The sequence below is a fragment of the Ilumatobacter sp. genome (assembly GCF_030065885.1).
Taxonomy (GTDB): Bacteria; Actinomycetota; Acidimicrobiia; order Acidimicrobiales; family Ilumatobacteraceae; genus Ilumatobacter.
This window is the reverse complement of sequence record NZ_JASJCS010000010.1, coordinates 57,672-104,777: the sequence shown is the minus strand read 5'-3', so window position 1 is coordinate 104,777 and position 47,106 is coordinate 57,672. Positions and strand designations below refer to the sequence as shown.

Genomic DNA, 47,106 nt, shown 5'->3' with positions numbered 1-47,106 from the left:
GTCGAGACCGGCAAGCCGCTCGCCGACATGCGCGAGTACGTCGGCACGATGCGCACTGCGGCCGAGCAGATGGGCGGGTTGCCGCCGGTCGACCTCGCGACGTTGCGCGACAAGATGGTCGGCCTCGCGGTCGAGATCGGCGACGGTGCGGTGTGGGCGAACGCGTCGCGCAGCCGCATGGCGCACTCGCTCTCGCTGGTTCCGGACGACCGCCTCACCGACGGCTTCCAGGTCGGCAACATGATCCCGACCGTCGTCGACGACGACCTCGCCGCCGCCCGCGCCCGCAACCGCAAGACGCTGCAGGGCTACGTCGCGCTCCCGAACTACCGCAACTACTGGATCGATGCCGGCTACGCCGACGAGATGGCCGCCGTGCAGGCTGCCCTCGACGCGCGTGATGCCGACGGCGTGCTGGCGGCCATGTCCGACGAGTGGCTCGACGACTGCACCCTGTCGGGCCCGGTCGACCGGGTCCGCGACGGCGTCGAGGCGTGGTTCGACGCCGGCGTCACCAACCCCATCCTGGTCCCCTCCTCGACGAGCGGCGGCCAAGCGAAGGCGATGACGGAACTGTTCGCCACGTTCGGCTGAGCCGTCGCCGCCGCGTTCGACGAGCGACGCGACAGCGCTACAGCGTCACCCGCAGCCCCGCGTCGCCGGCGGGGTAGAAGGCCTGGAAGCCGTGCCGTCGCTGCAGGTCCTCGTCGGCCCAGGGGAGCGACTCGTCGCTCGCATAGTTGAAGTGGAACTCGGTGCCGTCGTCGTAGACGTTCAGGACGCGCGCCAGCGCCTCCGGGTCGGGGTGATGGTGCTTCGTCCCGTTGGTCGACAGCAGGTAGCGCCGACAGTCGAGCAGTTCGAGCAGCTCGTACGAGTTGTTGCGGGCACTGCCGTGGTGCGCCATCTTGAGCGCGTCGACCGGCAGCCGGCCGTCGAGGCCGCGCTGCTCGATGAGCCGGCGCACCGCAGCCGCGAGTTGCGGCGCGTGCGCATCGCCCGCGAACAGCACGGCGCGACCGCCGAACTCGGCCAGGAACGAGATGCTGCTGCCGTTCGGCTCGCTGTCGTCCGGATCGAACGGCACGTCGCCGAGCTCCTCCACGACGATCGGGCCCTCGTGGCCACCGCCCAGGACGTCGGGGCCGTGATGCCGGTCCTGACCGAGCAGCTCGAGCGCACGTTCGTAGTCGCCGGGTTCGATGCGCTTGTCGGGGTCGGCGTCGCCCAGATCTTCTTCCCAGCGGTCGCGCATCTCGCTCAGTTTCGGCCACGTCGGACCCAGCAGCGTCAGCGTCATGCCACCCTCGAGCTCGATCGTCGGCAGGTCGCCGCCGTCCTCGATGACGACCGCGTGCCCACCGAACGCATCGTTCCACGGGAACTCGCGATCTCGGAGGACGGCACCGAAGAACTCACCCTGTCGGGCGCCGAGCACGCCGGGCATTTTACCTTCGTAGTCCCGGTGCAGGTGGTTCATGTGGCGCCAGCCGTTGAACCACACGTCGCCGACCCGGTCGGGTCCGAACCGTGCGTCCTGCAGCAGCGGGACTGCGCCCGCGATGTGATCGGCGTCGACGTGGGTCAGGACGAACAGCTCGAAGCCGATGTCGGGCCCGGCACCGAGGCGGTCGGCAACCGCCCGGTAGGCCGTCTTGCGGCCGCAGTCGACCAGGATGCGCCGAACCGGATCGGCGCCGTACTCGATCCAGAGCGCGTCGCCCTCGTTGGCGGGGAGCATGTCGATCTCGAACATGGCTGCCTCTCTCGTTGCCGTCGTCGTCGGTTCTCGTCGTTGGCTGTCCTGGTCGTGTTCGGCGAGCGCCGTCAACCTCGCGTGGAGGTGGGCCGCACCCTCGAGCACCGTGGTGGGAAGCTGCCACTTCGAGTCGGCGCCCCACCAGGTGCCGTACCGATCGAGCTGCGCCAGCGTCGACGGGATCGCATAGTCGAGGCCGAGCTCTCTCGATCCTGTGGCGAGCGCCTCGACGTGCTGCTCGGCCTCGGCGAGCGCATCGTCCCGACCGACGAGGGGTGCGAGCAGGGACAGTTCCATGAGCGACCCGCGCGCCCAGATCGCATCCTCGGCGATCCTCGTCGCCTCCTCGTCCCCCTCGTCGGTCGGTTCGGTCGAGGCGGCACGTTCGACCGCGTCGGCGGCAGCCGCCCTCGCCGTGATCCAGTCGTCGGCGCGCTCGTCGAGCGAGCCGCGCACGACCGCTTCGAGGACCAGCCACTGCACCCACGTCCAGTGGTGATCGCGGGAGGTCTTCGCCGCCCGCTCGTACGCGTCGGCGGCCTCCATGAGTGCGTCGCGGCTGCGCTCGCGCCACCCGTCGGCGTCGGAGCCGGTCAGCACGCGGCTGAGCTTCCATGCGGCTTCCGCTTCTCGCTTGAGCGAGCTCGCCTGGAGTCCTCGGCGCTCCTCCTGCTGCGCCTTCGTCAGCGACTCGGTTCGCGCCATCCTCTCGAGCCGCTCGCGCACCGACGCGAAGCGCTCACCGATGTCCTCGGCCTCGTGCCGCTGCGCATCGCTGAGCCCCGGCCCGGCATCGGTCAGCTCGGTCACGATCTCCTTCACGCGCCTGTCGGCGTGCTTCGACGCCGCTTCGAGACGGGCGAGCTCGACCTCGAACTTCCTGTCGGCGAGTTGGGCGTCGCTCTCGGTGTCGACGTGGACGTAGCCGACCAACGCGACGCGGTCGTAGAACGTCTCCTGCTGTTGCTCGCGGAGCGCTCGCCGGCAGTCGGCGATGGCTTCTCTCGGATCGCCTCCCTCGATGACCGTCTCGAGGAACGTCGTGATCAGCTGGTCGGAACCGGTCTTGGTCAGTGCCAGCTGTGACGCCACCACGACCGGGATGCCCGCCCGGTGGAGGTGGTGGGCGAGCGTGCCACCCGCCTCGATCGACTCGACCTCGCCGCTGTGGCAGGTCGCGATCGCGAAGCTCGCCGGCCGGGGCACGCCGGGGAGGAACATGTCGCTGAGCGACGCGGGCGAGCAGCGGTCGATCGTCCCGTCATCGGCTTCGAGCGCCAGGAACGTCGAGGGCTGGGGCTCCCGTTCGAGCCGGACGAACGCGTGGGGATCGGCCTTCGTCCCGCCGATGCCGTGGGCGAGCAGGTGCACATGCGTGAATCCGTGGTCCGGTGGGGCGAGCTGCTCGGCGATCCGCTCTTGCGTTGCATTCTCGACCTCGACGGCCGCGCCGCCCTCGAAGCCACCCCAGTCGCTCAGCACCTCGGCCAGCAGTCCGCGATGGCGCTCGTGGGGCACCTCCATCCGCTTGCTCGACTCCTGCCGCTGCTTCGGCTCGGCCCACGCGAACAGGACCTTCGGCTTGTTGCTCCGGACGACGGCGGGGGGAGGCCAGGGCTGGCGGATGCGACGTGTGATCACCGCATTGGTCGCGGCGTCCTCCTCCAGGATCTCGAACGGGAGCTGCGCCAGTTCGAGCGCGCGGGTCACGATCTCGACCTGGTAGGTGCTGCCGTCGTGGTCGGGTGGCGGCCCGATCGGCAGGAACTCCTCGAGGAAGGGTCGGAGGTCGGTGATGAACTGCTCGGCCACCTCCCGTACGCGATCGAGGTCACCGCTCCGGAATCGCTCGTAGTCCAGCGTGGCCATGCCCTGCAGCAGCTGCGATTGGCCGAGCGGGAACCGGACCTCCTCGGTCGGGCCGGTGGTGCCGTTGGTCCGGATGTAGTGGTCGGAGGTGCGGATCACGCCGGTCGACTCCCCGAACCGCTGGAACTCGACCGTCACGGACTGCATCGCGACGCCTCCTCTGCCTGCCCCCAAGCGTCGGGTCCGCCAGTGCAACGAAGGAGAACCGGCGCCTCGGCCGATGGTTTCGCTGTCAGTGTACGCACACCACGAGGTGGGCTTCGACCGATATCGCGCTCACGGCCCCGGAGGCCCCGGTGCGCCAGGCCGGCGCTCGGTGGTCGGTGGCCACAGGCGTCTGTGCGTCGAGGTTTCGCGGTTGTTCACCATCCCGGCCGGCCGTGGCTCCGAACCGGTCGCAACACACTCGACCAGAGGAGACACCATGAACATCAACCGCGACACGCGTGCTCGACGGGCACGGACGGCGGCGCTGACCGCCGCTGCGATCCTGATCGGCGTCACGATCCCGGCGACGGCGATGGCCGATCCGCTCGACGAGGAGCTGCTCGCTCCGACGCGGATCGTCCAGTTCGGCGAGCCGTCCGGCGACGGAGGGCCGGACGGCCCGAACGACGATCCGGGCGCGGACGAGCAACTGGACGAGCAGCCGGGCGGCGACGGCGACGGCGTCGACGACGGTGCCGGCTTCGGTGGCCTCGGTGACGAGAACGCCACCGTGTTCACCGTCGACCCCGACCGACCGGACGAGGACATCGTCGACACGACCGAGATCACGACGGTCGACGTCGCGATCCTCGTCTGGCCGGGGTTCTACGCCGGACCGATCCCGATGGCGTTCTCCTGCAACGGCGAACCGGCCGCGGTGTCGGGCGACAACGCCGGCGAGGTGATCATCGGCACCGACGGCGCCGACAACCTGACCGGGACCCCCGGCGACGACGTGATCATCGGTCTCGGTGGATCGGACCTGATCGACGGCGGCGCCGGCAACGACGTGATCTGTGCCGGCGGTGGAGGCGACGAGGTCCACGGCGGCCCGGGCGACGACACGATCTTCGGCGAGGCCGGCATCGACACGCTGTTCGGCGGCGACGGCGTGGACACGGTGCACGGCGGCCTCGACGGCGACACCCTCTGGGGTGGGGGCGGCGTCGACACGTTGCACGGCGACGCCGGCGTCGACACGATCAGCGGCGGCGACGCCGACGACAAGCTGTTCGGCGGCGGCGACGACGACTTCCTCCATGGCAACGCCGGGCAGGACGAGATGACGGGCGGCTGCGGTCGTGACGTGTTCAACGTGCGCGGTGACGGCGACGAGATCAAGGACTACTGGGGAATCAACGGTCCGCACTTCGACAACATCACGCCCGACGCTGTGGGCACGACCGTGCTGTTCGGCTCGATCCACAACTGCTAGCACGTCGCGAGTTGCGTCTGACACAACTCGCGACGTGGAGTGTCGTGGGTCAGGCGATCGCTAGCCCCCGCCCAGCCGGTCGGCCGGTTGCGGCGGGGGCCACGCCGCGGGCGTCACGCTGCGACCGGCCACCGGCGTGTCGAGCATCAGGCGCTTGATCTCGGGGAGGGCCGGGCACGACGCATCGAGCGTCTCGCTCAGCGACAGGTGCTTGCCGGCATCGGCGAACCGTCCGAGCCGATGCTCTGCCAGAGCGGTGAACGCGAGCACGTAGGCCCTCTGCCGTCGCGAGATGCGGCCCGCAGCGGCGAGCTTCAGGAGCGGCAGACCCTCGTCGGCCCGGCCGAGCAGCACGAGCGTCGATCCGCGGGTGCTGGCACAGGCCGGTTCGGTCAGGCGTTCGGCGAAGGCCCGCTCGGAGTACCGGTCGGCGTGGGCTACCAGGCCCGGATCGAACGTCATCACCGCAGCCCACGCGATGTTGTTGGCGAGCATCGGGTCGGCGCCCGCATCGGATGCCACGGCCACGGGCACGAGCTGGTCGAAGGCTTCCCGCCACTGACCGGCCATCAGGAGGAGGGTGCCGAGCAGCGTCGCGGACCTGTCATCGCCCGGATCGGCGGCCGCCTCGACCCTGGCGAGCTCGATCGCCTCGTCCATGTCGCCGCCATGCAGCGTCTGCACCAGGCGCGCCCGGCCCGGAGTCAGACGCATCTGCTCGAGGTCGTGGCGCCACTGGTCGGGCGACGTCAGCACACTGAGCAGTTGGGCACCGTCGGTCGCCATGCCCGAGACCGGGCCGACGTCGATCCGCCGCGGCCACAGGTTGAAGGCGATGTCGACGCACGCCACCAGGACGATCGCCCACTTGGCGTGATGGCCCCACGCCGAACCCGGATCCCACGGCAGCGTCGCTGCGATCACGACCGACTCCACCGTGATCCCGGCCGCGAGCATCGCCACGTCGCGCCATCGCCGACCGGTCGCGTTGGCGATCGTCACCCCGCCGACGAGCGTGCCCCGCAGCTCCAGACGCACCGAACCGAGGTGCATCGAGGCGAGCCGGCGGCCATGCCCGATCGTCACGCCGAACACCTGCCACCCGACCAGCCGGCCGACGATCGCGTGCGCCGACTCGTGGAGCGACGTGAGGACGACGGCGGCGGGGACGAGCACGATCACGAACCGGATCGGGCCCGAGACGATCTCGCCCAGGTCGCCCGACGACGTCCCGCCGTTGACCAGCAGTCCCGCGAGGACGCCGATCAGCACCAGCAGCACCGTCGCCAGCCACGTGCGTGAGCGAGCGGCGATCATGTCGGTTCATCGGCGGGCGGCGACCACGACCTGAGCGGGTCGGCGCCGCGACGGCTCATCCGTCGAAGTCCTCGTCGCGCAACACGATCGGGTGGCCGTGCGGGGTGCGGTGAGCCGCCCGGCGCCACGCTTCCCGGGTTCGTTCCTGGTCGTCCTCCGACGCGGCTCCCGACTCGGCGACCAGGCGCTCGAGGGCGGCGAGCCAGTGGTGGTAGTACGTCTCGCCGGTGTCGGGGTCGCCGGCGTCCTTGGCGTGCTCGATCTCGCTCGTCAGCGCTGCCGCCCACTGCGGCCACGTGAACAAGCCCTGCTCGTGCAGCCGCACCGCCATCGCGAAGGCGTGGGCCTCCCACGGCTTGCGGAAGACCAGCTCGCCGTCCTCGGCCGGCTGGCCGGGGAGCAATCCGGTCGCCTCGTCGCTCACGACACGGGCTCCAGGTACGGCTCCCACGCGTCGACGGAGACCCGCTGGCCGGGTGTTGCGTCCTCCCAGCACTCGCGCGCGTCGAACACCACGTTGTACAGCCACTGCGGCTGCTCGCCGAGGTCGTGGGCGTTCGTGTCGGGGAACACGTGGACGCCGTGGACGCGCGCGATCGTGCCGACCCGCCCGGCCACGTAGCTGGGCAGCCGTGTGTGGTGATCGACGGTGCCGGAACGGGTGCGCACGCGATCGCCGACTGCGAACCGGGCCGGGCCCGATGGCTCGCGTTCGACCGGGCCACCTCTGGCCAACGCCGCCGCGACCCGATCGGCCGCCAGGACGCCGCGCACCTCGGCGGGCGCGTGGATCGCGTGGCCGGCGGCGAGCTCGTCCTCGGTCACCAGGCCCCGGTCGACGAGCAGCCGTTCGAGGCTCGCGGTCCAGATCTCGAAGTACGTCAGGTCGGCGTAGTCGGGCAGCGTCTCGCGGTAGCGGCGGCTCATGTCGATGTTCCACCGCCCCGAGGCACCAGCCGCCAAGGTCAGCGCCAACGCCTTCGCCTCCCAGCCGTGATGGAACACGATGCCCTCGGGTTCGCTCTCGATCGGACCGCGATCGGTCGCGCCGCCGAGGTCGGCGTGGCTGACGTAGCTCACGCCGGAGTGGCCATCTCGTCGTCGACGGCGTCGGGCTCGAGCGGCAGGCCGACGCCGATCATCGAATCGCGGGTCACGAGCCCGGCGAGCTGCTCCTCGCTCCACCCCTCGGTGCCGCGCGGACGCTGCGGGATCACCAGGTACCGGATCTCGGCCGTCGAGTCCCACACGCGCACGTCGACGTCGTCGGGCAGCGACACCCCGAACTCCGACAGCACACCGCGCGGATCGCGCACCGCCCGTGAGCGGTACGGCGCGCTCTTGTACCAGGTCGGCGGCAGGCCGAGGACGGGCCACGGGTAGCAGCTGCACAGCGTGCACACGACCATGTTGTGGGTTGCGTCGGTCTGCTCGACCGCGACCATGTGCTCACCCTGACGGCCCGTGTAGCCGAGCGATGCGATCGCGGCCGTGGCGTCCCGGCGAAGCCAGTTTCGGAAGTCGTCGTCGACCCACGCCCGCGCGACGACCCGGGCACCGTTTCGCGGGCCGATGCGCGTCTGGTAGGCGTCGATCAGCTCGTCGAGGGCAGCCGGATCGATGTACCCCTTCTCGGTGAGCAACGTCTCGAGCGCACGGACCCGGACGTCCATCGGGTCGAGCTCTCCGTGTTCGTGATCGTGATCGTCGTCGTGATCGAGCCCATGCCCCACGACTGGGAGCGTAGAGCAGCCCGTCGCGAGGTGTGCCAGGGAGCCCAGCCGACAGGCGCGGCGACCCAATCGTTGCGGTGCACGGAGTCGCCTGCGAAGCAAGGCGACGAGAAAACCGTTCACCGCGCAAGGTGTACCTATCCGCTGAAGCCCCAGGCACATCTCGCGACGTATGGTCGCAGCACTCGACGAACGAGGAGGATGCGATGGGACTGCTGGACGAGCTCGGGTACACGGTCAAGCCGGCGAACGCCGTGCAACGGGTCACGCAGCGCATCGCGTCGAGCCGCCCCGGCGCCTGGACGTTCCAACGCACCCTGTACCCGATGGACAAGGCGCTGTTCCGCATCTCGAAGGGCCGCACGACCGTTCCCGGTCTCCTGGCCGGCCTGCCGGTGATCATGCTCACCACGACGGGCGCCAAGAGCGGCAGGTCACGCACGATGCCACTGCTCGGCATCCCCCTCGACGGAGCGCTCGCCGTCATCGGCTCCAACTACGGCCAGCAGCACACGCCCGGCTGGGTGTACAACCTCGAAGCCGACCCGGCGGCCAGCGTGGGGTATCGAGACCGGACGGTTGCGGTCGTCGCCCGGCGCGCGAGCGACGAGGGTGCCGACCGGGCGTTCGACCTGGCCGCCGACGTCTACCCCGGCTATGCCAAGTACCGCGAGCGCGCCGACCACCGCGTGATCCGCGTGTTCGTTCTCGAACCGGCCGACTGACGGCCTCAGGCCGGCGCCGGCGCCGAACCCTGCGCCGGCGTCCGAGTCGCGGTCAAGGTGCAGGCCGATACCGTCGCGGTCGTGGCCGAGGTCGACTCTCCCGCGGCGGCGGTGCTCCGGCTGCTGGCCTCCCTGCCCGGGCGGCGAGAGGATGCCGTCGCGGTCGTCAATGGGCTGTTCGGCGACACGCTGGAGGATCGAGGGTCACGCTTCGCGACGCCGATGACGATCCGGATCGGTGACGTCGTGCTCCCGCTCGAACGCATCGCACTCGCCGACAGGTTGGCCGACGCGGCCGTGGCCGTGAGCGGTCGGATCTGCGTGTTCGTCCACGGCCTGATGTCGACCGAGTCGATCTGGCGCTTCCCCGGCGATCGCTCGACGACGTACGGCACGCTCCTCGCCGCCGACCACGACGTGACGGTGCTCTCGCTGCGCTACAACACCGGCAGGCACGTCTCGACCAACGGGCGTGAGCTCGCCCAGCTGCTCAAGGACCTCGTGCGCGCCTGGCCGGTGCCCGTGCGCGAGATCAACCTGGTCGGCCACAGCATGGGCGGCCTCGTGATCCGCTCGGCCTGCCACTACGGACGCACGATCTGGCCGGCTGGCCGGCGGCTCCCGCTCGGGCGTCGTTGGACGAGCAAGGTGCGCCGGGTCGTGCTGATCGGAGTGCCGAACACCGGCGCCGGCCTCGAGGTGTTCGTCAACTCGGCCAGCGCCGCGATGTGGGGGCTCCCCGTTCCCGCTGCCCGACTCGTCGGGCTCGGACTCGACCGACGCAGTGCCGGCATCAAGGACCTGCGGTTCGGCGCCATCGTCGACGACGACTGGCTCGAACACGACCCCGGCTCCCGAGATCGACCGCATCCGCACCGCGCGCTCCGCCTCCGGCGCGCCCATCAGCTCGTGATCGCCGGGTCGCTCACCTCCGACCCCGAGCATCCCGTGGCGCGCACGTTGGGCGACGCGTTGGTCACGACCCCGAGCGCGGTCGGAGCCAGTGGCGACGGTCAGCTGTTCAGCGGAGCCACCAGCCGCATGTTCCCGACCGTGTCGCACATCGCGCTCGCCCATCACCCCGACGTCTACGCGGCGATCACCACCTGGTGGTGAGCCGCGCCGCCGGGCGCCCCCCGATCGTGTCCCGGGAGCGATGCCGCCCGGAGACCACGCGATCCGGAGCGTCACCCGTCGTCGTCTTCGAACCAGCGGCGCTCGACGGCCTTGGCGGCAACCTCGTCGCCGGCGGCCCGGTGGGCCTCGATCAACGCGTCGACGTGCGCCTTGTTCCAGGGTTCGGCCTCGATGAGGACTCCCAGCGCCGCGATCCGCCCGCTGTCCTCGACGCCGGCACCGGCTGCGACGTCGGCGACGACACGTTCGGCGGCGTCGACGCGAAGGCGTTCGACCTCACGCCGGAGCTCGTCGACCCAGTCGGCGTCGGGGAGCTCGCTCGACAACCCGGGCGCCACCAGTGCGAAGACATCGTGCGCCGTGCCGTCGGCCGACCGCGCGCCCGCCACATCGCTGGTGGCGTCGACGATCACGCGATCGCCATCGACCGTGACGAACCGGCTCGGTTCACCCTTGTGGCGGTTCGGCTCGAGCACCCGTCTGATCTCGCTGAGCGCCGTGCGGAGCAAGGTGCGGCCCTTCTCGGGCTCGCGACCAGGCCACACCGATTCGATCACCTGCTCGCGCCGGGCACCTCGTCCCCCGGCCAAGCCGAGCCAGAGCAGGACCTCGAGCGCCTTCTTGGACTTCCACGCCGACGGCGCGATCACGGAGCCGTCGACCTCGACGAGCGGCTCACCCAGCAGCCCGATGACGAGCCCGGTGGGCGGCGCGGTGCCGCCGGCCAGCAGCCCCGCCACCGTCTCGAGCGGCGCGTAGCCGGCCTCGCGGTACTGGTGCAGACGCCTCGCATCCCGCTCGATCCGCTCGGTGTCGCCGGAGCCGGCCGACAGCGCGCACGACAGCAGCGCCGCCTGTACCCGCGCATGGTGATCCTGCCGCCCCACCTGTCGCTGGAGCACGTCGACGACCGCTGCCGCCTCCTCCGCACGGTCGAGGCGCACGAGCGCCCACCCGTGCACCGGCGCAGCCGCCGCCAGATCGAGACCACCCACCTCGAGTGCCGTCCGGTACGCCTCGGCGGCGTCGACGGCCGCGTCCTCGAGCCGGCCGTCGAGCACCGCCGCTGCGGCGAGTAACGACCGACCGGGTGCCGCAGTCGCCGCGGGCTCGACGTCGGCGAGCTCGAGACATCGCCGCCCGGCCTCTGCGGCCGCGGCGAGGTCGTCGCGCAACAGCGCGAGCTGACCGGCGATCCAGGTCGGCCACACCCCGTCGCCGGCCTGGTCGAGCGCGGCCGACGCGCCGTCGAGGTCGCCGGCCCACCACCTGACCATGGCGAGCTGGGTCTGGATCGCTGCGGCACTCGCCGCAGCGTCGGACAACCTGGCCGCGGCCTCCAGCGCGTCGGCGGCATCGGGCAACTCGCCGCGTCCCGCATGCACCGACCCGAGGGCGAGGAGCGCCTCCCGGCGCTGCCCGGTCTCGACGGCGCGTTCGACGCGTTCGCGTGCCTGCACGATCGCAGCGTCGAGGTTGACGGTCGCCCGGCCCGCCGACAGCGCCGGCGGGAAGCGCCGCCGGACCTCGGCAGGCATCACGTACAGCCACCTCATCGCATGGTCGGTGCCGACGGCGGAGAGGTGGTCGGCGAGCACGTCGGCGGCCGCCTCGGCGTCGTGGCCGGCGAGGTGGAGCTCGATGGCGGTCGCCGGGTCGCTGTCGGCCAACGCCCGCGCCGCAGCGGTCTGGATCGCCGACACGTCGTCGTCGCCGAGCGATGACGCCAGCTCGTCGGCGACCGACGGATGCAGTCGCCAGAACCCGTCGGCGTCCGACGCCAGGCTGGTCAAGGCCCCGAGCTGTGCCAGCGCCTCGCGGGATCCGAGTCCGAGCTCGGCGGCCAGATCTGCGGTGAGGTACGGCAGCACGGCGAGGCCCTGCAGCAGCCCGTGGTGGCTCGCGAGCCGTGCGTCGGCGAGGAGTGCCGTCACGAGGTCGCCCGCCGCCTCGACGTCGGCCGGGTCGGCGACGACACCCTCGGCGACCATCGACAGCGCTGCCGCCCAACCGCCCGTCGACTCGGTCCAGTCGCCCGAGCGACCGAGGACCTGCCCGTGCAGCTCGAACAGCCGCCGTGCCTCGTCGTCGTCGAACGCGAGGGCCTCGCGATCCAGCACGATCGGCGCCACGGCGGACAACCGGCCGAGCAGCGCCGCCGGGCGCGATCGGCCCGAGATCACGACGGTGGCCTCGTCGGGCAGCAACGACACGACCTCCGCCAGCAACTGGTCGCAGCGGCCGCCCTCGGCCTCGTGATAGTCATCGACCGCGAGCACCGACGGCTCGGCCTCGAGCAGCTCGAGCAACGTCCCCGCAAGCACGAGCACGTCGGTGGCCAGGCCGACGTCGTCGTCCACGGCGACGCCGGCGGACTGCAAGGCCATCGCCACCAGGTCCGCAGCATCGTCGTACCCCGGCGCGAGACGGCACCAGATTGTCCGCCGCCCGGACCGATCGCAGAGCTGCCCGGCCAGGACCGACTTGCCGTTCCCCGCCGGGGCGGCGAGCACGACGACCGGCGCAGCGTCGCATGCAGCCAGCAGCCGCTCGCGCCGGATCTCGCGGCCGAACCGCGGCCGGCGCGCCAGCACCATCGGGACGCCCGTCATCCCCCCGAATCTACGGGCAGCCCGCACTACGCTCCCGGTCCATGGCAGGGCCGGACCTCGCGGGCCGGCGGCTCGGCGGGTTCGAGCTCGTCGAGCCTCTCGGAACGGGTGCGTTCGCGACCGTGTGGAGGGCCCGCCAGCTCCGCCTCGGCCGCGATGTCGCGGTCAAGGTGCTCGACCCCGTCGTGGCGCGCAACCCCGACGCCGCGCGCCGATTCGAGCGCGAGGGCCGATCCGCCGCGTCGCTCGACCACCCCCACATCGTCACCGTCTACGAGGCAGGGGAGGAGGACGATCTCGTCTACCTCGCGATGCGGCTGGTCGAGGGTGAGACGCTCGAGGACCTGCTCGATCGCGAGAGCCCGCTGACCGTTCGGCGAACCGCCGACCTGCTCGGTCCCGTGGCCGATGCGATCGACCACGCCCATTCCCGTGGGCTCACCCACCGCGACATCAAGCCCTCGAACATCCTCCTCGGCGAAGCGCGGGTCTGGCTGGCCGACTTCGGGATCGCCGCGACGGCGCAGGAGATGGGCCGGTACACGACGGGTGCACTGGGCACCGTCGAGTACATGGCGCCCGAGCAGGCCGCGGCGGGGGACATCGACCACCGCGCCGACCTGTACTCGCTCGGCTGTGTGGTGTTCCACTGCCTGACCGGCGGCCCGCCGTTCACCGGCGACGAGGTCATGCCGGTGCTCATGGCCCACGTCAACGACGACATCCCTCGCGTCGACCACGAGGGGCTGGCGGCGTTCTTCGACACAGCGCTCGCCAAGGATCCCGACGACCGATTCGCCAGTGCGTCCGATCTGATCGACGGCCTCCGCGATCGGGGCGGTGTCGCGCCCGTGACGGTGGTGCCGCCCGATGCCGGGGGTCGTACGTCGTCGCTCACGCGACCGGCCGTGCTCGTACCGCTCGTGCTCGCCCTCGTGGCGGTGGTCGTGCTCGCCGTCGTGCTGAGCCGCGGCGGCGACGACGAGTCCGAGGCGACGACGACCACGGTGCCCGCCTCGGGCGACACCTCGTCGGCGGCCGCGGTCGATGGCGCAACAACGGCGAACACCGCACCGGTGCCGACGACCCCGACGACCCCCGACGCCGGCACCGAGACCGACGCCACGGCGAGCACGGCGGACCCGACCACGACGACGGTCACCGACGACGACGGACCGCTGCCGATACCGGGCGGACTCGCCGTCGTCGCGACCAACGACCCGCTCGCGAGCCTGAACCCGCACACCGACTTCAACACCGCGGGCTTCCTGTCGGGCTTCGTCTACCCGACGCTCGTCAACGTCGAGGGCGACTTCTCGCTCACCCCCAACCTCGCCGCCGAGCTCCCGGAGCTGGTCACCGCCGACCCGCTCACGATCCGCTGGACGCTGCGCGACGACGCGGCCTGGAACGACGGCAGCCCGATCACGAGCGCCGACGTCGAGGCCACGTACGAGTACCTGGTGAGCGGCACCGAGAACCTGATCGGCACCTACTTCTACGACCAGATCGAGGCGTTCACCGTCGTGAGCGACACCGAGTTCACGGTGACCTTCGCCGAACCGATCGGTGCGTGGCGGGTGCTCTTCAGCACCACGCACCCCGTCATCCAGCAGGCCGCGTACCAGGCGCACGTCGACGCCGGCCGTCCGCTGACCGAGTTCTTGCAGACCGAGGCGCCGTTCGCCGGCGGTCCCTACGAGGTCGTCGGGTTCGAACCCGAGCGGCGGATCTCGATCCGTCGGAGCGACACGTGGTGGGGGGAGCCCGTCAACCTCGAGCGCGTCACGTTCCGCACCTACGCCTCGATCGACGACCAGATCGATGCCGTCCGGACCGGCGACGTCGATCTCACCTACGTGCGCCTGCCCGCCGCCGGGCAGGTGGTCGAGGCCCGTTCGATCGACGGCGTGACGGTCGAGACCGGCGCCTCGGACAACCAGTTCGAGCTGGCCTTCAACACGAGGCGGGCGCCGTTCGACGACGTCGGCGTCCGGCAGGCGATCGCTCACGCCATCGACCGCGATGCGCTCACCGCAGTGCTGGTGCAGCCGGTGACCGGCTCGGCGGAAGTGCCGCTCAACAGCCTGCTGCACTACCCACGGCAACCCCAGTACACCGAACCGTTCGGCCGGTACGGCGATCTCGATGAAGCGGCTCGGCTGCTCGACGAGGCCGGTTGGATCGAGGGCGACGACGGCATCCGGACCAAGGACGGCGAGCCGCTCGTCGTCTCGATCATGTACCGCGGCACCACGGTCGACCTCATCAACGCCGAGGGCCAGGCCCAGACGATCCGCGATCAGCTCCGGCGGGTGGGTGTGGTGGTCCAACTCGAAGCGTTGGGGCTCGACGACTACAGCGCGCGTCGGACGGCGGGCGACTTCGACGCCCGTCTCGACTTCACCGTGATCAACGTCGACCCGTCGGGGTCCGTGCTGTTGCGCTTCGGCGGCGGCCACTGCCCGCCCACCGTCACCGGCTGCGACGGCGACCCGATCGGATTCAACTACGGGGGCTACGCCAATGCCGAGGTCGACGCCTTGATCGCGCAGGCCGAGACCACCGCCGACGAGTCGGCGCGCACCGCACTGTTCCAACAGATCGATGCCCTGCTCGCCGCGGACGTGCCCACGCTCCCGCTGTACGAGGGCCCGGCGTTCGTCGCCCACGTGTCCGACCTGTCTGGTGTCGAGCTCCTCTCGCCTCGCGGCGGCCCGCTGTCGAGCTACGGCGAGTGGGCCTACGTCGCCGAGCTCGACTGAACCGGCGGCGTAGCGCACCTGCGGTTGCTTTCACGGTCGGTTCACGCCGCGCCTCGACCATGTCCTCATGAACGAGGAGCAGATCACCAGGTTCACCGGGCTCGGGGGCAGCGTCGTCGCTGTCGTCATCGCCGTCGTCGTGGGTGCGCTCGTCGGTGCCGGTGCCCGTATCGCCGTGCACGATGCCGAGCCGGACGGCGGCGTGACGGTGACAGCCGCAGCCGGACCACCAGGCCCGGACCGCGCACCCGACCCTGCGACGAACCGAGAGCCGACGAGGACGACCGTTCCGACCCCGACGACGGCCGCGTCGACCACCACCTCGACCTCCACGGTGCCGCCGACGACCTCGACCGTCCCTGCGGCCACGCCGTCGACCGGACCTGAACCCGCCAGCCAGCCCGCCGACTCCGACGCCGACGGAGCGACGGACGTCCTGACTCCGGGATCGGTTCCGTCGATCGGCGACGGTCGCCCACGCCCGGCCGAACGCGACCACCGGTCCGATGTCACCGAGTGGCTCGCCGCGTTCGATCGCGCGCACCGCGCCGGCGATCTCGCGTTCCTCCTCGACACCCTGCACCCCGTCGTCCCGGCGACGTTCGGTGACGCTGCCTGCGACGAGTACGTCACATCGACGATGGGCTCGGTCACCGACATCGAGGTGCTGGCGGTCGGCGAGCCGGCCGCCTACGAGTTCCCCGAGCGGAGCGGCACGGCGCGGGCGTCGGTGCTGGTCACGGCACGTTGGACGCAGACACCGACCGGCGAGTCGGCGGTGGTCGAGTTCCATCTCGTACCGACCACCGACGGCTACGCGTGGCTCACGCGGTGCGGCGTCGACCTGCCGGCGTCGACCTAACACCGCATCCACCAACGTGTTCCCTGGTCGCCGGCCCACCGCACCGCTGGCATCGTTCAGACTTCCTCGAAGGTGCGCACGGCGAGGCCGCCGGCACCTCCTCCGTCGCCGCGCCTCGCCAGCGGCCCGTCGGCCTCGGCGCTCAACAGCGCACACGTGCCGGACACGGCACTCGGCGCACAGCGCTTGCCCACCAGAAGGCTGGACCCCACGCGGGCCCGGCCTCGGGCGCGTCTGCGTTTCACGCCGCGTTCACGGCCGCATCGGAGGGTGGGCCCACGTCGATCGATACGGCATCGACCCGATCAAGGAGACCGCTCCGATGAGCACCACCACGAACACCAGCACCACCACGAACACCACCACCGACGACACGACCGCCACCGGGAGCGTCCACCGCGCGATCGCCCGGTACGTGTCGTTCTGCCTGCTGACGGTCACGCTGATCGTCTCGCTCGGCGTCCAGCCGGCCGCAGCGCTGCAGCAGACGACACCGACACCGTTCGTCGACGTCCTGGTCGACCCCGTCGAGGCGGGCGGCATCGTCGACGTGTACGGCGACGGCTTCGTGCCCGGTGAGATCGTCGAGATCGACTTCGGCGGGTGGACGATCGCGTCGGCGGCCGCCGACGCGTTCGGCACGTTCCTGACGTTCGGCACCGTCGACTCCCTGATGCCGGCCGGGGCGCACCCCCTCGATGCCAACGGCGACCTCGGTTCGTGGGCGACCACCGACCTGACGGTCATCGATCCGATCGGCCAACCGGTTCCGCAGGCGCAGTCACCCGTGCGGTATCCCTATGTCGGAACGCTGCAGCTGACGGTCGATCCGGGTGGTCCCGTCGACGTGCTGGGCGGCGACTTCCTGCCCGGTGAGATCGTCACCGTGGAGTTCGGTGGCGTGGTGCTCGACGTCGTGACCGCCGACCAGTGGGGCAAGTTCTTCGTCGCCGGCTGGGTCGACCCGCTGATGTCCGCCGGCTTCCACCCGCTCGACGCCTGGGGCGACCTCGGCAGCTCGGCGTACATCGACGTCGAGGTGTCCGCGCCGATGACCAACCCCGTGATCGACAGCTGGGGCCCGGCGACGCAGGGCACCGATGCGGTGATCGACGGGGCCGGCTTCGCCCCCTACGAGACCGTGTGGGTCGAGTTCGGTGGCCTGTCGACGCCGATCACCGCCGACGAGTGGGGCATGTTCATCGTCAACGTGTACGTGCCGGCCGACATGCCGGTGGGCGCCCACCCGCTCGACGCCTGGGGTGACACCGGCACCTTCGCCTCGCTCGACCAGGTCGTCGATCCGGCCGTGGTGTCCCAGCCGGTCACGCCACCGGCTGCTCCGACGGCCCAGCCCCAGCAGCCGCCGACCTCGCAGCCCCAGGCGCCGCAGCCGCCTCCGACGCCCGGGCCGCAGGCGCAGCCCCAGCAGCAGCCCCAGCAGGAGTCGCAGCAGCCGCAGAGCCCCGCATCGAAGTCGTCCGAGCGTCCGGCGACGAAGGAGACGAACGTCGCCAGCGAGTCGTCGACCAAGGCGGACGGTGCAGTGTCGGCTGCCACCGAATCCGTGACGCCGCCCTCGGACGAAGGTGCGACGTCGGACGACGCGGCGACGAACACCACCGTCCAGCAGGAGCCGGAGACCGACGATCTCGACGACGTCCAGGCCGACGACGCCACGGGAGCCGATGACACGACGGACGACTCGGCAGACGAGCCCGTCGTGACCCGCACGGTCATCGAGAACGACGGTGGTGTCTCGCTGCTCGGCGCCGGCGTCGCCGGTGTCGCCCTGGCAGGTGCCACCGCTGGCGCCGCCGCCATGATCGCCCGTCGTCGCCGCGACTGATCACCCCTCCAACTGCGAAGCCGCACCGGCACGTCCGGTGCGGCTTCGTCGCGTCCACGCAGCCGGCCGACGGTTTCACGCCCGATTCACGCCCGGCTCGTTGGATGGCGACCACCAGCGAACCAGACGGGTCGCAGCAACCAAGGAGAGCACCATGAGCAACCTCACCCAACTCGAGAACACCGCTCGGCGTCGCGCCGAGCAGGCCGAGCGCACGGCCGGTCGCCATCGGCAACGCGTCGACCACTGGCAGGACCGGGTCGACCGGTTGCCGCGGCGCAGCGCGGCGCGTCGACGTGCGCAGCGTCGGCTTCGTCACAACGAACGACTCCGCGATCGAGCCCTGCGGCGGGCAGCCCGACAGCGGGCGCGCGAGGCCGACTTCCGGGCCCGGAGGGCGCTCGAGCCCCCGCGGCCGCCCCGGCCACCACGCGGCAAGTTCTCGCCGAAGGGCCCGCTCGGCAAGGGCATCGCGTACACGTTGATCGCCGGCGGCTTCGCGACCGGCATCGCGATCGGCGGGAGCGACGGCTTCAATCCCTTCGACGACGACTCGCAGGTCATCATCGAGACCGCTGCGCCGGCCGGCCCGGGTGCGGCCGCCGGCGATGACGGCGACAGGGGCGACGGAGCCGCCGCCGCGGTGGGCGACGAGGCCGGCCAGGGGTTCGTCGAGACGTCTGGCGGCACGGACGGGTCGCCCGCGGGCGACGGAGGCGTGCCGACCGGCGCGGCCGACACCGGCGACGAGTCCGACGAGGTCGACGAGGTCGACGAGGAGAACTCGCCGGCCGAGACCGAGTCGCAGCGCGAGACCGAGTCGCAGCGCGAGGCCGAGTCGCAGCGCGAGACCGAGGAGTCCTCGGGTTCGACCGGGTCCACGGGGTCGACCCAGTCGTCGGGCTCGTCGGGCTCGTCGGACTCGACCGGCTCGACGGGTTCGACGGCCCCGACCGGGTCGACGGGTTCAACCGAGTCGCCGTCGGGTTCGACCGGCTCGGATGAGACGAAGGAGTCCGTCGTCGTCGGCGACCCGATCGACGACTGCCTCGTCTATCTCGAGCAGCACCCTGAACTGCTGGACGTCGATCCGACCCTCGTCGACCTGTGTCTCGCCGATCCCGAGGCGGCGTTCGCCCTGATCGCCGACATCGAGTCGGCAATCGCAGCGTTCGACCAGGCCGTCGACGACTGCCTCATGTACCTCGAGATGTACCCCGAGCTGCTCGACATCGACGCCTCGCTGGTCGACTGGTGCCTGGAGGATCCCGATGGTGCGTCCGTCGTCATCGATGCGCTGATCAGTGAGATCGAGGCCGCCACGGCTGCCTTCGACGACGCAGTCGATGCGTGCCTGGCCCTCCTCGAGGAGCACCCGATCCTGCTCGACGTCGACGCCTCGCTGGTCGACTGGTGTCTCGAGGACCCCGTGGGCGCCCTCGACGAGATCGAGTACCTGCTGGTCGAGATCGAGCGTCTCAAGGCCGAATTCCACGCGGCCATGGACGACTGCTTCATGTACCTCGAGATGTACCCCGAGCTGCTCGAGATCGACGAGACGCTCGAGGAGCTGTGCTCGATCGATCCGTTCACCGGCCAGTCCGTGATCGGCGGCCTCCTCGCTGAGCTCGGCGTGTTCTGAGAGTTCCCCGGCGGGAACCCACGTGCCCCGGAGGACGCTCCGGGGCACGTGCGCGCCCGCCGGCCGCACCGGCCCTCAGTCGTCGCGCCGACGTTCAGTCGTTGCGCCGGCCCTCAGTCGTTGCGCCGACGTTCAGTCGTCGGCGAGCTTGTCGACGGCGTCCTTGGCCTTCTCGGCTGCGTCCTCGATCTTGTCGGCGCCGACCTTGTCGCCCAGCTTGTCCTCGGCGACATCGGCGGCCTTGTCGATGCCGTCCTCGATCTTGTCCTTGTTCTTGCCGGCGAGGTCCTTGGCCTTGTCGAACAGTCCCATGGTTCGTCCTCCGTGAGGTTGATGTGCGGGTCGGCGCGGGACACCGGCCCTCGTGGCGACCGAGGCTACGGACGCGGCGCCGACGCTCAAACGCTCGTCGCCGACGAGCCGGCGTGCACACCGCCGGTATGGCTTCGTCGACGCATCGGGTTCCCCCTCCAGCGCCGCTGCGGCCGCGCACCACGGCGCGGCCGGCCCTGGCAGGGTGGTGCGCATGCAGAGCGACGAGGAGGGAGCATGACCACACGGTGCACGAGGTTGCTCGCCGCCGCGCTGATCGTGGTCGTCGCTGCGTGCAGCGATGCAGCCGACGACGGCGCGTCCTCGCCCGGGGAGACCACGGCCGGGTCCACGGTGGCCGACGACGGCGCTGTCACCTCGACGACCACGGCCCCCGACGACGGCGTCGTCGAGCCCGCCACGTCCGCCGGCGACGACTACGAGGCCTACGCCAGCGTGATCGCCCTGTCGCTGTTCGAGTTCGAGCGCGAGACGTTCGACCTGCCGGGTGTCGGCGGCGGCTCGAGCCTCGCCGACGCGGGCCTCTTCTTCGACGGCCTCGGCACGGCCCTGACCAACTCCGCCGACCGGATCCGATCGGTCGACGTGCCCGAGCCCGCGGCTGCGGCACACGCCGAGCTCGTCGACCGGATCGACGACTTCGCGGGCCTCAACGCCGAGATCGCGGTCGAGATCGGCGGCTTCAGCGACCCGAGCGAGATCGACACGATGGCGAGCGACCCCCGCTTCGGCGTCGACAGCTTCAACGGCACCCGCGGCGCCATGCTCGATGCCTGCGATGCGCTGCAGGCGATCGTGCAGGCCAACAGCGCAGAGGCCGACGTGCGCTGCCGATCGCTCGAACCGGTCATCTGACACCCTCGCGCCACCAGCGGGCCCAGCACGGCCGGTCACGAACGCACGAAGTAGCGTCGCGTCGATGGGGATCGAGTTCGAACAACTGACCGCGGCGGTGGGGGCGATGGTCCACGGCGTCGACCTGGCCGACGTCACCGACAACGACATCGACGAGATCAGGAAGGGCTGGATGGACCACAAGGTCCTCTTCTTCCGCGATCAGCACATCACCGTCGAGCAGCACATCGCGTTCGGTCGCCGCTTCGGCGAGCTCGAGGTGCATCCGTTCGCACATGGGCGGGACGACCATCCCGAGATCGTTCGCATCGAGTCGAACGCCGAGCGGCAGTACGCAGCGAATCGCTGGCACAGCGACGTCACCTGGCGCCAGGAACCGTCGCTCGGGTCGATCCTGCGCGGCGTCGTGATCCCACCGGCCGGTGGCGACACCTGCTTCAGCAACGCCGCGCTCGCCTATGAACGGCTCAGCGACGAGTGGAAGGAACGCATCGACGGCCTCGTCGCCGTGCACGACTTCACGCGCACCTTCGGCAACCGTCTCACCCCCGACGAGCTCGCCGAGAAGCAGCAGCAGTACCCGCCGGCACACCATCCGGTCGTGCGGACCCACCCGGAGACCGGCGCCAAGACGATCTACACGAACCGCTCGTTCGTCTCGCACATCGAGGGCATGACCCGTGAGGAGTCGATGCCGATCATCGACCACCTCGAGCGGGCGATCATGGACCCCTCGGTGCAGTGCCGATTCAGATGGGAGGTCGACTCCTTCGCGATGTGGGACAACCGCGCCGTCCAGCACTTCGCCACGAACGACTTCTGGCCCGAGCGGCGCGTCGTCGAGCGCGTGACCGTGATCGGCGACAAGCCCTACTGATCGTTCGCCTCGATACCCGCCCGGTGGCGGGATCAGCCAGTTCTGCGGATCAGCGTCACGCCGTCGCCGACCGGCAGCATGACGGCCTCGACGCCGGCCCGCGACGCGACCATGTCGTTGAACGCTCGCAGTGCGACGGTGGCCTCACTCTCGTCGCTCGCTTCGACGACGCCGCCGCTCCAGAGCACGTTGTCGACGGCGATCACGCCGCGCTCGCTCATCCGGGGGAGGAGCTGGTCGAGGTAGCCGGCGTAGCCGGTCTTGTCGGCATCGACGAAGGCCATGTCGATGCGAAGGTCGCCGGGCAGGGTGGCGAGGCCCTCGCCTGCCGGCCCGATCCGGACGTCGATGCGATCGTCGACGCCCGCTGCTGCCCACGCCTCGCGTGCTGTCGCGAGGTAGCGGTCGGTGATGTCGAAGCAGATGAGCTGCCCGTCGTCGGGCAGTGCCCGAGCCATCCAGAGCGCCGACATGCCGGTGAACGTCCCGACCTCGACGATCGTGCGGGCCCCGGTGATCGCGACCAGCATCGCCAGGAAGCGACCCTGGTCGATGCCGATGTTCATGGACGCCAGCTCGCCGAAGCGTTCGACCGTCGTCGCCGCCAGCCGCTCGCTGATCTCGTCGGTCGGCGGGTTCGCGTGCGCGAGGACGTAGTCGTACAGCTCTTCGTTCATCTCGATCCAGCGCATGCCCTCAGACGTAGCACGCGCGCCCGGGCGACGTCGGCGCGGCCGCCGACTCGGCACGGACCGAGCTCAGCGTCGCCAGGGTGGGAGCTCGATGCCGGTCTCGTCGATCGGCGCGAAGAAGCCGGTGTACAGGTACCAGTTCGGGTCGACGTCCTGCGGGTAGTCGAGATGGACGGAGAAGTCGACGTTCCAGTCGCTCGGCACGCCGTCCTTGACCCGGCTGGGGCCGAGACCGGCCTCCGCCCAGCCCATGATCGTCGTCGAGTCGGACCCGGTGTAGACCTGCTCGCCGAGCTGGTGGCTGCCGGCGATCGCGACCTGGAGCTCGATCGGGCCGCCGGCCCACCAGTCCGAGGTGTCGTCGTAGTAGTGGTGCTCGGGGAACGGGAAGCCGGGCGGCGGCGTCGGCGGCTTGCGCCCGAACTCGAACGGACCGAACGTGCCGCTCACCGAGCCGGTGATCGCGTAGCCCTCCCAGCAGGCCTCGGCCCCCGGGCAGGCGAGCTCGAGGTCGATCCTGCCGGCGAGCGTGCCCGCGTCGAGGTCGTAGACCACCTCGAAGTCGGGCGCGGTCGTGCAGGCCGTCAAGAGCAGCAGCGGCGCATCGGTCTGCTGCTTGCGGTACTCCAGGCATTGGCCGCGGCTGTTGCCGAGGATCAGGTCCGGCGTGGCGGGTGTCACCACGTGGATCTCGCCGCCGCGCACTCGATCGTCGCCGACCGGCCCGGTCGACGCCACCGATGTCGCCGTGGTGTCGTTGCCGTCGCCGGCGGTCGTCGGTGTCGGTGTCGTCGGCGTCGTCGGGGCAGTCATGTCGAGCTGGGCCGCGGCCGCCAGCACCGCCCGCACGATCGCCGGGTCGCACGTCTTCAGTTCGGCGGTCAGGAGCAGCGCCGCCGCGGCGCCGTCCTCGGCTGCGACACCCGACAGATGGGCCCGCAGCTGGGCGGCGGACGCCCGGAAGCAATCGGCGAGCGCGCCCAGCTCCGATCCCTTGGTGTCGATCAGGAACTGCCGTACCCGGTCACGCATCGCGTCGCGGGTCAACCCGTGCGCTCGCCCGCCCGGCCCGCTCAGCGCATCGGCGATGGCGGCGTAGTACGCGTACCGCCCCGGTATCCGCACCTCGCCGAGACCGCCGAACAGGCTGGTCGACGCCGGCCGCACCTCCTGCTCCAGCTGCAGGCCGAGCCGGTCCCATGCCAGCTCGACCTGCTGCTGTGCTTCTGCCAGCCCGCCATCGATCTCGTCGGCGACCTGATCCCCGGCCGCCTCCAGTTGCTGCAGCCGCTGCCCCAGGGCGCCGACCGCGTTCGCCAGATCACGTCCCGGTTGCCCGCCGATCGTCGCCATCAGCGCGGCGAACTGGTCGAGCCGGGCGCGGTGCGTCGCGAGGTCGAGCAGTGCCGACGGCCTGCCCTCGGCGACCGCGGCCCGTGTCGCGGTGAGGACGTCGCGCAGCTCGCCGAGGTTCCCGTGGAGCACCTGAGCGGTCTCCCGCACCGCCGGGATCGCCAGCAGCAGCGACGGCAGCTGCTGGTTGAGCGTGTTCCGGAACGTGTTGCGAGCGCCGCGCTTGTCGTCCTCGAGCAGCTGGAGCGCCGCTTCCTTCTCGACCTCGAGCGAGGCGACCATCCTCACGTACGTGCCCAGTTGGGAACCCGTGTGCGCCAGGTCGCGGTCGCGGAGCGCGGCACGCGCCGTGTCGATCAAACCGTCGTAGTACGCACGGATCTCGTCCTGCACCTCGGCCGCGTTGCGGTAGACGCGTTGACGCTGGAACATCCCGCCGACCACGTTCGCGAAGGCGAGCACCTGCTGGGGCCCCGCCGCGTGGACGGTCGGCGGCGGCGATGTCGAAGCGACCACGCCCGAGGTCGCCACCGCGACGAACACGACGGCGGCCGCCAGACGCCTCATGGCGTCACCGCCTCGACGAGGTCGGCGTGCATGCCCGTGGGGTCGGGCACGAGCGGGAAGCTCTCGGCCGTGACGATCACGTCGTCGCTGAACGTCACCAGGAGCTGCCCGCCGACGAGTGCCGTGCCGTCGCCGTCGACCACCTCGGAGAGGTCGAGCTCCTGCAACTCGATGCCGGCGAGCTGCTCGCCGACGTCGGCGGCGCTCATGCCCTGGACGAAGTCCGAGGGATCGACGTGATGGGGGAACCAGCTGCCGTCGGGGAGCGGTTCGAGGTCGGCGGTCAGCGCGATCGCACCGTCCACGAAGTCGATCCGCGTCTCGAGCTCGAGGTAGTCCCACGTCTCGTGGCGAACGACGACGCCGGTGACCGGCACGAACGCGACCCGGAACGCGTCGGGTCCGCCGAGCACGCGTCGCACGTCGTCGCGCTGATCGTCGACGTCGGAGGCCAGCGCCTCGTCGAGCGACGGCACGTCCACGGCCGGCGCGCGGTCGAGCACACCGTCGGCTCTATCGTCGACCACACCGCCGCCGTCGCCGCCGTTCGAACCGCCACACGCCGAGGTCCCGACTGCGAGCACGGCGACGAGACCGACCAGTCGCATGCCCGGCCTCACACCTCGACCATGACACTGTGATTTCGCCACGAACAGAGCCGGAAGGCCCTGTCCGCATCGTTCACGGGTGCGGTCGACAGGGCGGCCCGTTCGAGTTCGTGGCGACGTGCCCGCTCGGCGATCATCGGGTGCATGAGCCGCGTGCAGCGCCTCGTCTCGCGGTTCGTCAGCGAGCGCACCATGGAGCGCATCGAGCTCGACTCGCGTTCGTGGGTGATGGACTGCGAGTGCGGCGCGACGACGTCGATCTGGGAGATGGGCGGCGTGCGGTACAAGGCGTCGTCGGCGGGCAAGCGCCATCGCGGCCGGTGCGCTTCGTGCGGGCGGCGCGTCGTCGGGCGCGTGCGCCGGATCGACTTGCCGCGCTGACCGGCCCGGCGCGGCGCTCGCTCGTCGTGCTCGGCGGCGAGCCTCAGCCTCCGAGCGCCGCGAACTCCTTCTCGATGCCCTCGGCGACGCGGTCGAGGTCGGGGAGCACGTCGCGGTCGCTGGTGACGCCGAAGAACAGCTGGCCCTGGTAGGAGACGACCGCGATCGTGAGGCCTTCGTCGTCGATCACCTCGACGTACGGATACGTCCGTCGTACCTCGGCGCCCCGCAGGTAGAGCGGCACCGGCGGGCCGGGGATGTTGGTGATCACGACGTTCATCGGGATCTGCCGGCTGACGAGCCGGGTCAGCGGCACTGCGAGCGGTGTGATCCCGTCGGCCAGGCGGATGATCGTGTCGGCGCCGTCGACCAGCCCCGACCCCTTCAGCTCGCGGGTTGCGGCATGGACGCGCTCGAGCCGTCGGACCGGGTCGGCCTCGTCGACCGGCAACTCGACGACGATCAGCGACACCTTGTTGCCGAGCGTGTCGCCGTGCTCGTCCTCGCCACGGGTCGAGACCGGCACCATCGCCTTGAGGACGCGTCCGTCGGTCTCGGCGTCGTGGTCGCGGAGGAACGTGCGGAGCGCACCGCTGCACGCGGCCAGCACGACATCGTTGATCGTCACGCCGTACCGTTCCTTCACGTCCAGCGCGAGCTCGAAGGACACGTCGGCGTGCACCCACCGACGGTGCGGCGAGACCGGCACGTTCCAGGGTGCACGATCCGGCTTGGCCGCGAAGCTGACGAGGGTGCGGGCGACGTTGGCGGTCGCCTCCACGAAGGGGCGCGGATCTCGCAGCGCGCGTACAGCCGAGCCGGTGAGGCGCATCGGCCGGCTCAGCTGATCCGCGACGGTGTCGGCGAGCAGCCGTTGTGGCGACGGCGCCGGGCGAGGGGTCCACGCCGGAGGCTCGTCGTCGGCCGCCGGCGCCGGTTCGAGGTCGACGAGGGCGAGCGCCAGATCGACGTTGGCGATGCCGTCGCCGAGCGAGTGATGGGTCTTGATGACGAGGCCGACGTCGTCACCGTCGAGTCCGTCGACGAACCACATCTCCCACAGCGGGCGGGCCCGGTCGAGCGGCAGCGACTGCAGCCGGCTCATCAGCGCCGAGAGCTGGGCGTCGTCCCCGGGACGGGGGAGCGACGTCAGCCGGACGTGGAAGTCGATGTCGAACGCGTCGTCGTCGATCCACACCGGTCGCCCCTGACCGTAGCGCACCTCCATCACGCGCTGACGCAGGCGCGGCACGCGATGGATCCGCCGGTCGACGTGGTCGCGCAGCTCGTCGAACCGCACGCGTCCGTCACCGTCGCGCAGCGGACCGCCCTCGAGCACCGAGAGCGAACCGACGTGTTGCGGTTCGTGGGGTGTTTCGATCCGAAGGAACGTCGCATCGGTCGCCGTCAATCGCTCGTAGTGCAACGCTCACCCCTCCTGGCCCGCGTCGGGCCGTCGGCTACATGAAGGCGCATCGGTGCGGGCGGCGCCAGATGCAAAGGTCCCGGCGGTCGGGCGTCGGCCACGGGGGAGACGCGGGCCGCCGGCCTTGACGACGGTTGCATCCGAGGGCATAATCTGAATCTTCCTTCACATTCACGTTTATCGGAGGGATCCGCCCATGCGACCAACCGCACGCCTCGCCATCCGTCTCACCGTGACCGTTGCACTCGCGGCGTCGGTCTCGGCCATCGGCGGGTCGCCGCCCGTCGTGGCGGCCAAACCGACCGCCGCCGTCGCGGTCGGCGACAGCTTCATCAGCGGCGAGGGTGCCGGTGCCTACGACAGCGTCGTCGACATCAACGGCGTCCGCCAGGGCTTCCAGGACTTCTCGGCGCCGAACTCGAACGCGTTCTTCTGTCACCGGTCGACGCGTGCGCAGATCGAGGTCGCGCAGCTCGGGGGCATCGCCGAGCGGTTCAACATCGCGTGCTCGGGCGCGATCGCCGCCGACATCGCGGCGCCGTCGATCAACCGCGACCGTGGCCGGTTCGTCGCCGCCCAACTCGACCAGCTGCGCGAGATCGCTCGCACGCACGACATCGACCTCGTCGTCGTCAACCTCGGCGCGAACAACGTGGGCTTCGGCGACGTCGCGGCGAAGTGCATCGGCAAGTTCCTCACCGATGCGTTCACCGGCTGGTGGGAAGCGTGGGTCAACATCTGGAGTCCGCACGCGACGACGACCGGGGCCTGCGGCCGGGGTGACTTCCCGAGCAGCTCCGACTTCGCCCGTGCCGAGGCCGACGTGCTGGCTGCGAACCGGTTGCTCCTGCAGACGCTCGACGAGATCGATGCCGACGGCGACCACCGCGTCGTGTTCCAGGACTACGTCAACCCGCTGCCTGAGGACTTCCACCGGTCGTTCCACGACGAGGACGGCCGTCGCGACAGCCGTGACAAGTTCCGGGCGCTCGCTCGTGAGCGCTACGCGGGCGGCTGCCCGGTGCACCGGGGGACCCTGCCGCACGCACACGACATGTCCGAGGCGCTCGGCACCCTCACCGGCAACGTCCACGACCGGCTACTGCGCGAGTTCCCGAATGCCGACCTCGTGTATCTCAACGTCCAGCGCGCATTCGACGGCGCGCGGTTGTGCGAGACGGCGGCGAGTCCGACCGGTGCGCTCGAAGCGCCGACGCGAGCGATCACGACTCGCGACGGGCGAGTGCAACACACGCTCGACGGCAACAAGACCGACGTGAAGAACCTCTTCGAGAACTGCAACCGGCACTTCCAGCGCTGCCAGGAGTCGTGGCATCCGAACGCCGCCGGTCACGCCGTGCTCGGCCGTTGCCTCGCCGCGGCCTGGACGGCGAGCGCACCGCTCGTCGACTGCTCGCGCCGCTCGGACGGACGGACCATCACCACCGAGAAGTTCCCGTCGGTCGACGTCCGGCTCAGCGGGCGCGTCGAGGAAGGGCTGGGTCGTGACGGTCTGCCGATCTACCACGTGTCGGCGAGCTACCACACCGTCCTGAGCGATGCGCCCGGGCTGTCGGTGCGCTCGGTGTCGGTGTCGGCGTCGTCGACGAACGCCGGCAATCGCGGCACGCGCTCGACGATGTCCGGTGTCTTCGCCTACAACGTTCGGTGCAGCGCCACCACGATCAACCTGCGGGTCACCGCCCGGGTCACGCTGACCGACGGCACCGTCGCGTCCGACAGCTCGACGTTCGGTCGCGCCCTCGGGGGGTGCGGCAGTGGGGGCGTGCCGATCAGGTGATCCCGATCCGGTAAGCAAGTGGGTGTGAAGACCGCACCGCAGCAGGATCGCTCCCGCGCCACCGTCGAGCGGCTCCTCGCCGCGGCCAACGACGAGTTCGCACTGCACGGTGTCGCCGGGGCCACCACGACCGCGATCGCGGAGCGTGCCGGCGTGTCGGTCGGATCGCTGTACCGGTTCTTCGGCGACAAGGAAGCCGTGGCGGCAGCGCTCGCCGATCGGTACCTCGAGGACGCAGCTGCAGCGTTCGGACCGATCATCTCGGCGATCCGGCGGCAGGCTGACATCGTGGGGGCGGCACGCGAGCTGGTGCGGGCGGCAGCCGAGCTGCAGACCGTTCACGCCGGCTACTACCGCATCACCGAGGACGTCCGGCCTGACGCCGCCGGTTCACCGGCGAGCGGCGTCCGGACGGCCGTCGTCGGTGCGTTCGCCGAGGTGTTCGATCACCTCGGCCTCGGCCCGTCGCCGGCCGTTCGGCGGCGGATCGTCACCTTGCTGACCGAGACGGTTCGTCACGAGCTGGCGCTGAGCGCCGGCGCCGAGGACCGCGCCGAGCGGCTCACCGAGCTCGAGGAGCTCGCCGTCGGATACCTCGTGCAACGGCTGGACCTCGGCGGCGAACCCCGAATCTCTGACGGCGTCGACCTCGGCGACGAGCCTGCGCAGGGGTGACCAGGGCGTCGTCAGGGCACCGCGACGGCGCCGGTCGCCCGACGCTCGTCCCGGACGTCAGCCGCTGACGGCGGCGGCGAACGCCTCGGGGTCGTTGCCGAGGCGCGGCGCCTCGAACACGCTCGACGAACCGTCGCTGAACGTCATCTCGAAGCGGTACGTCGCCTTCTGCTTCTCGAGCTCGACCACCGACAGCACGTCGGCCGGCAGCGTCTGCTTCAGGCCCTTCGGCTTGCCGCCGAACTGGCTGTAGCCGAACACGAGCAATCGGCTCTGGGTGAGCCCGAGCACCGTCGGCTCGTTCGGGAAGTCGGCTGCGGTGCCCGCGTCGGCGACGACGACGTCGCCGCCGGCGCCCTTCTTGGCGGCGATCGCCTTGCCGACGATGCCACCGGCGCCCTGCGCGACCGCCTGACCCATGGTGCCGGCCGGTTGCAGGAACACGCCCGCGACGATCTCCTCGCCCGGGTGCAGTTCACCCTTGGCCGCCTTCGTGATCTTCTTGTTCCAGTTCGCCATGCAACGATCATCGGCGCCGGTGAGCTGGGACTTCAGCGATTGGTTGCGTCGTCGAGCGACTGCAGCCACTCGACGACGGCGACGTGGCCGTTGTGTTGGGCCTCCTGCAGCGCCGTGCGGCCCGCCGGATTCACATCCGCGAGATCGCCGCCGCGGGCGTGGAGATCCTGCGCGATGGCGAGATGGCCGGCTCGGCAGGCGAACTGGAAGGCACGGTCGACGATCATCTTCGACGACGGCCGCTCGGTCCAGTGGGGCAGCGTGCCGACATCGGTCCGCAGGTTGCCGTGGGCATCGAAGTAGCCGGCGATCTCGTCGTCACGCCCGAGCGCCGCCACGCCGGGCAGGTAGTCGGCCGCGCCGCGCTCGTGCAGGAGCTGCGCAGCCTCGTACTTCTCGAAGATCACGGCCTCCTCGTAGGCGGTGCAGCCGTCGAAGATCCCACCGGGAGCGTCGATCTCGGCGCCGACGTCGAGCAGTGTCTCCACCGCCGCCACGTCGCCGTTGCTGGCCGCCCAGTGGAGCGGCGTCTCGGCGACGTTCGGGTTGTCAGGATGCGGCATCGGCGCGTTCGGGTCGGCGCCCGCGGCGACCAGCGCCCGGATCATCTCGGCGATGTTCGGGCGGTGCCCCGGCCAGTCGTTGGCGAGGTGCAGCATCGACCTGGGGTTGCCGGGCAGCTGCTCGAGCGCCAGCGTCGGGTCGCGATCGAGCAGCTCGCGCAGTCGGTCGATGTCGCCGAGCACGATCGCTCGTGCGAGTTCCTGGACATCGCCCGCTCGATCGGTCATGCGCCGACCGTACCCCGTCCCGGTTCACCGTGATCGTGGGCCGCATCGCACAGGAGAGGCGACCACGCACGTCAGCCGGTACCGTGCTCGCCATGTCCCGGCCGACGACCACCGCGGCGCTCCGGCGCTGGAACGTCGGTGTCGGGGTCGCCCACCTGCTGCAAGCAATCGTGCTGCTCGTCCTCAGCAACGACTTCGCGATCCCCGTCGAGGCGCGGGTGCAGGACGGGCCGCCCGGCACGCCACTGACGATCGACAAGGTGTTCTTCGACCTCCGGTTCTCGGTGGCGATCGCCGTCTTCCTCCTGTTCGCTGCCGTCGACCACCTGGCGATGGCAGCCCCTCGCGTCGTCGGGTGGTACGAGTCCAACCTCGCGAAGAGCATCAACCCGGCTCGATGGGCCGAGTACTCGGTCAGCGCGTCGATCATGATCGTGCTCATCGCGATGCTGCCCGGCGTCACGAACCTCTATGCGTTGATCGGCCTGTTCTCGGTCAACGCGGCGATGATCCTGTTCGGTTGGCTGATGGAGCGCGTCAACCGACCCGGGGAGCCCGTGACGTGGTGGCCGTTCGTGTTCGGATGCGTCGTCGGCGTCGTGCCGTGGGTCGCGATCACCATCGCGCTGATCACGTCGCAGCAGGAGGGCGATGGCGTCCCCGGCTTCGTCTACGGCATCTTCGTGTCGCTGTTCGTGCTGTTCAACTGCTTCGCGCTCAACCAGTGGCTGCAGTACCGCGGGAAGGGCCGATTCGCCGACTACCTCTACGGCGAGAAGGTGTACCTCGTGCTCAGCCTCGTCGCCAAGAGCGCGCTCGCCTGGCAGGTGTACGCCGGCACGCTGGCCGACTGACCGGCCATGGTGGTCCCGGGCATCGTCACCGATCTCAAGGACCGGGTGGTCGCGGCCACGACCGGCCTGTTCTCGCACGGGCCACAACCGCTGGAGGACACGCTGAGCTACGCCCCGGACCCCGGCCTACTGGGTCCGGACTCGGTGTCGTGGCGCGTCATCGGTGATGCGACCGCCTTCGTCGGCGGCATCAGGGCGCTGCTCGTGCAGACCGCCCACCCCGAGGTGGTCGCCGGCGTCGAGCAGCACTCGCGGTACCGCGACGACCCCCTGGGCCGGCTGACGCGCACCTCCTTCTACGTCACCGAGACGACGTACGGCGCGATGCCCGAGGTCGAACGCGCCGTCGCCATGGTGCGCCAGGCCCATCGCTCGGTGCGCGGCCGCTCCGAGCGCGACCGCCCCTACAGCGCCGGCCAGCCCGAGATGGCGGCTTGGGTCCACAACGTGCTCACCGACTCCTTCCTCGTCGCGTACCAGCGCTACGGACCGACCGCGTTGACCCCCGACGAGGCGGACCGGTTCGTCGCCGAACAGACCCGGATCGGCGCATTGCTCGATGCCGACCCGCTGCCCGACACCGCGGCCGACCTAGCGGCATGGGTGGCCGACCACCCGGCGCTCGAGCGCACCGAGGCCATGCGCAACTCGATCGAGTTCCTGCGCGACCCGCCGCTCTCGCTGCCCGTGAAGGTCGGGTACCGGGCGCTCCTCGGCGCCGCAGTCGCCACGCTGCCCGACCGGATCGCCGACATCATCGGCCTCGAACCGTCGGCGACCGGCGAGCGGGTGGGCGCCGCATCGGTGTCGAGCCTCCGTTGGGCGCTGGGGTCGTCGCCGTCGTGGCACGTCTCGCTCGTCAGGTGCGGGGCTCCGGTCCCCGACGGCCTGTTCCGCCAGCCGCTGCCGACGGATCGGTAGACCGATCGACGCACCGACCGGCGAGGACCGCACCACCGGTGGCTCGGGTACGTTCCGATCCGTGCGCGATCGCCGGTCACTCCCGATCCTCGCGACCGGGGTCCTCCTGCTCGGCGCATGCACGGGCGACGCCGACCGGCTGCAGGTCGTCGAGACCACGCCGACCACTGCGCCGCAGCGCAGTCGGGCGCCGTCGACCACCCCGTCCCCGACGGACTCGGCGCCTGATCGCCAGGTCGACCTCGCCGACCCCTCGTCACTGCCCGAGCTGCTGAGCGAGGCGCTGCTCTTCGCCTCGGTCGACGAGTTCGCCGGCGCCTTCACCGCCGCGAACGAGGAGATCGCCGAGCTCGACTCCCAGCGACTGGCCCTCGACGCCGGTGACCTGGTGATCGCACCGCTCGCGGGCGGCGGTGACGGGTTCGTCGCGGCCGACCTCTTCGAGGCGGGCTTCCTCGGGGGCACGATCGACCCCGACGGCTCGGTCTCGTCGGTGCTGGCGGTGTTCGACCCCGACGACGACACGGTCGGCGCCGTCCTGGTCAGCCTCCTCGTCGCCACGCAGGGCACGCCCGGCGAGTTCGATCTCGCCACGTTCAACTCGACGTACGCACCGCTCGCACTGCGCGCCGACGAACGCGGCGGTGAACAGGCCTCCTTGGCGGGCGCACCCGAGAGCGGCTACTCGCTCGTCGTCACGGTGATCGAGGGCGAGGCGGCGGCCGGGAACCTGGTCGAGGTGGCGATCGTGCCACTCGGCATCCCCGCCGAAGCCGAGGTCGCCGTGCAGTTCCTCCGTCCCGAGCTCCTTGCGATCCTCCCGTCGTGACACGTCCTCGGTACGGTCGTCGCGGAGGAGGTCGGCGATGACGCAACTGACGTACTCGGCGGAGGAACTGCTGCGCGAGCACCCCGGTCTCGAGCCGCACCTGATCGGCGACACCCGGGTGCACGGCGGCATGCTGCCCGACGGCACGTACCAGCCGCCGCGGGCGCTCGTGCGCGAACGGGCGCTCGACGCGTGGACCGACGCCCTGCGGGCCCGGGGCCGTGCGCCGTTCCCCGCCGACGCAAGCCTGCTCGACGGCGTGCGGGCCGTGAACCCCGACCAGCACCGGGTGCTGTTGCGCAACGGTCTCGGCCGCTGGTTCTGGAACCAGCTCACCGTCACCGGCAAGATCGAGGCGCGCGGTCGGCTGCTCGCCGACGCCAGCTTCCCCGACCTGCAGCCGGTGATCGTCGAGGACGTCTCCGAGATGGCGGTCGGTCACCTCGGCCGTGGCCTGCTGCTCGCGCACGGCATCGACGAGGGCGGCCAGCCCGAGCTCGGCATCGGTGGGCACGACGTGATGTGGTTCCTCGCTCGCGACCTCGCGTTCGGTGACGACACCCACCCCGACGTCGAGCCGCCCGAGAACATCGCCCGGCCCGAGGCCGGTACCCGGTTCATGCCCGAGCTCCCCGAGGGGATCGAGGGCCTCCTGTCGCTGCTCGCCAACCTGCTCATCATCGAGTTCCGCGCCGAACTCGGATTCGCCGAGGCGCAGGCGGTCCTCCGGACGCCGGGCCTGTTCGCCGGGGGCGACGACCGTGCCGCGCTGGCCGCCGAGGTGATCGAGCGGATCCGTACCGACGAGGCCATCCACGTCAGATCGCTGTGCCTCTACCTCGGCGAGATCGAGTCGGTCACGTTCCGCACCCTCGACGGTGGCACCGTCGCCGGCCGCGAGCTGATCGGCCGGTTCTGGGACGGGTTGGTGCAGTGGGCCACCGTCGACCAGCCGAAGCTCAACGCCGAGCGGGTGCGGCGTGAGGTCGCCGAGTACATCGCGACGCATCCCGATGCCGCCCGGGTGCAGGCCGAGTTCGACGCCGCCGCCTGAGCTGCGGCGTCACCGGGTGACGCTGGTCGGATCGTGGTTCAGCGGGTGACCCCGTCGGCGCGAGCGGCGTCGGCCACCGCGGTCGCCACCCGCGCCGACACCGACTTGTCGAACACCGACGGCATGATGAACGTCTCGCACAACTCGTCGTCGGTGACCGACTCTGCGATCGCGTCGGCGGCTGCGAGCTTCATCCCCTCGGTGATCGTCGTCGCCCGCGCGTCGAGCGCGCCGCGGAAGATGCCGGGGAACGCGAGCACGTTGTTGATCTGGTTCGGATAGTCACTGCGGCCGGTGCCCATCACGCGCACCAGGCCGTCGACCAGCTCGGGGCGGATCTCGGGGTCGGGGTTGGCCATCGCGAAGACGATCGGATCGTCGTTCATCGCGCGGACGTCGTCGACCGTGAGCACGTCGGGGGCGCTGACGCCGATGAAGACGTCGGCGCCCGCCATCACGTCGCTCAGCGCGCCCTGCTTGCCGTCGGGATTCGTGTTCTCGGCGAACCACTGCTTCCAGCGGTTCAGGCCGTCGCGGCCGTCGTAGACCGCACCCCGGCTGTCGACGCCGACGATCTCGGTGGCGCCCGCCCCGAGCAGGATCTTGCCGATCGCGACACCTGCGGCGCCGACCCCCGACATCACGATCGACAGATCCGCCATGCGCTTGCCGGTGATCCGCAGCGCGTTCTCCAAGGCCGCGAGCGCGACGACCGCCGTGCCGTGCTGGTCGTCGTGGAAGACCGGGATGTCGAGCCGCTCCTTGAGCGCCTCCTCCACCTGGAACGCCCCGGGGGCTGCGATGTCTTCGAGGTTGACGCCGCCGAACGTCGGCGCGAGCCGGACGACCGTTTCGACGATCTCCTCGGGCGACGACACGTCGAGGCAGATGGGGAACGCGTCGACGCCGCCGAACTCCTTGAACAGCAGCGCCTTGCCCTCCATCACCGGCATCGCCCCCTTCGGCCCGATGTCGCCGAGCCCGAGCACGGCCGATCCGTCCGACACGATGGCGACGGTGTTCTTGCGGATCGTGTACTTGTCGGCCTGAGCCGGGTCGTCGGCGATCGCCGTGCAGACCCGAGCGACGCCCGGGGTGTACGCCATCGACAGGTCGTCCTGATCGCCGACCGGGCAGAGCGGGAGCACCTCGATCTTGCCGCCGTCGTGCATGCGGAACGTGCGGTCGTACCACCCCTCCAGCGTTACGCCGTCGGTCGCCTGGACCGCCTCGACGATCTCTGCCTGGTGCTCGACGCTGCAGCAGTTGACCACGATGTCGCGCTCGAGCTCGGTGCCCTTCGCGACGAAGCCCTCGATCGCGAAGATGTTGCCCCCGGCCTCGCCGATGGTCGTGGCGAGCCGGCCCAGCACCCCGGGCACGTTGTCGAGCGTGACGTCGAGCGTGATCGAGTACTGCGTGGCGGGGGGACGCGACATGCCGTGAAGCTAGTGGAGGTCGTTCGAGCGCCGGCACTCGCGTTCGTGCGCTCGTCGGCCACCGGCTGAGGCATCGCTGCGTGCCGGCAGGTGCCAGACTCGGCTGGTCCGTCGGACGAGGAGGATCGATGACCGAGCTGCGAGCACACGCCCTGCGATGCCTGACCGAGGATCGGATCATGGCGGTGCTGCGACAGATCCCGCGCGAGCAGCTGGTGCCGCTCGCCGACCAACTCGTCGCCGCGGGCGTCCGGTCGCTGGAAGTCACCCACGACTACGAGCGCGCCACCGACGACGTCGCGTTGCTCGTCGAGCGGTTCGGTGCCGACGCGTCGGTCGGCGTCGGCACGACGTGGACGGTTGCGCAGGCCGAGTCGGCCGCCGCGGCCGGAGCCACGTTCTGCGTGCTCCCGGGGATCGACGAGCCGACGGCGCGGCGCAGCGCCGAGCTCGGCATGCTGACCTTGCCGGGCGTGCAGAGTCCGGCCGAGATCCAGCGGGCGATCACCTCCGGCGCCGACGTCTTGAAGTTCTTCCCGGCCGACCCGCCCGGGCCGGCCTGGCTCGCGCAGGTCGCGCCGGCCTACGCACAGCGACCGTTCATGGCCACCGGCGGGGTGACGGTCGACAACATGTGGGCGTTCTTCGACGCAGGTGCGATCGCGGTCGGCATGGGCGACTCGCTGTTCGGATCGGCCGCCGCGCCCGACGGTGACCTGATCGCCGAGGCGGTGAGGATCGCCCGCCGGGGCTGACGCTCAGGCCACCACCTCAGGCGACGTGGAGGTCGGATCGCCAGTCGGCCGGCTTCGGGAAGATGTGCCGTGATGCCGGCGGCGGTCGGAACGGGCGCCAGTCCTCGGCCGGGCGCGCGAGCCGATCGCTGATCGCGTAGATCGCCGCCGGGTTGAACCCGAGGCCGGAGTGGCTGCCTCGAACCTCGATGTTCTCCGAGTTCGGCCCGACCGATTCGAGGCACTGCCACCATCGCACCACACCGTCGGTGCGGGTGTAGATCGACGTGGCCGGCACCTCGAGCGCCCCGGCCTCGGGCCCGGGCAGGTGGAACTCGGCTGTCGGGAGGTGGGCCCGCCGAAGGCGGTCGTAGATGTCCGACACCGCGCTCCGGTCGTCCGGCGTGATCCGGAACGGGCTGCCCAGCGTGATGACCTGACGGACCTGCTCGGGCCATCGCCGTGCGAGCCGGCGGGCGTAGATGCCGCCCAGGCTCCAGCCGATGAGGCTGACCGGACGCTGGTGACGTTCGTGGAGCGTGCGCAGCCGCTCGATCAGCCCGTCGACGATCTCGGGTGTCGGCCCGAGGTTGCGACCGAGACGCCAGCCGTGGACCCAGTAGCCCTGGCTCTGCAGGATCGATCGGAGCGGCGCCGTCGACGGATCGCCGGCGAGGAAGCCGGGGAGGATCAACACCGGGTGCCGATCGCCACGTCCGATGATGCGCAGCCAGGGCGCTGCCGCCACCACCGCGCCGAGCTCGAACACCGCCCGGGACTCCAACACGCGAAGCCACGGCGCCGGTGCAGCCGAACGGTCGCTCCCCATCCGCCCAGGGTAGGCCGGGGAAGCCTCCCAGAGGGTGGTCCGGAGCGCCTGCGATACGGCCGTGGCGGCCGCGTGGTTCGCATCGCCCGCGGCGCGCTCCGACGCCGCGATCCGTTGGTCGCCTCGGTCGGCGGGCTCGCGGTCACCATCACGACCTCGATCGTCCTCGCCTTCGACGCGATGCGTGACCCGACGCCGTGGGCGAGCGTCACGCGACGGTTCGGCGCCGCGAGGTCGCGCATCGACCGGGCTGCGCCCGCTACGAGCTCGTGATCCTGCCGCGGAGCGCGGTGCTCGCCAACCCGAAGCTGACGACCATGAGTGCGAGCGTCGCACCGAGGCCCTTGGCGAGCGCATCCCACTCCCAGCCCTCGGTGATGAGGCTTCGCAGGCCGTCGAGCACGTAGGTGACGGGGTTGTACGTCGCCACCGTCGAGAGCCAGCCGGTCAGGGCGTCCTGCGGCAGGAACGTCGTCGTCAGGAACGCGAACGGGAAGAACAGGATGAAGCTCGAATTGACGGCCGCGGGGTTGCCCGTCTTCAGGGCGATCGCGTAGGGGAAGCCGGCGAATGCCAGCCCCCACGCGGCGCCGTAGAGGATGAAGACCACCATGCCGATCAGCCCGGTCTCGAAGCTGACGCCGAGCACGAGGCCGAGCACGAGCACGGGGACCGCGAGGAGGATGACCGACACGAAGTCGGCCGCCATGAGGCCGAGCAGCAGCGTCGGACGGCGGATCGGCGTGAGCAGCAGCCGGTCGAAGTAGCCGCCCTGGATGTCGGTCACGAGGGCGCTGGCGCGTGACACACCGGTGACGGCGAAGATGATCGACACCGGGAGCTGGAAGGCCTTGAAGTCGGGCACCACACCGGTCTGCTGGGCGAAGTCCTGCAGCGCGCCGGTGTTGACGACGAAGAAGAACACCGGGACGATCAGCGCCGGCACGAAGAACTCGGGCTCGCGGAACACGCCGCGGATCGCGCGTCTCGCGACGGTGGCGAGGTCGTGGCCGATCGACGATCGTCGGGCCAGTGGGTCGCTCGTGCCGGGTATGTGTGTGCCGGCGGTGGTGGCAGTCATGATGCGGCCTCCTCGTCGATGGCGTCCGTGGCCGATTGGTCGACCTCGAGGTGCGACCCGGTGACCGACAGGAACACGTCGTCCAGCGTCGGCGTGCGCAACGTCAGCGACGTGACCGGCACCCTGCACCCGTTGAGCGCGACTGCGACGCCGGCGATGACCGATGCGCCGTCGGCTGTCGCCAGCGAGAGCTCGTTGCCGTGCACCTCGACGCCGCTCACGCCGTCGACCGCCTCGAGCGCTGCGACGGCCGCAGATGGTTCACCGTCGACCTCGGCGACGATCAGGTCGGTGCCGATCGAACGCTTCAGCTCGGTCGGCGTGCCCTCGGCCTGGAGCTTGCCGTGGTCGATGATGCCGACGCGGTCGGCGAGCTCGTCGGCCTCCTCGAGGTACTGGGTGGTCAGGAAGATCGTCATGCCGTACTCCCGGTTGAGGCGCCGCACCTCGGTCCAGACCGCGTTGCGGCTCGTCGGGTCGAGTCCGGTCGTCGGCTCGTCGAGGAAGAGGATCTCGGGCCGGTGGATCAGCGACATCGCCAGGTCGAGGCGTCGCTTCATGCCACCGGAGTACGAATCGACACGGTCGTCGATCGCCGTGCCGATGTCGACCAGGTCGATCACGTCGTCCATGCGCGACGCGATGTCGGCGGGCCGCAACCCGTAGAGGCGGCCCTGCATGTCGAGCAGCTCGCGGCCCGTCTGCTTGCCGTCGATCGACGCGTCCTGCAGGGCGACGCCGATCCGGAGCCGGACCTCGCCGGGGTGCGCGACCACGTCGAAGCCGGCGACGTTGGCGTTGCCAGAGGTCGGAGCGAGCAGCGTGCAGAGCATCTTCACGGTGGTCGACTTGCCGGCGCCGTTCGGCCCGAGGAACCCGTAGACCTCGCCCGGATGCACCGCCAGGTCGACGCCGGCGACCGCCTCGTTGCTGCCGAAGTTCCGTCGGAGCGCGAGCGCTTCGATCGCTGTCATGGTCTCTTCATCGTCCGTCGAGCGTTGACTCCGAGCATCCCGACATGCTGCCGGGCAGAATCGTGAGCCGCTACTCCGACGGCGTGATCCGGCTCGCAGATGATCATCTCGCCGCTCAGGCGCGTTGCGTCAGCGAGGTGGGCCGAGCCCGGAGGGCTCGCAGCGTCGAAGCGGTGCGGAGGCGGCGAGCTCGGGCAGGCGAGCCGATCCTGCTGTGCCGGTCGGCGAAGCCCGATCATGAGGCTCCGGTTCGGCCGATCGGCGGAGACCCTCAGCGAACGAAGTCGTCGAGCAGTGCCGCCAGCTCGGGGCCCCGGTCCTCCTGGAGGAAGTGCCCGCCGCCCTCGATCGTGATGTGTGGTTGTCCCTGCGCACCGGGCACCTTGGCGAGGAACGGTGCGTCTCCACCCTTGGTGACCGGGTCGCTGTCGCTGAAGCACAGCAGGAACGGCCGCTCGAATCGTTCGAGCACCCGCCATGCCGCCACGTTGTCCGGCGTCGCCGGATCATCGGGGCTGGTCGGGACGAGCGACGGGAAGATGCGAGCGCCGGCCTTCGAGACCTCGTCGTGGAACGGTGCGTCGTACGCGGCGATCACCTCGGGCGTCAGATCGGTGACCGTCGCCCGGTTGATGATCTCGCCGACCGGGAACACCGGCGTCTCCTGGCTGAACCTCTGCCACTGGAGGAACGCCTCGCTGGCCGGGCCGTGGCCGGTGGGGAGACCGGTGTTGCCGATCGCGACCCGGGCGAAGCGATCTGGGTCGGCGGCGACCAGCCGGAGCCCGACCAGTCCGCCCCAGTCCTGCCCGAAGAAGGTCACGTCACGCAGGTCGAGGTGTCCGAACACCAGCGAGCTCATCCAGGCGACGTGGCGGGCGTAGGTGTAGTCGGACTGCTCGGTCGGCTTGTCGCTGCGTCCGAAGCCGACCAGGTCGGGCGCCACGACTCGGTGGCCGGCGTCGACGAGCGGCGGGATCATGTGCCGGTACAGGTAGCTCCAGGACGGCTCCCCGTGCATCAGCAGCACCGGCGCGGCGTCGGCCGGGCCCTCGTCGACGTAGTGCACGCGGAGCGTGCCGCCGTCCTCGTCGGGGATCTCTGCGTAATGCGGCTCGAAGGGGTAGCCGGGCAGGTCGGCGAACCGCTCGTCGGGGGTCCGGGTGGTGTGCATCGGGTCATCTTGAACCACGTGGCCCGCCCACGACGAGGCGGCCCCGGCGGGTGCGATCGCTTCGTCCTGCCAACATGACGTGATGGCCGAACACATCGAAGTCCAGGTCACGTGTGACGACGGCGCCGAGGCCGATCGGATCGCCGATCACCTCGTCGAGCAGCGACTGGCCGCCTGCGTCCAGCAGGTACCGATCCGGAGCACGTACCGCTGGCAGGGTGCCGTCGAGCGCGACGACGAGGTCCTGCTGCTCGTCAAGACGAGACGTGCGCTCGTCGATCAGGTCGAGGCCGTGGTGGCCGACCTGCACTCGTACGACCTGCCGGCCGTGACCGCGGTCGACATCGTCGGTGGCAGCGCCGAGTACCTCGCCTGGATCGACGCCGAGACGAGCTGATCCCTGAACGCGACGCCTACCTGGTCGGTCGACCCACTCGTTGCCTCCGGGGGAGGTCCTCGACGTGTCGAGCAGGTCGCGCCGGTCGGCAGCTCGGAGATCGGCAGCCTGTCGGGGGGACGACGACCTCCGCTCCGAGCGCTGACAGGCCGTGCCTACGCGGCGCCGACGTGGATCGAGCCGTTGTCGGTCTCGGCGATGATCCGGCGCTCGGCATCGTCCTGGTCGACGACGTCGACGTCGATGCCGCCGTTGTCGGTGATCGCCTCGACGTCGTACGCCTCGTCGGGCACCATGATCTCGATCGCGCCGTTGTCGCTCACGGCGTCCACGAAGTCCGGCACGTCGTCGAACCGCAGCTCGACGCGCCCGTTGTCGGTCTCGGCCCGGGCGTCGTCGCTCGCGAGATGGAGCCCGGTGACGGCGCCGTTGTTGCTGGTGAGGGCGACGTCGCCGGCGACGCCGTCCACCAGGATGCGTCCGTTGTCGGTGTCGACCGAGACGTCGAGGTCGGCCGGCACCGTCAACTCGAATGCCACCTGGCAGCTCTCGAACCACCCGCTGTCGCAGACGCCGCGGACGACGAGCTCGTCGGTGCCGACGTCGATCTCCGAGCTGGCGTCACCCGGGTCCGACTCGCGGAACACCGAGCGCACGACGATCTCCTCGACGTCGGCTGCGGTCACCTCGATCGCGCCGTTGCCGGTCGAGACGTCGAGCCGCGTGAGATCGGCGATCGGAATCGTGTCGGTTTCGACGCGCCGCTTCGTGTCGCCGTCGCCGAGGTCGACGCTGAGGGAGCAGCCCGACACCAGGAGCGCGGCACCGATCAGAGCGGGGAGGACAGGGAGTGATGCCATGACTCCATCGTGACGAACCGGGCCCCGGGTTGCGATGGGGCACCCGGGCGTGTCGATGGTGGGGACAACCCCACCCGCTTCGTGCGACGATGCCGGCATGACGGTCGACAGCTCGCAGATGGCCGCAGCGCTCGGTCTCACGCCGCATCCCGAGGGTGGCTACTACGTCGAGACGTGGCGAGGACCGGCGACGGGCGACGGTCGGTCGACCGGTACGGCGATCTACTACCTGCTCGAGGAACGATCCCACTGGCACCGCGTCGACGCCGACGAGCTGTGGCTGTTCCACGCCGGCGCACCCCTCACGCTCTCGATCGCTGCCGACGGCGCAACACCGAACGATGTCGAGCTCGGTCCGGACATCGACGCCGGCCAGCGCCCGCAGGCGCTGGTTCCCGCACGGTCGTGGCAATCGGCGGTGAGTGCAGGGCCGTGGACGCTGGTGTCGTGCGTCGTGGTGCCCGGCTTCGACTTCGACGGCTTCGAGCTGGCCCCGCCGGGATGGTCACCGTCGGAATGGTCACCGCCGGCCGGCTGACCCGGCACAATGGCCGGCGTGTTGGGCCGGATCTCGAGAGTGCGCCACGCCGTCGTCGGCGCCGCGATCGGTGGCACCACACTGCTCGCCGGCACCGGGGTGATCGGTGAAGGGGATCGGCCGGAACGGTTCGAGACCTGGCACGTGGTCATCGCCCCGACCGGCGACGACGGGCTGCGCCTGACCGAGACGTTCGACCAGGACTTCGGGAACGAGCGCCGCCGAGGGCACCTCGGGCGCATTCCGAACGACCTCGGCGCGCCGATCGACGTCGTCGCCTCGTCACCGGACGCCCCCGACGATCTGAGGGTGACCGACCTCGGCCTCGAGACGGAGATCAGGATCGGCGACCCCGACGTGACGATCACCGGGCAGCACCGCTATCGCCTGGCGTACACGCTGCCCGCCGCGCAGCTCGGGTCGGGGGTGCTCACGCTCGACGTGCTCGACCCCGAGCCGATCGAGACTGACTACGTCGAGATCGTCGTGGTGGGTTTCGAGCTTGACGACCCGCGCTGCTTCGTCGGCGCGTTCGATTCGATCGACGAATGCGTCCTCGCTGCGGACGGCGACCTCCACCGGGCCGTCTTCGAACCGCTGCCGGCGGGCGCGGGCATCACGATCGAGGCCGACATCGTCGCCGTGACCGACCCCGAGGCGATCGACCCGGCAGCGATCGAACCGCCGCCGATTCCCGAGCGCAGGTCGTCGAATCGGGGGTTGACCGCGCTCGGCGTCGGCGGCGTCGGCCTCGCCGGCGCGTTCGGGGTGCACCGCTGGGCGCGACGCCGTGGCCGCAACGAGGTGTTCGCCGGTGGCGCGGCCGACGCGGCGTACGGTTCGCTGCCGCCACCCGGCGGCGACGGTGCCGGCGAACCGCCACCACCGGTTGCGCTCGTCGCCGACGACGACCTGGGCGATCTCGCCACGATCGAGTTCGTGCCTCCCAAGGGGCTCGAGCCGTGGGAGGCATCGGTGCTGCTCACCGAGCGGATCGGCGACGACACGGTCGAGGCCTGGCTGTCGGGACTCGCGGGGCGTGACGCCGTCGAGTTCGACGAACAAGGTGACGACCTCGTCATCCGCAGTGGTCCCGAGCGACGCGAGCTCGACGAGGTCGACGCCGCGCTCCTCGATCAGATCTTCGCGATCGAGAGTCCGTTCGTCACCGGTACCTACGACGAGCAGTTCGCGAAGGTGTGGCGTGCGATCTCCGCGCGCCAGAAGCAGCGGATCGCAACGAGCGGTTGGTGGAAGCGCTTGCCGCCCGGCAGCGGCATCGCCGGCGGATCGGGCGGGGCGCCGGTCCGCCTGCTCCTGTTCATCTGCTTCGGCCTGTTCGTGTGGGGCTCGGGTGCGACGGCCCTGTTCGGGGCGTTCGGCTCCTGGCCGCTGGCCCTCGCCTTCGGTCTCGCCGTGCCGGCTGCGGTCGCCTACTTCATGTACCGGGCACTCCTCCCGGTGCGGTCGGCACAGGGTTCGGCGCTCGCGCTGCGCGCCGAGTCCTTCCGCCGGTTCCTCCACGCGAGCGAGGGACGCCACGTCGAGTGGGCGTGGTCGCAGGGAGTGCTCCGCGAGTACAGCGGCTGGGCCGTCGCCCTCGGGGAGGCCGATGCGTGGTCCGATGCCCTCGACGGCGCCAACGTGCCGGCGCCCGCTCGGGCTGCCGCCGGGCCGATCATCGTGCACCGCCGCGCGCCGTCGATGCGCTCGACTCGCACGGCGCCCGGCTCGTCGGGCGGAGGTGGTCGCAGCGGCGGCTTCGGCGGTGGTGGCAGCCGCGGCGGCCGGGTCGGTGGTGGCGGCGGCGGGCGCAGCCGCGGCTCGTGGTGATCCGGGCGGGGCGGCCCGATGGAGCTCTCGGCCGGCGGTGGGAGCGGTGCCGCGTCCGATGACGTGATCCACGGGTCCGGGGCGAGGCCGTGTCCTCGGGAGGCAGTGGGGGTGACATTGGGCCCTGGTCGCCCCTGCCCCGCCTGGCCGACCATGGTGACATGGATGCCATCAAGCATTGGGATGTGCGTCTCGAGCTGCGTGAGGACGAGGACCACTGCGAGGTCGTCGCCCACCTCGACGCGGGTGACCGTTCCCTCTCGGGGGTCGGCCGGTCCCGGCGGAACCCCGCCGATCCGTCCGTCCCTCGCGTCGGCGAGGAACTGGCCACCGCGCGTGCGCTGCACGATCTCGCGCACCATCTGAGCAATGACGCCTGGCAGATGATCGAGGAGTTCGCGCACACACCGACGTGATCGCGGTCGTCCTCGAGCTCGCCTGACTCGGCGGCGTCCGCCCGCCGCCGGGTCAGCGCGCTCGGAACCGGCCGGGCTCGACCTCGTCGGCGTCGCCCTGCACGAGCATGCGCTGGACGTGCATCGCCGCGCATCGCCGCTCGACGCTCTCGGCGAAGACGTGTTGGACGTGCGGCCGGTACACGAACCGGTGCTCGACCATGTCGTCGATCGAGCGCGGCTCGGCCAGGAACTCGAGCATCGCCGCGTGGCGGCGCGGGATCACCGCGTGGAACGCGTCGATCAGCGCCACGAACTCGTCCCGCCCCTCGATCACGCCCTTGTGGTGGTAGGTGACGTAGAAGTCGGCCTCCTCCTCGCGGACCTGCACGAGCGAGCGCTCGAAGTCGTCGAGGTCGCTCCACACGTCCCCGTAGTACGGCCCGAAGCCGGTCAGATCGATGTCGGACAGGAAGAACACGCCGCCCGAGATCCGGAAGCCGCTGTGGCCGCGCGTGTGACCGGGCAGGTGCACGGCCTCGACCTGCACCCTGCCGAGGTCCCAGACGTGCCCGTCGACGAAGCCCTCCGCGTCGGGGCGCGGGGCATAGTGGAACTCCTCGACGATCTGGTCGGCGAAGTCCTCGCGCGCCGCACCGGTGAGGCCGTAGACCTCCATCAACCCGTCGAGGCTGCGTGCGCCGGGGAGGTCCTCGTCGTGGATGTGGAGCCGCGCGTCGGCGAACAGGCCGTTGCCGGCCATGTGGTCCTCGTGGCTGTGGGAGATGATCACCGCGTCGACCGGGACGGGCGCGCCACCGTTCGCGACGACGGTCACCGACGGGTCGATGATCACCGACTCGCCGTCGCCGCGCACGACCAGCGAGTTGCCCGACGGGTACTTGCCCGCGTCGGCGCCGACGAGCACGCTCACGTCGGAGGTCAGCCGGCGCTGCGTCTCGCCCCAGTCGGCCACGGGAGTCATGGCCGAGAGTATGGCGCCCCGACACCCCGGCGGCCGCGTCGTGGGGCCGGCGTCCGTCAGGCGGGGCGGCGCTCGAGGTTGATGCTCGCGGAGTTGATGCAGTAGCGCTGGCCGGTCGGCTGCGGGCCGTCCGGGAAGACGTGACCGAGGTGGGCGCCACAGTTCGCGCAGCGGACCTCGGTTCGCCGCATGCCGTGCGAGCGGTCCTCGATGTATTCGATCTTGTCGCTGTCGAGCGACTCGTAGAAGCTGGGCCACCCGCAGTGGGCGTCGAACTTGGTGTCGGAGTCGAACAGCTCGGTGTCGCAGACGATGCAGTGGTACGTGCCGGGGTCGGTCGTGTCCCAGTACTCGCCGGTGAACGGCCGTTCGGTACCCGCCTCCTGCGTGACGTGGAACTGCATCGGGGTGAGCTTCAGCTTGAGCTCCTCGGCGGATGGCACGTTCGTGTCGCTCATGTGACCAGCCTGCCGCATCGGGCGCGGGCGCGCACCCCCGGAGCGTCGAGTTCGCGGATCGTTCAGCGAGTCCTCGTTTCCCGACGGCGCGCCGTTGCGCCCACACTGCCGGTGTGCCGACCACACGATCGCCGGAGCCCCGGCCCACACCGTCGTCTACGATGTCCGACCATTCGGACGTCGCTGGCGGAGCAACCGTGTACTCGCTGATCGACCACCCGCGAGACCGCCATGTCGCGGCTGGTCTCGACGCGCCCGCACCGTTGGCGGTCGGCATCGTCGGTGCCGTCGCCGCTGCCATGGTCGCACTCGCCGCCCGCTCGCCCATGGGCGTGGCGATCGGTGCCGTCGTCGTCTTCGCGACCCTCGCCGCGGTGGCCGACGCGCGAACCGCTCGGCTGCCGGATCGGCTCGTCGCGCTCACCGCGCTCCCCGCCGCGCTGCTCGCACTCGGGCTTGTCGTCGACGGCGGGTCGGCAGCGCCCCTGGCGGCAGGCTTCGCAGGCGCAGCTGCGGCAGCCGGCCCGTTGCTCGCGATGCACCTCGTGTCGCCCAACGCGATCGGGTTCGGCGACGTCAAATTCGCCGCCGCCCTCGGCCTCGCCCTGGGGCTCGTCGACTGGCGGCTGGCGATGGTCGCGCTCTGTGTGGCAGCGGGGTCGACCGCCGCCGCCGGTCTGGTGACGCATCGCCGAGAGCTCCCGCTCGGGCCCGGGCTGCTGGTCGGGAGCGCTGCGGTGCTCGTCGTCGCAGCGGCCTCCGGAGCACTGCGATGAGCGATCGTCAGGAGGCGGTCGCAGTCGCGGACGCCGAGCGGGGGCGCGAGCCGCGTGGCTTCCGTCCCGCCTCGCGCCGGCGCGCCCGGATCGCGGCCGGCGCAGTGCTGGCAGCGGTGGCGATCGGCGGCAACGTGCTCGTGTACTCGTCGCTCGACGACAAGACCGAGGTCGTCCAGGTCGTTCGCAACGTCCGCGCCGGTGACCTCGTCACCAGCGAGGACCTGCGGATCGTCGAGGTCGAGCTCGACGACACGGTGCCAGCGGTCGAGGCCTCGCAGATCGGCCTCGTCGTCAACCAGTACGCGCGAACGTTCATCACGTCGGGCACGCTCATCGCCCCCCAACTCGTCCAGCCGACGCCGCTCGTGTCGTCCGGCGCGAGCGTCGTCGCCGTCGAGGTC

46 protein-coding genes (1 of these 46 cut by a window edge) are annotated in these 47,106 nt (G+C 70.8%); 24 read left to right on the top strand and 22 right to left on the bottom strand.

All coding sequences use genetic code 11. From position 1 onward, the window contains the following. The coding region (locus tag QNJ12_RS04620) for an LLM class flavin-dependent oxidoreductase (protein ID WP_300619458.1) at positions 1 to 594 on the top strand (594 nt) is incomplete at its 5' end. 37 nt (positions 595 to 631) lie between these two features. Here QNJ12_RS04620 and QNJ12_RS04615 read toward each other — a convergent pair. Next, complete coding sequence (locus QNJ12_RS04615) at positions 632 to 3,775, bottom strand: CHAT domain-containing protein (RefSeq protein ID WP_300619455.1); 3,144 nt, start codon at positions 3,773 to 3,775, stop codon at positions 632 to 634. A 277-nt stretch (positions 3,776 to 4,052) separates the two neighbouring features. Between QNJ12_RS04615 and QNJ12_RS04610 the strand changes: the two genes are divergently transcribed. Then, positions 4,053 to 5,051 (top strand): calcium-binding protein, encoded by a 999-nt coding sequence (locus QNJ12_RS04610; RefSeq protein ID WP_300619452.1) that lies wholly within the window; start codon positions 4,053 to 4,055, stop codon positions 5,049 to 5,051. 60 nt (positions 5,052 to 5,111) lie between these two features. On the opposite strand, the gene QNJ12_RS04605 is transcribed toward QNJ12_RS04610, so the two are convergent. Genes QNJ12_RS04605 through nthA form a run of 4 tightly spaced genes read right to left on the bottom strand, consistent with a single transcriptional unit; the run spans position 5,112 to position 8,041 of the window. Then, a complete protein-coding gene (locus QNJ12_RS04605; protein WP_300619450.1) occupies positions 5,112 to 6,368 on the bottom strand; it encodes a site-2 protease family protein in 1,257 nt (418 codons plus the stop codon). Between the two features lie 55 nt (positions 6,369 to 6,423). Next, positions 6,424 to 6,792 carry a nitrile hydratase accessory protein gene (locus tag QNJ12_RS04600; protein ID WP_300619447.1) on the bottom strand — a complete coding sequence of 123 codons (369 nt, stop codon included), beginning with the start codon at positions 6,790 to 6,792 and terminating at the stop codon, positions 6,424 to 6,426. After that, complete coding sequence (gene nthB, locus QNJ12_RS04595; protein WP_300619444.1) at positions 6,789 to 7,448, bottom strand: nitrile hydratase subunit beta; 660 nt, start codon at positions 7,446 to 7,448, stop codon at positions 6,789 to 6,791. The genes QNJ12_RS04600 and nthB overlap by 4 nt, the downstream gene beginning before the upstream one ends. Beyond that, complete coding sequence (gene nthA, locus QNJ12_RS04590; RefSeq protein WP_367281750.1) at positions 7,445 to 8,041, bottom strand: nitrile hydratase subunit alpha; 597 nt, start codon at positions 8,039 to 8,041, stop codon at positions 7,445 to 7,447. The genes nthB and nthA overlap by 4 nt, the downstream gene beginning before the upstream one ends. Before the next feature lie 266 nt (positions 8,042 to 8,307). Here nthA and QNJ12_RS04585 point away from each other — a divergent pair, with 266 nt between their 5' ends. Both QNJ12_RS04585 and QNJ12_RS04580 read left to right on the top strand, forming a co-directional pair. After that, entirely contained in the window at positions 8,308 to 8,826 is a 519-nt protein-coding gene (locus QNJ12_RS04585; protein WP_300619440.1) for a nitroreductase/quinone reductase family protein, read from the top strand. Between the two features lie 81 nt (positions 8,827 to 8,907). Further along, positions 8,908 to 9,942 (top strand): alpha/beta hydrolase, encoded by a 1,035-nt coding sequence (locus QNJ12_RS04580; protein ID WP_300619437.1) that lies wholly within the window; start codon positions 8,908 to 8,910, stop codon positions 9,940 to 9,942. Positions 9,943 to 10,013: 71 nt separating this feature from the next. On the opposite strand, the gene QNJ12_RS04575 is transcribed toward QNJ12_RS04580, so the two are convergent. Then, the gene (locus QNJ12_RS04575; protein ID WP_300619434.1) at positions 10,014 to 12,575 is read right to left on the bottom strand and encodes a hypothetical protein; all 2,562 of its coding nucleotides are present in this window, start codon (positions 12,573 to 12,575) and stop codon (positions 10,014 to 10,016) included. Between the two features lie 41 nt (positions 12,576 to 12,616). Between QNJ12_RS04575 and QNJ12_RS04570 the strand changes: the two genes are divergently transcribed. Together QNJ12_RS04570 and QNJ12_RS04565 are read left to right on the top strand one after the other, a co-directional pair. Further along, positions 12,617 to 15,340, top strand: coding sequence for an ABC transporter substrate-binding protein (locus QNJ12_RS04570; RefSeq protein ID WP_300619431.1), 2,724 nt, complete (start codon positions 12,617 to 12,619; stop codon positions 15,338 to 15,340). A 67-nt stretch (positions 15,341 to 15,407) separates the two neighbouring features. Then, entirely contained in the window at positions 15,408 to 16,202 is a 795-nt protein-coding gene (locus QNJ12_RS04565) for a hypothetical protein (RefSeq protein ID WP_300619428.1), read from the top strand. A 56-nt stretch (positions 16,203 to 16,258) separates the two neighbouring features. Here the strand turns inward: QNJ12_RS04565 and QNJ12_RS04560 are convergent, their stop codons facing one another. Continuing rightward, on the bottom strand, positions 16,259 to 16,396 hold the full coding sequence (locus tag QNJ12_RS04560) for a hypothetical protein (RefSeq protein ID WP_300619425.1): 138 nt from the start codon (positions 16,394 to 16,396) through the stop codon (positions 16,259 to 16,261). Between the two features lie 128 nt (positions 16,397 to 16,524). Here QNJ12_RS04560 and QNJ12_RS04555 point away from each other — a divergent pair, with 128 nt between their 5' ends. Together QNJ12_RS04555 and QNJ12_RS04550 are read left to right on the top strand one after the other, a co-directional pair. Further along, positions 16,525 to 18,051 (top strand): hypothetical protein, encoded by a 1,527-nt coding sequence (locus QNJ12_RS04555; RefSeq protein ID WP_300619422.1) that lies wholly within the window; start codon positions 16,525 to 16,527, stop codon positions 18,049 to 18,051. 154 nt (positions 18,052 to 18,205) lie between these two features. Continuing rightward, positions 18,206 to 19,693 (top strand): hypothetical protein, encoded by a 1,488-nt coding sequence (locus QNJ12_RS04550; protein WP_300619420.1) that lies wholly within the window; start codon positions 18,206 to 18,208, stop codon positions 19,691 to 19,693. Positions 19,694 to 19,825: 132 nt separating this feature from the next. On the opposite strand, the gene QNJ12_RS04545 is transcribed toward QNJ12_RS04550, so the two are convergent. Continuing rightward, on the bottom strand, positions 19,826 to 20,005 hold the full coding sequence (locus QNJ12_RS04545; RefSeq protein WP_300619417.1) for an antitoxin: 180 nt from the start codon (positions 20,003 to 20,005) through the stop codon (positions 19,826 to 19,828). A 237-nt stretch (positions 20,006 to 20,242) separates the two neighbouring features. Between QNJ12_RS04545 and QNJ12_RS04540 the strand changes: the two genes are divergently transcribed. Together QNJ12_RS04540 and QNJ12_RS04535 are read left to right on the top strand one after the other, a co-directional pair. Next, positions 20,243 to 20,881, top strand: coding sequence for a hypothetical protein (locus QNJ12_RS04540; protein WP_300619414.1), 639 nt, complete (start codon positions 20,243 to 20,245; stop codon positions 20,879 to 20,881). Between the two features lie 64 nt (positions 20,882 to 20,945). Next, positions 20,946 to 21,758 (top strand): TauD/TfdA family dioxygenase, encoded by an 813-nt coding sequence (locus tag QNJ12_RS04535; protein ID WP_300619411.1) that lies wholly within the window; start codon positions 20,946 to 20,948, stop codon positions 21,756 to 21,758. Between the two features lie 32 nt (positions 21,759 to 21,790). Here the strand turns inward: QNJ12_RS04535 and QNJ12_RS04530 are convergent, their stop codons facing one another. The 3 genes from QNJ12_RS04530 to QNJ12_RS04520 all read right to left on the bottom strand — a co-directional run bounded on the left by QNJ12_RS04530 (position 21,791) and on the right by QNJ12_RS04520 (position 24,978). Further along, positions 21,791 to 22,450 (bottom strand): O-methyltransferase, encoded by a 660-nt coding sequence (locus QNJ12_RS04530; protein ID WP_300619408.1) that lies wholly within the window; start codon positions 22,448 to 22,450, stop codon positions 21,791 to 21,793. Between the two features lie 66 nt (positions 22,451 to 22,516). Beyond that, positions 22,517 to 24,370, bottom strand: coding sequence for a hypothetical protein (locus QNJ12_RS04525; RefSeq protein WP_300619406.1), 1,854 nt, complete (start codon positions 24,368 to 24,370; stop codon positions 22,517 to 22,519). Next, positions 24,367 to 24,978: a hypothetical protein gene (locus tag QNJ12_RS04520; protein ID WP_300619403.1), complete on the bottom strand. Its 612-nt coding sequence runs from the start codon at positions 24,976 to 24,978 to the stop codon at positions 24,367 to 24,369. Before QNJ12_RS04520 ends, QNJ12_RS04525 begins: the two co-directional genes overlap by 4 nt. Positions 24,979 to 25,122: 144 nt before the next feature. Between QNJ12_RS04520 and QNJ12_RS04515 the strand changes: the two genes are divergently transcribed. Then, positions 25,123 to 25,359, top strand: coding sequence for a hypothetical protein (locus QNJ12_RS04515; RefSeq protein ID WP_300619400.1), 237 nt, complete (start codon positions 25,123 to 25,125; stop codon positions 25,357 to 25,359). 43 nt (positions 25,360 to 25,402) lie between these two features. Here the strand turns inward: QNJ12_RS04515 and QNJ12_RS04510 are convergent, their stop codons facing one another. Then, positions 25,403 to 26,785: a wax ester/triacylglycerol synthase family O-acyltransferase gene (locus tag QNJ12_RS04510; protein ID WP_300619397.1), complete on the bottom strand. Its 1,383-nt coding sequence runs from the start codon at positions 26,783 to 26,785 to the stop codon at positions 25,403 to 25,405. A 196-nt stretch (positions 26,786 to 26,981) separates the two neighbouring features. Here QNJ12_RS04510 and QNJ12_RS04505 point away from each other — a divergent pair, with 196 nt between their 5' ends. Then, on the top strand, positions 26,982 to 28,586 hold the full coding sequence (locus tag QNJ12_RS04505) for a hypothetical protein (protein ID WP_300619395.1): 1,605 nt from the start codon (positions 26,982 to 26,984) through the stop codon (positions 28,584 to 28,586). A gap of 24 nt (positions 28,587 to 28,610) precedes the next feature. Continuing rightward, positions 28,611 to 29,261: a TetR/AcrR family transcriptional regulator gene (locus QNJ12_RS04500; RefSeq protein WP_300619392.1), complete on the top strand. Its 651-nt coding sequence runs from the start codon at positions 28,611 to 28,613 to the stop codon at positions 29,259 to 29,261. Positions 29,262 to 29,318: 57 nt separating this feature from the next. Here the strand turns inward: QNJ12_RS04500 and QNJ12_RS04495 are convergent, their stop codons facing one another. Beyond that, positions 29,319 to 29,780, bottom strand: a complete 462-nt coding sequence (locus tag QNJ12_RS04495) for a hypothetical protein (RefSeq protein WP_300619389.1) — start codon at positions 29,778 to 29,780, stop codon at positions 29,319 to 29,321. Positions 29,781 to 29,812: 32 nt separating this feature from the next. Further along, on the bottom strand, positions 29,813 to 30,571 hold the full coding sequence (locus tag QNJ12_RS04490; RefSeq protein ID WP_300619386.1) for an ankyrin repeat domain-containing protein: 759 nt from the start codon (positions 30,569 to 30,571) through the stop codon (positions 29,813 to 29,815). A 92-nt stretch (positions 30,572 to 30,663) separates the two neighbouring features. Here QNJ12_RS04490 and heR point away from each other — a divergent pair, with 92 nt between their 5' ends. The 4 genes from heR to QNJ12_RS04470 all read left to right on the top strand — a co-directional run bounded on the left by heR (position 30,664) and on the right by QNJ12_RS04470 (position 34,229). Further along, positions 30,664 to 31,425: a heliorhodopsin HeR gene (heR, locus tag QNJ12_RS04485; protein ID WP_300619383.1), complete on the top strand. Its 762-nt coding sequence runs from the start codon at positions 30,664 to 30,666 to the stop codon at positions 31,423 to 31,425. A 6-nt stretch (positions 31,426 to 31,431) separates the two neighbouring features. After that, positions 31,432 to 32,346, top strand: a complete 915-nt coding sequence (locus QNJ12_RS04480) for an oxygenase MpaB family protein (protein ID WP_300619380.1) — start codon at positions 31,432 to 31,434, stop codon at positions 32,344 to 32,346. Positions 32,347 to 32,407: 61 nt separating this feature from the next. Then, positions 32,408 to 33,175, top strand: a complete 768-nt coding sequence (locus tag QNJ12_RS04475; protein ID WP_300619377.1) for a hypothetical protein — start codon at positions 32,408 to 32,410, stop codon at positions 33,173 to 33,175. 37 nt (positions 33,176 to 33,212) lie between these two features. Further along, a complete protein-coding gene (locus QNJ12_RS04470; RefSeq protein ID WP_300619374.1) occupies positions 33,213 to 34,229 on the top strand; it encodes a hypothetical protein in 1,017 nt (338 codons plus the stop codon). Positions 34,230 to 34,267: 38 nt separating this feature from the next. Here QNJ12_RS04470 and QNJ12_RS04465 read toward each other — a convergent pair whose 3' ends face one another. Next, positions 34,268 to 35,668, bottom strand: a complete 1,401-nt coding sequence (locus QNJ12_RS04465; RefSeq protein WP_300619371.1) for an NAD-dependent malic enzyme — start codon at positions 35,666 to 35,668, stop codon at positions 34,268 to 34,270. Between the two features lie 128 nt (positions 35,669 to 35,796). On the opposite strand from QNJ12_RS04465, the gene QNJ12_RS04460 reads away from it, so the two are divergent. Next, positions 35,797 to 36,423 (top strand): bifunctional 4-hydroxy-2-oxoglutarate aldolase/2-dehydro-3-deoxy-phosphogluconate aldolase, encoded by a 627-nt coding sequence (locus QNJ12_RS04460; RefSeq protein WP_300619369.1) that lies wholly within the window; start codon positions 35,797 to 35,799, stop codon positions 36,421 to 36,423. Positions 36,424 to 36,439: 16 nt separating this feature from the next. On the opposite strand, the gene QNJ12_RS04455 is transcribed toward QNJ12_RS04460, so the two are convergent. The 4 genes from QNJ12_RS04455 to QNJ12_RS04440 all read right to left on the bottom strand — a co-directional run bounded on the left by QNJ12_RS04455 (position 36,440) and on the right by QNJ12_RS04440 (position 40,460). Continuing rightward, a complete protein-coding gene (locus QNJ12_RS04455; RefSeq protein ID WP_300619367.1) occupies positions 36,440 to 37,231 on the bottom strand; it encodes an alpha/beta hydrolase in 792 nt (263 codons plus the stop codon). A gap of 259 nt (positions 37,232 to 37,490) precedes the next feature. After that, entirely contained in the window at positions 37,491 to 38,312 is an 822-nt protein-coding gene (locus QNJ12_RS04450; protein WP_300619364.1) for an ABC transporter permease, read from the bottom strand. Then, positions 38,309 to 39,286 (bottom strand): ATP-binding cassette domain-containing protein, encoded by a 978-nt coding sequence (locus QNJ12_RS04445; RefSeq protein WP_300619361.1) that lies wholly within the window; start codon positions 39,284 to 39,286, stop codon positions 38,309 to 38,311. Before QNJ12_RS04445 ends, QNJ12_RS04450 begins: the two co-directional genes overlap by 4 nt. A 271-nt stretch (positions 39,287 to 39,557) precedes the next feature. Next, positions 39,558 to 40,460, bottom strand: coding sequence for a haloalkane dehalogenase (locus QNJ12_RS04440; protein WP_300619359.1), 903 nt, complete (start codon positions 40,458 to 40,460; stop codon positions 39,558 to 39,560). Between the two features lie 82 nt (positions 40,461 to 40,542). On the opposite strand from QNJ12_RS04440, the gene cutA reads away from it, so the two are divergent. Beyond that, positions 40,543 to 40,857 (top strand): divalent-cation tolerance protein CutA, encoded by a 315-nt coding sequence (gene cutA, locus QNJ12_RS04435; protein WP_300619356.1) that lies wholly within the window; start codon positions 40,543 to 40,545, stop codon positions 40,855 to 40,857. 155 nt (positions 40,858 to 41,012) lie between these two features. Here cutA and QNJ12_RS04430 read toward each other — a convergent pair whose 3' ends face one another. Next, on the bottom strand, positions 41,013 to 41,717 hold the full coding sequence (locus QNJ12_RS04430; RefSeq protein ID WP_300619353.1) for a DUF4097 family beta strand repeat-containing protein: 705 nt from the start codon (positions 41,715 to 41,717) through the stop codon (positions 41,013 to 41,015). Between the two features lie 97 nt (positions 41,718 to 41,814). On the opposite strand from QNJ12_RS04430, the gene QNJ12_RS04425 reads away from it, so the two are divergent. From QNJ12_RS04425 to QNJ12_RS04415, 3 genes are all read left to right on the top strand, one after another. Next, positions 41,815 to 42,255 carry a cupin domain-containing protein gene (locus QNJ12_RS04425; RefSeq protein ID WP_300619350.1) on the top strand — a complete coding sequence of 147 codons (441 nt, stop codon included), beginning with the start codon at positions 41,815 to 41,817 and terminating at the stop codon, positions 42,253 to 42,255. A gap of 18 nt (positions 42,256 to 42,273) precedes the next feature. After that, on the top strand, positions 42,274 to 44,088 hold the full coding sequence (locus QNJ12_RS04420; protein WP_300619347.1) for a DUF2207 domain-containing protein: 1,815 nt from the start codon (positions 42,274 to 42,276) through the stop codon (positions 44,086 to 44,088). A gap of 161 nt (positions 44,089 to 44,249) precedes the next feature. Then, complete coding sequence (locus QNJ12_RS04415; RefSeq protein ID WP_300619344.1) at positions 44,250 to 44,504, top strand: dsRBD fold-containing protein; 255 nt, start codon at positions 44,250 to 44,252, stop codon at positions 44,502 to 44,504. A 52-nt stretch (positions 44,505 to 44,556) separates the two neighbouring features. Here the strand turns inward: QNJ12_RS04415 and QNJ12_RS04410 are convergent, their stop codons facing one another. Both QNJ12_RS04410 and msrB read right to left on the bottom strand, forming a co-directional pair. After that, the gene (locus QNJ12_RS04410) at positions 44,557 to 45,468 is read right to left on the bottom strand and encodes an MBL fold metallo-hydrolase (protein WP_300619342.1); all 912 of its coding nucleotides are present in this window, start codon (positions 45,466 to 45,468) and stop codon (positions 44,557 to 44,559) included. Positions 45,469 to 45,524: 56 nt separating this feature from the next. After that, a complete protein-coding gene (gene msrB / locus QNJ12_RS04405; protein ID WP_300619340.1) occupies positions 45,525 to 45,926 on the bottom strand; it encodes a peptide-methionine (R)-S-oxide reductase MsrB in 402 nt (133 codons plus the stop codon). Between the two features lie 161 nt (positions 45,927 to 46,087). Between msrB and QNJ12_RS04400 the strand changes: the two genes are divergently transcribed. Together QNJ12_RS04400 and QNJ12_RS04395 are read left to right on the top strand one after the other, a co-directional pair. Beyond that, entirely contained in the window at positions 46,088 to 46,702 is a 615-nt protein-coding gene (locus QNJ12_RS04400; protein WP_300619337.1) for a prepilin peptidase, read from the top strand. Continuing rightward, positions 46,699 to 47,106, top strand: partial view of an SAF domain-containing protein gene (locus tag QNJ12_RS04395; RefSeq protein ID WP_300619334.1) — the 5' portion only. 267 nt of this gene lie beyond the right edge of the window; the window shows 408 of its 675 coding nt (coding positions 1-408); it begins with the start codon at positions 46,699 to 46,701; its stop codon lies beyond the right edge, outside the window. The genes QNJ12_RS04400 and QNJ12_RS04395 overlap by 4 nt, the downstream gene beginning before the upstream one ends.

What these genes read in the sequence shown, in the direction of transcription:
- QNJ12_RS04615 (WP_300619455.1), bottom strand. Translation starts at nt 3,775, where the DNA reads ATGCAGTCCGTGACGGTCGAGTTCCAGCGGTTCGGGGAGTCGACCGGC.
- QNJ12_RS04610 (WP_300619452.1), top strand. Translation starts at nt 4,053, where the DNA reads ATGAACATCAACCGCGACACGCGTGCTCGACGGGCACGGACGGCGGCG.
- QNJ12_RS04605 (WP_300619450.1), bottom strand. Translation starts at nt 6,368, where the DNA reads ATGATCGCCGCTCGCTCACGCACGTGGCTGGCGACGGTGCTGCTGGTG.
- nthA (WP_367281750.1), bottom strand. Translation starts at nt 8,041, where the DNA reads ATGGACGTCCGGGTCCGTGCGCTCGAGACGTTGCTCACCGAGAAGGGG.
- QNJ12_RS04585 (WP_300619440.1), top strand. Translation starts at nt 8,308, where the DNA reads ATGGGACTGCTGGACGAGCTCGGGTACACGGTCAAGCCGGCGAACGCC.
- QNJ12_RS04575 (WP_300619434.1), bottom strand. Translation starts at nt 12,575, where the DNA reads ATGACGGGCGTCCCGATGGTGCTGGCGCGCCGGCCGCGGTTCGGCCGC.
- QNJ12_RS04570 (WP_300619431.1), top strand. Translation starts at nt 12,617, where the DNA reads ATGGCAGGGCCGGACCTCGCGGGCCGGCGGCTCGGCGGGTTCGAGCTC.
- QNJ12_RS04565 (WP_300619428.1), top strand. Translation starts at nt 15,408, where the DNA reads ATGAACGAGGAGCAGATCACCAGGTTCACCGGGCTCGGGGGCAGCGTC.
- QNJ12_RS04555 (WP_300619422.1), top strand. Translation starts at nt 16,525, where the DNA reads ATGAGCACCACCACGAACACCAGCACCACCACGAACACCACCACCGAC.
- QNJ12_RS04550 (WP_300619420.1), top strand. Translation starts at nt 18,206, where the DNA reads ATGAGCAACCTCACCCAACTCGAGAACACCGCTCGGCGTCGCGCCGAG.
- QNJ12_RS04545 (WP_300619417.1), bottom strand. Translation starts at nt 20,005, where the DNA reads ATGGGACTGTTCGACAAGGCCAAGGACCTCGCCGGCAAGAACAAGGAC.
- QNJ12_RS04540 (WP_300619414.1), top strand. Translation starts at nt 20,243, where the DNA reads ATGACCACACGGTGCACGAGGTTGCTCGCCGCCGCGCTGATCGTGGTC.
- QNJ12_RS04535 (WP_300619411.1), top strand. Translation starts at nt 20,946, where the DNA reads ATGGGGATCGAGTTCGAACAACTGACCGCGGCGGTGGGGGCGATGGTC.
- QNJ12_RS04530 (WP_300619408.1), bottom strand. Translation starts at nt 22,450, where the DNA reads ATGCGCTGGATCGAGATGAACGAAGAGCTGTACGACTACGTCCTCGCG.
- QNJ12_RS04525 (WP_300619406.1), bottom strand. Translation starts at nt 24,370, where the DNA reads ATGAGGCGTCTGGCGGCCGCCGTCGTGTTCGTCGCGGTGGCGACCTCG.
- QNJ12_RS04520 (WP_300619403.1), bottom strand. Translation starts at nt 24,978, where the DNA reads ATGCGACTGGTCGGTCTCGTCGCCGTGCTCGCAGTCGGGACCTCGGCG.
- QNJ12_RS04515 (WP_300619400.1), top strand. Translation starts at nt 25,123, where the DNA reads ATGAGCCGCGTGCAGCGCCTCGTCTCGCGGTTCGTCAGCGAGCGCACC.
- QNJ12_RS04505 (WP_300619395.1), top strand. Translation starts at nt 26,982, where the DNA reads ATGCGACCAACCGCACGCCTCGCCATCCGTCTCACCGTGACCGTTGCA.
- QNJ12_RS04495 (WP_300619389.1), bottom strand. Translation starts at nt 29,780, where the DNA reads ATGGCGAACTGGAACAAGAAGATCACGAAGGCGGCCAAGGGTGAACTG.
- QNJ12_RS04490 (WP_300619386.1), bottom strand. Translation starts at nt 30,571, where the DNA reads ATGACCGATCGAGCGGGCGATGTCCAGGAACTCGCACGAGCGATCGTG.
- heR (WP_300619383.1), top strand. Translation starts at nt 30,664, where the DNA reads ATGTCCCGGCCGACGACCACCGCGGCGCTCCGGCGCTGGAACGTCGGT.
- QNJ12_RS04480 (WP_300619380.1), top strand. Translation starts at nt 31,432, where the DNA reads ATGGTGGTCCCGGGCATCGTCACCGATCTCAAGGACCGGGTGGTCGCG.
- QNJ12_RS04470 (WP_300619374.1), top strand. Translation starts at nt 33,213, where the DNA reads ATGACGCAACTGACGTACTCGGCGGAGGAACTGCTGCGCGAGCACCCC.
- QNJ12_RS04465 (WP_300619371.1), bottom strand. Translation starts at nt 35,668, where the DNA reads ATGTCGCGTCCCCCCGCCACGCAGTACTCGATCACGCTCGACGTCACG.
- QNJ12_RS04460 (WP_300619369.1), top strand. Translation starts at nt 35,797, where the DNA reads ATGACCGAGCTGCGAGCACACGCCCTGCGATGCCTGACCGAGGATCGG.
- QNJ12_RS04455 (WP_300619367.1), bottom strand. Translation starts at nt 37,231, where the DNA reads ATGGGGAGCGACCGTTCGGCTGCACCGGCGCCGTGGCTTCGCGTGTTG.
- QNJ12_RS04450 (WP_300619364.1), bottom strand. Translation starts at nt 38,312, where the DNA reads ATGACTGCCACCACCGCCGGCACACACATACCCGGCACGAGCGACCCA.
- QNJ12_RS04445 (WP_300619361.1), bottom strand. Translation starts at nt 39,286, where the DNA reads ATGACAGCGATCGAAGCGCTCGCGCTCCGACGGAACTTCGGCAGCAAC.
- QNJ12_RS04440 (WP_300619359.1), bottom strand. Translation starts at nt 40,460, where the DNA reads ATGCACACCACCCGGACCCCCGACGAGCGGTTCGCCGACCTGCCCGGC.
- cutA (WP_300619356.1), top strand. Translation starts at nt 40,543, where the DNA reads ATGGCCGAACACATCGAAGTCCAGGTCACGTGTGACGACGGCGCCGAG.
- QNJ12_RS04430 (WP_300619353.1), bottom strand. Translation starts at nt 41,717, where the DNA reads ATGGCATCACTCCCTGTCCTCCCCGCTCTGATCGGTGCCGCGCTCCTG.
- QNJ12_RS04425 (WP_300619350.1), top strand. Translation starts at nt 41,815, where the DNA reads ATGACGGTCGACAGCTCGCAGATGGCCGCAGCGCTCGGTCTCACGCCG.
- QNJ12_RS04415 (WP_300619344.1), top strand. Translation starts at nt 44,250, where the DNA reads ATGGATGCCATCAAGCATTGGGATGTGCGTCTCGAGCTGCGTGAGGAC.
- QNJ12_RS04410 (WP_300619342.1), bottom strand. Translation starts at nt 45,468, where the DNA reads ATGACTCCCGTGGCCGACTGGGGCGAGACGCAGCGCCGGCTGACCTCC.
- msrB (WP_300619340.1), bottom strand. Translation starts at nt 45,926, where the DNA reads ATGAGCGACACGAACGTGCCATCCGCCGAGGAGCTCAAGCTGAAGCTC.
- QNJ12_RS04400 (WP_300619337.1), top strand. Translation starts at nt 46,088, where the DNA reads ATGTCCGACCATTCGGACGTCGCTGGCGGAGCAACCGTGTACTCGCTG.